Raw genomic sequence first — 56,119 nt, forward strand, 5'->3', positions numbered from 1 at the left:
AGGCAGGAGCAGGTCTGGCCGATGCAAATTTATGACTATGTTGGAGGCGAGGAAAAGGCCGATGCCTTCGCCGATGCTACTCCACATAATGGCACGTTCTTCTTTCGAAGTAGGTTTGATCCCATCCCCGGGTAAACGGATAACATACATCGCCGCCAGGCCGATCAATAGGAAACCCAAGAAAGGCATGACCAATGCGATCCCGGAAAGATCCATATGCCAATACAACGTCAACGACGCGAAGACCGCCCCGAAGAAACTCATGATGAGCGCACCCCAAGCCCCCACTGATATTCTCCTTATAGCTCCGTAACGGCAGAGTAGGTTTGGCACATGAATTAGTCGAGATAGATTAGAGTAGAAGGTTAAGCCAACACCTTCCCCGATTGGACAGATATCTAGACAGCCGGAATTTTCTTAAAGGGGTTAGGCTCGAGAAACGCCGCCGCAATGGACGCCAGCTATTATTCATGCAGCCGTTAGCAGACGTTCCGCTTGCCCCTCAATTCCGCCATTAGCCAAATAACTGCTCAGCAATCATTCAGTCCCCTTTGCGGCAGGCGAGAGTATGCCATCCTGATCTGCACAGGCCTCAGGACCGTGCCTGAATTCTGTGTGCTCGTCGCCCCAGGCCTTGAGAGCCATGATGACGGGTTCAAGGGTTCGGCCACGTGGGGTCAGGCTGTACTCCACCTTTGGCGGAACTTCCGGATAAACCGTCCGTAACACGAACCCGTCACGCTCCAGCTCGCGAAGCTGGGTTGTCAGCATTCTCTGTGTGATGTTGGGCAGGCGCTTTCGGATGGCGTTGAAGCGTAAGGTCCCCTGAAGCAGGTGATAGAGGATCACGCCTTTCCATTTTCCGTCGATGAGCTGAAGCGTTGCTTCAACAGCGCAGCCGGGGCTGCAATCGAGCGACTGATGGCGGATGCGGGTCATAACGGTATCATTTCCGACACTATGGGCATTAAAAGTGCGTTCTTGTCTGCAAACAGCATAGTGCTCACTCTGCTCCTCATTCAACAGAGGAGCAGACATCATGCGGGCCATCGGTTATCAGACGCCGTTTCCCATCGAAAATCCGGCATCCCTTCAGGACATCGATCTGCCGAAGCCTGTTCCCACGGGGCGGGATCTTCTGGTGGAGATCAGGGCTGTGTCGGTCAATCCGGTTGATACAAAGGTCCGTCGCAGTGCGACACCAGAGGCAGGTCAGTGGCGTGTTCTGGGCTGGGATGCGGCGGGTATTGTCGTCGGCACCGGACCGGACGTCACGGATTTTTCTGTCGGCGATGAAGTCTTTTATGCCGGCGCGATCAATCGTCCGGGGACCAACGCCGAGTTTCATCTGGTCGATGAACGGATTGTCGGTCGCAAACCCTGTTCCCTGACCTGGGCTGAAGCCGCAGCCTTACCGCTGACCGCAATCACGGCCTGGGAAATGCTTTTCGATCGTCTGGACATTCGTCGGCCTGTCCCGGGAACGACGCCGTCCATATTGATCATTGGAGGCGCAGGCGGGGTCAGTTCCATGGCGATCCAGCTGGCCAAGGTTCTGACTGATATCACGGTCATTGCCACGGCTTCGCGCCCCGAAACGCAGGACTGGGTCACATCTCTCGGGGCAGATTACGTAATCGATCACAGCAAGCCTCTGGCCACACAGGTTGCTGCCCTTCCTACGGGCGCCCCCGGTTTTGTTTTTTCCACGACGCAGACAGATCGACACCTGGCAGAGATCGTCGAACTTCTGGCCCCTCAGGGACATTTAGGCCTGATTGATGATCCTGCTGAACTCAATGCTGTACCCCTCAAGCGCAAAAGCCTGTCCCTGCATTGGGAGCTGATGTTCACCCGCTCACTGTTCGGAACGGCAGATATCAGCGCACAAGGGAGACTCCTGAACGACGTGTCGCGGCTCGTGGATGAAGGTCGTCTTCGTACAACGCTCGGCAAAAATCTTGGCGCGATCACCGCCGCCAATCTGCGAGAGGCTCACACTCTAATCGAAAGTGGTCAGGCCAAAGGCAAAATCGTGCTCGAAGGTTTTCCGGCCTGAAGAATGGGCCTGAACGAAAACGATCATGACGAAAACAGTCAAAGCGCTTGAGAGGAGCAGACCTCATGAATGACGAAGAACATCTTATGACCCTGAACCGGACGGGAGGTCGCTTCGATCTCAATAAAATTGCGGCGGCATTTCCCGAAACGGCGGACACAATGCTACTGGACACTTATCTGACCGACAAGTCGGAAGCCAGTATCCGGGTCTTCCGGATCTATCGGGAGGTGCCGCCGCATTATCATACCCAGTGCGATGAAGTGCTCCATGTCCTCTCCGGAACAGGCACATTCTGGATAGATGATCCCAAGGAAGAGGCGCCGTTTGCACCCGGCCATCTTCTGCTGTTCCCCCGTCGGGCCGTGCATGCCGTACCCCGCATTCTGAGCCATCCAGTTGTTTTCCTTGCCATCGACACGCCGCGACGGGCGCCAGATGACGTGGTGTTCGTGGATCCTGCCGACGGTACGCCGTCCGGTTTTATCGCAGGGATCTGACGGCATGGGAGTCATGAAACAGAATCAGCCGCATGCTTTCACAAAAAGAGGCCTGCGCAGGATCGCCATTGCCGTTTTCACGGGTTTCGTTGGGGTATGCGGGCATCCTGTTTCTTCCCATGCACAGACCATCAGGATTGAGGCGACTACTAACGCAATAGACTGGAACGCCGTAGCGCTTGCTGGCGGTCATGTGTTTGTCTCAGGCCCTCGCTGGACCGGGTTCTCCGGACCGGCCGTGGGTCTTCTGACGAAAAGCAAAGAGATAGAGCCGTTTCCGGATGCTGACTGGAATGGCTGGAAACCCGGACGGAATGCGACGCATCGGTTTGTTAGCGTCAATGCCCTCCACGTTGCTCCTGACGGCACGCTCTGGGTTGTTGATACGGGAACTCCGTCTTTTGGAGGTGCTCCCATACCTGAAGGAGCCAAACTGGTCCGCATTGATCCGGCAACAGGTCATGTGCTCCGGATCTATCCCCTGGACCCGGATATCGCGCAGGCGGGGAGCTATATCGACGATATCCGTTTCAACGGTATGCATGCCTATCTGACGGATGCGGGCAAGGCAGCGCTGATCGTTCTTGATATTAAAACAGGTCAGGCACGTCGTGTTCTGGACAACGATGCTTCCACGCGCGCACGAACCGATCGACCGATTATCATGGACGGACACGTCGTTGAGAGCCACCTGCATCAGCCGCTTCTGGTGAATGCCGACCCGCTTGAAGTGAGTCCGGACGGGAAATGGCTGTATTTCGGGCCGCTTGAAGGGCCGTGGTCTCAAGTTCCGACAGCTCTGCTCGATGATCCCAATGTGTCGTCAACCGATCTGTCTGCAGCGGTTCAGCCCTGGGCAGATTTACCTCCAATCGGGGGCAGCGCCATGGACACTGCCGGTAACCTTTACTTCACCAATCTGAAGGATAACGGCGTCTATCTCAGGGACGTTTCCGGAAAGATCACGAGACTGCTCTCGGATTTACGTCTGCACTGGGCTGATGCACCTTGTCTTGCTCCGGACGGTCGTCTTTGGCTGCCTGCCGCGCAACTGGATCGTCTTCCGATGTTCCATCAGGGACATTCCGACATTCAGCAGCCTTTTCTGCTGGTATCGATCCATCCTCATGCTGGCCAGGTCAAACCTAGGCGATAGGACTATGATGACCGTCAAGTGCGGCGATAGTCGCCTGCGGGATGTTTTCTCTCGTGAAAAGGTACTCGCGAAGTCGCTGTGCTTTGGCGGACATCGTCACCTGTAATGCCATCGAAGTTTGCCGGGATCTTTTGTCGGAAAGTCAGGGGGAGCAATCCATCGGCGTGTCTGGGCGGTACGATGCCGTCGCCATCCAAGATATGTCAAAGCACGGGCAAGAATAAGCTGCTCGTCAGATCGTATCGGCCTTTTATAAAACAGGACTTGCTCCGCGATAACGTTCAGCGGCAGCCCTCCAGACGGGGACTGATCATGGACCTGGATCATCCTGCCAGAAGTCAGCTGAGGCAGGAGATCTTCAATCGTCAGTTTATCTGACCAATGCGAAGCACGGGCAAACAAAAGCTCCATGATTTCATCTATCGTTGGCTGTGCAACCGTAGATTTGTCTTTCAGGAAAAGAAATGTATTGAGGATTTCAAAAAGCTTAGTGTCTGAAAAATTACCGTTTATCATTTTGAATAGAGACCACCCTTCAGAAATCTCCGAAGGAGATGCCCGGAACAAGTTATGTAAGTCGTTTACGGTAGTTGGTGCCGAAAATAAATTATCGGGATTATCTACTTTGTAGCAATTAGTCTTGTAATAGGGATCAATCTCTCGAGTAACATCACAAAGGATCCAGAAAACAATATCCTGATAGACGCATTTCATCTCCAGGGAGTCCCAAGGGCTGTCCCAAGCAAAGTCAATGTCAGCGACGTCAAACATAGCGCTAGCTTTCATCATGGAAAGGAAAGATCCGCAGGTATCCTGCGCTGATAAAATCAGCAGCTACGACCAGACGTTGCTCAGTGTGGTCTGCATGGCGAAAGAAGCGCTGCCGTCACGACGGACGAGCCTTTCGACATCGCGCAGTCGAAACAGAGTTCGCCTTGGACCGATTTTCAAGCGTTCGAGCTCGCCCGCAGCGACATATCTGTCGATCGTTGAGAGGGACACGCGTAGTCGCTCAGAAGCTTCCCGACGCGTTATAAAGATGTCGTCAGAGCGACGAAGGGGGAAAACAGAACTCATGATACGCCTTTCCAACCAGCCCCTCACGGGACCAACGATGATACTAGTTTCGTTTGGTTTTTTCGGCGTTCAGTGTTCTACAGGGTCTCTGCTTGAAGCAGTGGCAGAGAGCCCTCTGGGCTTGCTAGAAGTTTTTCGTACTGTAGTGTCAGCTAACTCAAGAACGTTAGCCGAACACGGACGACGATTTCAAGAAATTTCTGAGCGTTTTTTTTCGTGGGTCGCTGTTTCAGTCGCGCCTTCAGATCATCTAGATGTCTCTGGAGAAAGCAGGACATCAGTTAGCAGGTCACATCGGGAAGTTTATAAACGACGCATATCGCGTCCGAGCGCCGCGCGATGACGCATTTTTTAAGATGGGTCTCAAGGTGGGATGAATTTCGACAAATCAAATAACTCTATAAAAAATATGAAAATTTTTGATTTATCTGGCGGAGAGGGTGGGATTCGAACCCACGGTACCCGCGAAGGCACAACGGTTTTCGAGACCGCCCCAATCGACCACTCTGGCACCTCTCCGTACGGCCTACATAAAGTAGACCTGATCGATGGCGCGGCTTATGACTGGCTTTTCAGCATAATGCAAGAGGGAGCCACCACTCTTTCCCTAATTAAAGATGGCATGACCTACTCACGATTTGCTGTTTTTGATTGACTGGAAGGCTGTCTCCTTGTATCGACCCGCCTGTTCTAGCCGTCCCATGTGGTCGGTCAGGAACCAACGATAAGAAGCGACTGGGCTGCGCCAGACCGGGAATACCCCGGCAAAAGCGGCCAAGAGATCGGAACAGCGAGAGTTTCCAGAATGTTTGCAGTCATCCGCACAGGCGGAAAACAGTACCGTGTTGCTCCTGAGAGCATCCTGAAGGTTGAAAAGCTTGAGGCTGAAGCCGGTAGCACCGTGACCTTCTCCGACGTCCTGATGGTCGGCAGCGAAGGCAGCGTGACCGTTGGCGCGCCGCTGGTTGCTGGCGCAACCGTGACGGCCACCGTGGTCGCACAGGATCGTCTGGCCAAGGTCATCATCTTCAAGAAGCGTCGCCGTCAGAACAGCCGTCGTAAGAATGGCCACCGCCAGCACGTTACCGTGCTGCGCATCGACGCGATCAACGCGGCCTGAAGCCGCACTAGGAAGGATACACAGCCATGGCACAAAAAAAGGCAGGCGGTTCCAGTCGTAACGGGCGCGATAGCGCCGGTCGCCGTCTCGGCGTCAAGAAGTTCGGCGGCGAGAGCGTTCTGGCAGGCAACATCATTGTCCGTCAGCGTGGAACCAAGATGAAGGCTGGCAGCAATGTCGGCATTGGTCGCGATCACACACTGTTCGCCCTTGTGGACGGACATGTGAAGTTCCAGCGTCGCGCCGAAGGCCGCGTCCACGTTTCCGTGGCGCTGCCGGAAGCCGCCGAGTAAGTCACCGCGCCCCAAGCGCGAGCGGAAGGGCCGGTCCTCCCAAGGGCCGGCCTTTTTCATATGTTGCGGATAATACGATGAAATTTCTCGACCAGGCCAAGATCTATGTACGTTCCGGCGATGGCGGTGACGGCGTGATCGCCTTCCGTCGGGAAAAGTACGTCGAATTCGGTGGCCCTGATGGCGGTAACGGCGGACGTGGTGGCGATGTTCTTTTCCGCGCCGTCCCTGCCCTCAATACGCTGATCGACTTCCGATACACACAGCACTTCAAGGCCCGTAAAGGCGGCAACGGCGCAGGTTCCGATAGAACCGGTGCAGCTGCGGAAAACGTTATCATCAATGTGCCCGTCGGCACGCAGATCTTCGATGAAGACCGCGAGACACTCCTTGCGGATCTGGACGAAGACGGCAAGGAGATCCTCCTGTGCCGCGGCGGTGATGGTGGCAGAGGCAATGCCCATTACAAGACCAGCACCAATCGTGCGCCACGTCGAGCCGACAAGGGTTGGCCGGGTGAAGAGCGCTGGGTCTGGCTTCGCCTGAAACTCATTGCGGATGTGGGGCTGGTTGGCCTTCCAAATGCTGGCAAATCTACCCTTCTTTCCGTGGCATCCCGCGCACGACCGAAGATTGCAGACTACCCGTTTACCACTCTGCATCCGCAGCTTGGTGTCGTACGCCTGAATACGACTGAAGAGTTCGTCATTGCGGACATTCCCGGTCTGATCGAGGGCGCAAGCGAAGGCGCAGGCCTTGGGGATCGCTTTCTGGGTCATGTCGAGCGCTGTGCAACGCTGCTTCATCTGATTGATGGAACTGAGTCGCAGATCGTGAAGCACTGGCGCCTGATCCGTAATGAGCTTGAAGCGTATGATCCGGTTCTAGCCGCCAAGCCTGAAATCATTGTGCTCAACAAGTGCGATTCTTTGACTGCCGAACAGAAGTCAGCCAAAAAACGGGCTCTTGCAAAAGCATCTGACGCAGAAGTGCTGACACTCTCCGGCGTGACAGGCGAAGGCCTGCCTGAGTTGCTTCGGCTCCTTCAGGATCGTGTCAATGCAGCAAAGGAAAGCAAGCTGGCATGATCGCCAAGGCCCCTGCCCCTCAACTGGCGCAGGCGCGCCGGATTGTTATCAAGGTTGGAAGCGCCCTTCTTGTTGATGGCGCACAGGCAGCGCTGCGGGCCGATTGGCTGCGCAGTGTCTGTGAGGACATCGCCAGCCTTAAGAAAGCGGGCACAGAAGTTGTTGTCGTATCCTCAGGGGCAATTTCACTTGCAAGACATCAACTGGGCCTGATGAACCGCCGCCTGCGCCTCGACGAGAAGCAGGCGCTTGCTACCGTCGGACAGATTGGTCTTGCTCAGGGCTGGAGTGATGCCCTCGCCCAGCATGGACTTGTCGCCGGTCAGTTACTTCTCACGCCCGACGATACAGAAAGCCGTGAGCGCCATCTGAATGCTCGCGCCACACTCCAGACACTACTGGACTTGGGCTGCATTCCCGTCATCAATGAAAATGATGCCATCGCCACCTCGGAAATCCGTTTTGGTGACAATGATCGCCTAGGTGCTCGTGTGGCCCAGATGATTGAAGCGGACTGTCTTGTCCTCCTTTCCGACATTGACGGTCTTTACACGGCAGACCCACGCACAGATCCAGCGGCGCGTCATATTCCAGTCATTGAGCAAGTGACGGACGACATCATGGCGATGGGGGGCGAGCCCCCACCTGGCTATTCGTCTGGTGGAATGCGCACGAAACTTATGGCAGCCCGCATTGCCAACCGTGCAGGCGCATCCATGGTTATTGCGGCAGGACAGGCACAGAATCCCATTCAGAAGCTCCTGGACGGTGGTTTGTGCACCTGGTTCCTTCCCCAGACAGATACGGGCTCCGCTCGCAAACGTTGGATTGGAAGCAGCCTGCATCCCAAGGGAGCCCTTGTGGTTGACGCTGGAGCGCGAAATGCCCTGATTGTGGGCGCGTCACTCCTGCCCGCCGGCGTTACCGCGATTGACGGGCACTTTGAGCGCGGAGATCTGGTGCTGATCAAAGATGAGCAGGGAGATGTGCTGGGTCGCGGTTTGGCGTCCTACACAGCGAAAGAATGCACGAAGCTTATTGGGCATCGCTCTGAGGAGATGGAGCAGCTTTTAGGCTATCGTGGTCGCGATGTTCTGATTCATCGGGATGACCTTGTGCTGGATCAGCACTAAAGCCACTCCAGCACAAAGTTGTGTCTAGCCCCTTGGAGGCCACCGGAGCTTCGGCTCCGCACGGGCTCTAAAAGCCTCGTCATCGTCACTTCGAGCAGATACAGACCGAGGGGCAAGCTCTTCCCGCTCCCGCGCAGCGCTCTGTCGCGTCTGCTCACTCTCCCAAGGAGCTCGGGACCAGCTTTTTTTAGAGGCCTCAGGCTTCTTGGCTACTCTGCGCAGAGCATCTGGGTCAGCCACCAACGGACCGTCTTCATAGGACGGTCCCTCAGCGCGTACGACAGCGGCAGGCTCAAAATAATCTGCTGGCTCCGAAGGTGCGCGCTCAACGGAGGGCGCTTTCTGAACTGGCGCACGAACACCGGCAGTCGGGCTCTTCTCGTCAGCCGGGCGGCCGGCGGCAACCATCCGGTCTGACGGCGGGGCCGTCAGACGCAGGGACAGTGATTGAAGCTCTGCACGCAGTTCTCCAATCTGGAACTCGAGTTCCTGCAACCGTGGCTTAACACCGAAAACGGCAAACGGCATGCAGACCAGAGCCAGCGCGAACAGGCCGACAATGATCAGCAGAGACATCAATGCCCATGCGGGCAACCATGAAATATCGGGCATCATGCTCCGGTCCGGATATTAAGAGAGCCAGACAATGCGGGTTCGATCCGGAGACGCCGGATTACATGCCAAGAGCGCGGCGATAGATATCAAGAAGTGTTTCCTGCTCTTCCACTTCCGCAGGCTCCTGCTTGCGCAGCTTGATGATCTGCTTGATCACCTTCACGTCAAAACCGGCAGACTTCGCTTCAGAGAAAATATCCTTGATGTCACCCGCCAGAGCCTTGCGTTCTTCCTCCAGACGCTCGACCCGCTCAATGATGGAACGCAGGCGGTCAGCAGCAATGCCACCCGTTGCGGCGCCTTCGATTTTGCTTTCTGCGTCCATGTTCGTTTTCCTTTTTCAGGCATAAGTCCGGGGCATCGCAGAGATGCGACACTAGCCGCGCGGCTTATCGCGCCAAGGCTTGGGAGGTCAACGGAATTATGTGCACATTTAGGGAACGCACGCGTTTCCGTGATGCCTCCTCCCGATGTCGTGCATGCCCGTTCCCTTGACATAAAGCCCCCCAGAGCGGAACTAGACCCTGCCTGCAAAGGCCTGAACCCTAAACCCTTTTCCCCCGACAATCCGGGTTCGAGAGGTCAGAGAGCACCCATGGAACACGTCCAGCAAGTCGAACCATTCGACTATGTTATCTTTGGCGCCACCGGCGATCTCACAATGCGCAAGCTTCTGCCTGCGCTTTATAACCGTCTCCGCATAGGACAGATACCAGACGATGCCCGCATCATTGGTACCGCCCGTACGGATATCGACCGGGACGGCTATGTTGCCCGCGCCAAAGAGGCGCTGGAACGCTTCATCCCCGATGATGTCCGATCTCCGGTCCTCGTAGACCGTTTTCTCGGGCTTTTACACTACGTCACACTTGATGGCACGAAGGCCGACAGTGAATGGAGCGCCCTGTCCTCCATTCTCTCCGAAGCCCCGGCTGACCGGATCCGCGTCTATTATTTCGCGACGGCACCTCAGCTGTACGGAAGAATCTGCGAAAATCTTCACAGCCACAATCTCGTATCGCAGCATTCGCGCGTCGTGCTGGAAAAGCCGATCGGCACGGATATGGCGACTGCGACAGCCATCAATGACGGCGTCGGCCAGTATTTCCCCGAGAATCAGGTCTATCGTATTGACCATTATCTCGGGAAAGAGACAGTCCAGAATGTTCTGGCTCTTCGCTTTGCCAATCCGATCATGAACGCCGTCTGGTCTGCCGAGCAGATCGAGAGCGTTCAGATCACGGCTGCTGAAACCGTCGGGGTTGAAGGTCGCGCATCCTACTACGACACATCAGGCGCCATGCGGGACATGATCCAGAATCATCTCCTGCAGGTGTTGTGTCTGGTCGCGATGGAAGCGCCTGATTCCCTGGAAGCCGATACCGTCCGTAATGCCAAGCTGGCCGTGCTGAACGCACTGCGCCCGATTACGGATGAGACTGTCGCTTCTGAGACCGTCCGCGCGCAGTACACTGCTGGCGTTGTCGGTGGCCAGAGCGTTCCAGGCTATCTGGAAGAGCTGGGACAACCGAGCAACACGGAAACATACGCCGCAGTGCGTGCCTGGGTTGATACCCCACGCTGGAAAGGCGTTCCTTTCTACATCCGGACGGCCAAGCGCTCTGCACGCAAGGTTAGCGAGATCGTTATTCGCTTCCGTGCTGCGCCGACAGCTTTGTTTGGTGCGACGCCACCGGGAAACCGGCTGGTTATTCGCATTCAGCCGAATGAGGGTGTTGAGCTACAGCTGAACGTCAAGAACCCAGCTCTGGACGCCTATACCCTGCGTACGGCGGATCTCGACACGACAATCCGCATGGAAGGCGGCCTGCCTTTCCCGGACTCGTATGAGCGCCTTCTGCTTGACGCGGTGCGTGGGAATCCGGTTCTGTTCATTCGCCGTGACGAAGTTGAAGCGGCATGGCGCTGGGCCGAACCTGTGCTCAAGGCCTGGAGCGAGAACAAGGTGCCGATGCAGACTTATAGCGCCGGGTCTTACGGTCCGGAGAAATCTGCAGCGCTGCTCGCCGACAAGGGCGACAAGTGGCACGAAGACATGGAGTAATTGCTTTTGACTGACCCCGCGAACGCGAAGCCCCGTTTTACACGGGGCACACGGCGTCCGCCCCGTACACTCAAACAGCACCTGATGCGCCGGCTCCTGATTGTGGTGCCGGCGTTTCTGCTGATGTTCGTGGTCGTTCGTTCCGGACTTTTGGATTTTTCCTACGACAAGTTCACGTTCAACAAGCTGAGCTGGTTCGATAATACAGCCCTTGTGGAACATCTGCGGCTTGTCGTGACCAACGACGGACTGACGGACATGCCCAAGCGTTGTCTCGTGTTCGTTGTGAATGGCAATGCTGCCGAGAATAATCCGGACATTGATGTCTTGGGACGCCACGGTAATGGCTGCCCCGGAGACAAACCGTCAGCTGACAAACTGTTCAGCCTGAAGGTTGATCGCAGTGAGCGCACGATTCAAACCGATGCAGGAACGCCTGGCACGTTCCACGAACTGCGGCTCTAAAGCTTCTACTCAGGAAGGTCGTGATCCGGCCTTCCTGAAAGCCTCCCGTAAAAATACGCCCCCTTCCCGCAAGGCCGTCCGCCCATCCCTGAACAGGGCATACCCGTTCAGAAAGCCATGAATCATGCGTGGAAACACCCGGTATTTGACGGTTCCTCCAGCCTCCCTGAGCAATCGCGTGTAAAGTTCACCTTCTCCACGCAAGGGGTCAAAACCGGCCGTCACGATCATCGCTTGAGGAAGATCACTAAGATGATCCGCAAAAACAGGCGAAAATTCCGGATCGAAAAGTTGATCGGGCGATGAAAGCGTCTGAGAACAATACCAATACAGAAGGTCTGTCGTCAGCATGTAACCCTCAGCGTAATCATGCCGGGATAAAGGAATGACCGGGCCACTCAGGGCAGGATAATAAAGAAGCTGGGCAGCCAGTCGCAGATCAGGCTGTGAGCGACTCCATTGCGCCAAAACAGCTGACAGATTTCCACCAGCACTATCCCCTGCCACAGCAATCGGCAGATCCGGCGCCGCGAGTTTAAGCCACTTAAGGGCTGCCTGCGCGTCTCTTAAACCTGCTGGGAAGCGATGCTCCGGTGCCAGACGGTAATCAAGAGACAGAACCATCGCGCCTGAAGACGCAGTCAGGCGGCAACAGATTCCGTGATGTGACGTCGTATCGCAATGTACGAATCCGCCACCGTGCAGGAAGAGCACCACGCCCGATACGGTCCCTCTTGGCCGATACAGGCGTGCAGGTCGCAGGTCTTCTTCGCCTGGAACCCTGATGTCTACCCATTTGCGGATCCGCAGCGATGACAGGGATTGCGGAAAGCTGGGGCGCCCGGTGATCTTCCGTATCTGCTTCAGCACATCCGGCGATGGGGCCGGACCGGGGATCTCTGGAACCACCTCAACAGGCACTGCCGGACGTACAACACCTCGGCGGCGAGCCTGCCATGCGAGCCATGCAAGAAACAGCCTCAGGGCGAATACTGGTTTCATTCCAGCATCATGCAGCGAAACCAGAACAAAGTCTGCCCTTGACCCGCAAACGCTCCCGGCGCAAGGTCCGCACCGCCAGACGGCTGGACGGTCGCTGTGACTGGGATGAGGATCCCCGTCATGGAGGAAAGTCCGGGCTCCATGGGACAACGGTACCGGCTAACAGCCGGCGGGGGCGACCCTAGGGACAGTGCCACAGAAAACAGACCGCCCGCCGGACTGTTCCTTCTTGGAATACGTCGCGGGTAAGGGCGAAACGGTGTGGTAAAAGCACACCGCGATGCCGGCAACGGCGTCGGTCACGGTAAACCCTACCGGGAGCAAAACCGAATAGGAACGGCAGGCTGTCGCAAGGCAGCCGGGAGCGTCTCACTCCGTCGTTCGGGTTGGTTGCGCGAGGCATGCAGCGATGCATGTCCCAGAGGAATGATCGTCCCGCCTTTGGCGGACAGAACCCGGCTTACAGGCCGTCTGGCACCTCTGATGAAAAACGTTCCCCAGTAATTCTCAAAAGCTACGCCATGAGAACATAAAGGGAACAAATAACGGCAGGTATAGATCTCGCCGTGCGATTATCCCTGATAATTCCTAACAAACAGCAAAAAATCGCGTCACAATTTCCACTATGAAAATAGCCGCAGTTTTCTGCGGTTTTTCGCAGATATATGTTTGACGTCCCATGAAATCCCATGGTATCCCAAGAAAGAACAGAGAAATACCTGATCACCTTGCGCAAGTCCTGAAGTGAAGGGAGGCACATCATCAATGAGCATGTTCCTCGGCACACATCAGAACCGCTTTGACGCCAAGGGACGTGTTTCTATTCCGGCCCCCTTCCGATCCGCTCTCAGAACGCAGGCTCAGCCTGGCGAAGCGCTGGTCATTCTTCGGCCCTCACATCTTCATCCGTGCATCGAAGCCTGGACGTCCGCCGCTTTCGCTTCTCTGGCGCAGCCTCTGGACGAATACGATCCGTTCTCTGAAGACCACGAAGATCTAGCTGCCAGCCTTTACGCAGATGCGTATCCGCTCGACAGCGACAAGGAAGGCCGGATCATTCTTCCCGATGTTCTGCGCGCCCATGCATCGTTAAACGACGAAGTGTCCTTCATGGGACTGGGTCGCGTTTTCCAGATCTGGAATCCGACAGCAGCAGCAGAACGTCGTCACCAGGCCCGCGCACGGGCAAAAGAACTTACCAGCAGCCGCAAACCGGCCACCGGAGATGCGGCATGAACGCAATCACGCTCGTCCATCAAGGACATGTTCCCGTCATGCTGAAGGAGGTGCTCGAAGCACTTTCCCCGCGTGAAGGCGGCCGGTATCTGGATGGGACATTTGGTGGCGGCGGTTACGCACGCGCTATACTCAACAGCGCAGATTGCACCCTACACGGCATTGACCGTGACCCGACTGCGATTGCCCGTGGTGAAGCCATGGCCGAGCAGGCCAATGGTCGACTGTTCATGCATCAGGGAACATTCGGGGACATGGAAGCGCTTGTGGGCCAGGACGGACCGTTTGACGGCATCGTTCTGGATCTCGGTGTTTCTTCCTTCCAGATTGATCAGGCTGAACGCGGCTTTTCTTTCCGTAATGATGGCCCGCTCGATATGCGCATGGGGGGCGAAGGCCCCTCTGCTGCCGATCTGGTAAATTCCATGAAGGAAGGTGATCTGGCGGATGTTCTTTATCGTTATGGCGAAGAGAAGCTGTCCCGTCGCATCGCACGCGCCATTGTGGCAGCCCGCGCGGAAGAACCTATTACGACTACAGGCCGTCTCGCCCACATCGTTCGGTCCTGCGTCCCCAAAGACCGTTCCAAGATCGATCCCGCCACACGCAGCTTCCAAGGCCTCCGGATTGCTGTGAATGACGAGTTGGGCGAACTGGAACGCGCGCTGGAGGCAGCCCCTCGCCTTCTGGCTCCAGGTGGCGTGTTCGTTGTTGTGACCTTCCATTCCCTTGAAGATCGTCTGGCCAAGCGCGCCATGGCGGAACTGGCAGGTCGTACTGCCAATCCGTCCCGCTATGACCCGGCGCCTGTCCGGAAAGAGCCTTCGGCTTTTTCTCTCCTGTATTCCCGCCCCCTGCCTGCCACGGAAGAGGAAGCGCGGGATAACCCCAGAGCACGCAGCGCCCGGTTGCGCGCTCTGGTTCGTAATTCCGCCCCACAACCGCCCGCCTCAGGAAACCGAGCATGATCCGGCCCTTCACCATCGCCTGCGCTGTTCTCGCCGCAGGGTCTGGCCTGTTTCTCTACACCAAGAAGCATGAGACGACGGTCCTCGACCAGAAGATCACCAAGGTGGTCCAGGAGACGCAGAAAGTCCGCGCGCAGACAGCCATGATGCGCACGGAATGGGCCCTGTTGAACCAGCCGGATCGCCTGAACACCCTGGCATCGCGCTTTCTTCCCGACCTTCACCCTATGGCCCCGGATCAGTTCATCCGCATGGCCAGTCTTGAAGCACGCCTTCCAAACCCGGGCTCGCGTCCGGTTCCAACAGATCCGCGCGAAAGCCTGCATGAAGTCGTCAACCGTGCGGCGACCGAGGCACATCTTCCGCTGCCGGCTCCTCCGGTTGTTCACCCAGTTGCGCCTGTTCAGCATGCTCCGGTTATTGCTGCAGTCACGCCTGCAGCTCCCACACCTCATGTCATGACAGCCCGTGCCGTCACGACGCATGTTGCACACCCTCATGCTGACCGGATTGTCCATTCCTCAGACATGGATCTGGCCTCTGCTCGTCCTGTGACGCCGCATGTCAGTGCGACAACCCGTTCGGACGTAACCCCGACCGTCCGCCTTGTGAGCTATCACGGCGCACGCCCGACACCGCTGGTCGCTGCGGCGTGGCATACGCAACCCGTCCATCAGGTTCGTGAGGCGTCCTTGACCCGCGTTGCTGAAGAACGCCCACGCCCGCACCATCATGCCAGCTCTGCGCTGGGAAATGACGAAGACGCATTGCCCCCGCCAGTTCCGTTGGCTAACTGAGACCCTCTCTTCTTTATTAACTGCTCGTTCAGTATTTTCCGGATAGCTTCGGGCGAGCACCTTAGACAGGACGCAACGCCGCACGATGCCCCAGGACGTGCCACCCCCATCAGGTTCGCGTCGCGCAGCGCGCCCGGGCAAACGGGCAGAGCGGCGCGACTCACAGACGGCAGTGCGAACGCCTTCCCGCCGTCTTAATCTGGATCAGATGCATAGTCGCCTTCTGGGCGTTGGCATGGGTTTTCTGGCCATTTATGGCGCAGTTGCCCTCAAAGCCACGTTCGCAACGGTGCTGATGCCTATGGAGCCCGAGAAGCGCCAGATCGCACCTCAGGTTCCAGAAATTCCGAAAAGCGATCCACGCGGTGAAATGGCAGGCGATTTCGTCCTGCCTACAGTCAAACGGGCCACCATTACCGATCGTAATGGGCAGGCCCTGGCGCTGTCTCTCCCCGTCGCGCAGGTTTATGCAAATCCAATGGAACTGATTGATCCAGAGGATGCGACAAAGAAGCTTAAAACCGTTCTGCCCAAGCTGGATGAAGCCGAAACCGTTCGTCGTCTCTCACTGAAGAAGCAGTTCGTTTACATCGCTCGTGATATTTCCCCTGTGCAGGAAATCGCGATCAATAATCTTGGTATTCCCGGTATTTATTTTGAAGCCGGTGAGCGCCGTCATTACCCGCTTGGCCGGACTGCCGCTCAGATCATGGGCAGCGTGGATATTGATGATCATGGCATTGCTGGCGTGGAACGCTTTTTTGATCAGCGCCTGAATTCAGATCGCACGCCTCTACGTTTGTCTCTGGACGTTCGCGTTCAGGCTGTCGCGCATGATGAACTGATGGCAGCCAAGGACGAGTTCTCGGCTATTGGTGCTTCGGCCATTGTCATGGATGTTCGGACGGGCGAAATTCTGGCCATGGTCAGCCTCCCTGACTATGACGCCAATGATTTCAACCACGCACCAAACGATGCACGCTTCAACCGTGCCGTGACAGGCATGTACGAGCCTGGCTCGACATTCAAGCTCCAGACAGCCGCAATGGGTCTTCAGCTTGGTGTGGTTCATATCTGGGATCGGTTTTCGACCATTCCCATTCGTGTCGGCCGCTTCACCATCCGCGACATGAAGACTGATCACTTTGCGCCATGGCTGTCTCTGCCGGGTGTGCTGGCCTATTCATCCAATCCGGCTGCGGCTCATATTGCGCTGGATGTCGGCGCCCAGCGTCAGCAGGACTGGCTGCGGAGCATGGGCTTCTTCAACCGCGTCCCGGTAGAGATTCCGGAAGCGGGACGCCCCCTTGTACCCGCATCGAAAAACTGGGGCCTCTCCACTGTCATGACTGTCGGCTTCGGCCATGGTGTGGCTGAGCCTCCGCTGGCCATTGTCCGCGGCACGGCGGCCACCGTGAATGGCGGCATTCTTTTGAAGCCCACACTGGTGGCCCGGGATCAGCAGGACGAAAGCCAGACACCTGATGCCAAGGTGCGCCCTGTTGTTTACAAGCCCGACGAGGCAGATAGCGGCGATGACATTGGCGCACAGACACCTGTCGGAACGCGGGTTCTGTCAGAGAAGACGTCTGCCCTGCTGCGCAAACTGCTGCGTCTTGACGTTACCCTGGGAAGCGGCAAATCGGCTGAAGTTCCGGGCTATTACGTGGGTGGTAAAACAGGCACGGCTGAAAAGATCGGTGCTCATGGTGGATACCTGAAACACGTCAACGTTTCGGCCTTCACCAGTGTTTTCCCGATGAACAACCCGCATTACGCGGTGTATGTCATGCTCGATAGCCCACAGGGCACTGCGGCCACACATGGCTGGACCACTGCCGCATGGAACGCAGCGCCGACCGTCAAGAAAATCATTTCCCGTGTTGGACCTATCCTGAACCAGTTCCCGGATACGACCAACAAGGACGCCATTGATGCATCTCTCGCCATCCCCATGAATCCGTCCGTGCCAGCGGGCTATCGTGCCCTTGGCCCTGGTAACGACCCTGGGGATCCGCGCAATCAGGCGCACACTCCCAAGACACAGCACTGAGCCTGCCCATGCGTCTCTCTGAACTCCTCCGGCAGAATGGTTCCGTTCTGTCGCCTTCCGTTGACCCTGAAATCTGCGCGGTCACAGCAGACAGCAGACAGGTCCGGCCGGGCACTCTGTTTTTCGCTCTCCGTGGCGCAAAACAGGACGGAGCAGCTTTCATCCCACAAGCGGTCGCGAATGGTGCGGCTGCCGTTATTGCTGATCATCCGGCGCAAGCCGATATTCCTGTTCTGCTCACCCCTGATGCCAAGCGCCTGCTCGCGTTGACTGCTGTAACTCTTGCTGGTCCGCAGCCGACCTATATCGCCGCGGTCACGGGAACAAACGGCAAAAGCAGCACCGCAGAGTTTCTCCGCCAGATTTGGACGCTTCAAGGCTTCAAGGCCGCCAGCCTTGGAACGCTTGGACTGATCGCTAACGTTGACGTCCCGCCCCCACCGTCGCTCACAACGCCCGATCCCGTGTCTTTGGCTAAAACGCTTGCCTCTCTGGCACAGTATGGTGTGGATCATGTTGCGCTTGAAGCATCCTCACACGGACTGGAACAGCATCGCCTCGATGGCGTGACACTGAACGCAGCGGGCTTCTCAAACCTGACGCGCGACCATCTGGATTACCACGGCACCATCTCAGCTTATCGTGAAGCCAAGCTGCGTCTCTTTGAAGATCTTTTGCCGGCAGGTGGCATCGCTGCGGTCAATGCGGATATGGATCCGGAGACATTCAACGCCCTGAAGGCATTAGCAGCCCAGCGCGGTATGACACTCCGTACAGTGGGCAAGACGGGCACGGCCCTACGCCTCCTTGAAACCACGCCCACACCTACCGGTCAGATCGTTCGGCTCTCCCTCTATGGAGAAGAGCTTCCGGAAATGACTTTGGCATTACCTGGCCTGTTCCAGGCTGATAATGCCATGCTGGCAGCCGCGATGTGCTGGCAGGATGAAAGCGAAGCACGAAGCATTGTGGAATACCTGCCGCAATTGACCGGTGTCCGCGGACGATGTGAGCGCGCAGCTGAGCTCTCCAATGGAGCAGCCGCCTACGTCGATTATGCCCACACGCCGGATGCACTGGAACGCGTTCTCGCCAGCCTCCGTCCACACACTCAGGGACGGCTGGTCGTCGTGTTTGGTGCGGGCGGAGATCGCGATCGTGGCAAGCGCCCACTGATGGGCGAAGTTGCAGCGCGCATGGCGGACCTGGCGATTGTCACAGACGATAACCCGCGCACGGAAGATCCGCAGAGTATTCGTTCCGCCATCCATGCGGCCTGCCCGGAAGCACATGAAATCGGGGACCGGAGGTCCGCAATCGCCGCAGGGTTGGACGCGCTTCAGCCAGGTGACATTCTGGTTGTTGCAGGCAAGGGTCATGAGCAGGGACAGATTGTTGGTCAAACCGTTCTTCCGTTCGATGACCGCAGCGTTATCCGTGAACTCGCAGGTGCAGCATGAGCGTTCTCTGGACATCCGAAGAGCTTCGTGATGCGACAAATGGCCGCCTTGAAGCCGACGTTTCCGTCACCGGAATTTCCATTGATACGCGGACACTGAAATCCGGCGACCTTTTCATCGCACTTAAAGGCGATGCCAGTGATGGCCACGCACACATCGCGCAGGCCCTCAATGCCGGGGCCGCGTGTGTAATGGTGCATGACACCAGAGGCCTGACGGATCCACGCCTTCTGATCGTTGCCGATACGATGGCGGGTCTGGAAGCACTGGGACGCTTCGCACGCGCGCGGTTCGACGGGAAAGTCGTTGCGATTACTGGCAGTGTCGGCAAGACCACGACGAAAGACATGCTCCGCACCGCACTTTCTGCGCTCGGGCCGACACATGCTGCCATTGCCTCCTACAATAATCACTGGGGCGTCCCTCTCACCTTAGCGCGCCTCCCCCGCGATGCACGTTTTTGCGTGAGTGAGATTGGCATGAACCATGTGGGGGAAATTGCTCCCTTGGCTGCGCAGGTTCGTCCGGACGTTGGGATCATTACCACCATCGGAACAGCACATCTGGGCCACATGGGAAGCGTGGAAGAAATCGCGCGTGAAAAATCCCAGCTCTTCAGCGCATTAGCACCACATGGGACGGCTATTGCTCCGGACGATGCTGTGGGGCAAGACCTGTTTCAGGCAGCTCTCCCTGACCATGCATCTCTTTGGTCAAGTGGCTTTTCTGCTGCCGCCCAAGTCCGGTTAGAAAACCTGGTCTGCACCGCGGAAGGCAGCACTTTTACCCTGACATTCCCTAATGCGCCGAGCGTGTCCGTCAGATTAACAGCTCCCGGCCGACATCTGGCGCGAAACGCCGCGCTGGCTCTCGGAGCTGTCGCAGCCCTTGGCGAAAATGTGCCGAATGCGGCTAAAGCGTTGACCGGGTTTGTTCCAGGAGCAGGCCGCGGACAGATACGTACTGTGCTGAACGGCGTGCAGTTGCTTGATGAAAGCTACAATGCCTCCACGACCAGCATTCGTTCGGCGCTAGAGACTCTCTCGCTTCTTCCCGCCAAACGGCGCGTGGTCGCTCTGGGAGACATCCGTGAACTTGGCGAATTCGCAGAGGCAGAACATCGTTCTCTGGCGGATGCCGTAATTGCAGCAGATGCACTGGCTTTCTGCTGTGGCACCCACATGCACGCGCTTTACGAAGCTCTTCCCGAAACCGTGCGGGGTGGTTACGCCCCGGACGCGTCTTCCCTCGCTCCCCTTCTGTGTGATGCTCTTCGCCCCGGTGACCTTCTGCTTGTCAAAGGCAGTTTGGGCAGCCGGATGCGCGATGTCATTGCGGCCCTCGATAACGCTTCCAACCCGGTCTCTGCCTAATGCTGTTCAATCTCGTCGCCTCTCATGCCTCATCGCATGGCGGGTTCTTCAACCTCTTCCATTATCTGACGTTCCGCTCGGGTTGTGCGTGCCTGACGGCGCTGGTGATCTCGCTGGCGCTTGGCAACCCTTTCATTGCACAGCTCAAACGGATCCAGCGTGAAGGGCAACCTATCCGCACGCTTGGTCCGGAACGGCATATTCTGGAAAAGGCTGGCACGCCAACGATGGGCGGGATGCTGATCCTGATCGCGCTGTTCTCCGCGACGCTGTTGTGGGCAGACCTGACAAACGGTTTCGTCTGGGCCGTTATGCTCACAACTGCCGCATTCGGTGCCGTTGGCTTTGCAGACGACTATCTGAAGCTCTCCCGCCGGAATACGAAAGGTGTGTCCAAGCGTGTACGACTGGGATGTGAGTTTGCAGCCTCTCTCATCGCAGGCATCTGGCTCCAGCATCTGACGCCACCAGAACTCCGTAATGCCGTCGCATTCCCCTTCGTGAAGGATATCCTCCTGCCGCTCGGTTATGCCTTCCCACTTTTTGCAATGATTACGATCACGGGCTTCGGCAATGCCGTGAACTTCACCGACGGCCTGGATGGGCTAGCCATTGTTCCTGTCGTAATTGCAGCGCTCGTCTTTGCGCTGATTGCCTATCTCGTCGGCAATCATGTTTTTGCTGATTACCTCCAGCTTCATCCTGTTCCGGGCACCGGAGAACTGGCTGTGTTCTGCGCCGCACTGATTGGAGCGGGGCTTGGCTTCCTGTGGTTCAATGCTCCACCGGCTGCCGTTTTCATGGGTGATACAGGCTCCCTGTCCCTCGGCGGCGCACTCGGTGCCGTTGCTGTTGCCGTCAAGCATGAGCTTGTTCTGTGCATTGTTGGCGGTGTGTTCGTCGCAGAAACACTCTCCGTCGTGATCCAGATTTTCTGGTTCAAGCGTACAGGTCGGCGCGTGTTCCTCATGGCACCGTTGCACCATCACTTTGAAAAGAAGGGCTGGCAGGAACCGAAGATCGTCGTACGATTCTGGATTGTCTCCATCGTTCTGGGGCTGTGTGGTCTGGCCACGCTGAAATTGAGATGACAGGCTTTCCGACAGATCTTCTCGCAGGCGAGCGCTATGCGGTTTGCGGCCTTGGTCGTAACGGTGCGGCCGTAGTCAACGCGTTGCTGAACATGGGTGCCGAGGTTCAGGCATGGGATGATAATGCCCCGTCTCTCCCCCCTCATGAGCGACTGACACTTGCGCCACTGACAGACCTTTCCTGCATGACAGCGCTCGTCCTGTCTCCTGGTATTCCGCATATTCTGCCTAAGCCGCATCCCGTGGCCGAACTGGCTCGCGCTCAGAATGTGCAGATCCTGTCAGATGCAGAACTGCTTTATCGCAATGTTCGCAAAGCCGGGTCCAAAGCGCATTTTGCAGCCATAACCGGCACTAACGGAAAATCCACAACAACAGCCCTGCTGGCGCATCTCCTGCAATCCGCCGGGATTCCCTGTGTCGCGGGCGGCAATCTGGGCACTGCGTCTCTGGCACTGCCTCTTCTGGCTGATACCGGCGTTTACGTTATTGAGATGTCGTCATACATGCTGGAACGTCTGGATCAGTTCCACGCTGCGACTGCCTGCCTGCTGAACATTACACCGGACCATCTTGATCGTCATGGAGACATGGATGGCTATGCGGCAGCGAAAGCGCATGTCTTCGACAACATGACGTCTGAAGATCTGGCCGCGATCGGCGAAGACGATCCATGGTGCCTGACGATCGCCGAGAAAATTGCGGCACGAGGAATTCCCGTCACGATGCTGGCCCCGGATGCGGTTCCATCCTTCGACGGCCCGGCACTCCCCGGACGGCACAACCGTCAGAACGTCGCCGCGGCTTGGGCGATGGCAAAGCATCTTGGTTTGAGCGACGCGGCTATTCATGACGGATTGGCCTCATTTCCCGGTCTGGAACATCGGCTGCAAAAGGTAGCCGAGCGGGATGGTGTGGCGTTCATCAACGATAGCAAAGCAACTAATGCCGAAGCTGCGTCCAAGGCGCTTGGGTCCTACGACCGTGTGATGTGGATTGCGGGGGGAACGGCTAAGGCGGGAGGCATCGAAATGCTTGTCCCGTGGTTTGACCGCATTGCCCACGCGTTCCTCATTGGCCGAGATGCCTCTGTTCTTGCTGCAACGCTTCAAGCCAATGGCGTTCCTTACACGATGTGTGACACGCTTGATCGCGCAGTTCCCGCAGCGTTTGACGCAGCCGTTACGGATGGGGTCAGAACCGTTCTTCTGTCTCCGGCCTGTGCAAGTTTTGATCAGTTTCGCAGTTTTGAGGATCGTGGGTCACACTTTCTCCAGATTTGCGATAATATTGTGAAATCAGACCATTCGGGCGAAATGCTCAAAGCAGAACAGGAAGGTTGACGGTCATGGCGGGCTCCTCCCGTGTCGATTCATCGGCAATCGCCCGCTGGTGGCGCAATACCGACCGGGTCACGCTCGCCTGTGTCGGAATTCTGATCGGCCTGGGTTACGTGCTGATGCTCGCGGCCAGCCCTGCCGTGGCTTCGAGAATTGGCGCGTCCCGCAACATGTTCATCCTCAAGCAGGTGATCTTCCTGGCACTGGCTGGGGCGATCGTGCTTGGTGTGTCTTATCTTTCGCGAGCGGGCGTCAAAAAGCTGGCCTTTATCGGGGGTATTCTTGCCCTCGCCGCCACAGCCATGACACTGGTGCACGGGATGGAGATCAAAGGCGCGCGCCGCTGGATCGCCCTGCCCATGATGTCCGTGCAGCCTTCAGAATTTCTCAAACCCTGCTTTGCCGTCATGACGGGCTGGCTGCTCTCCGCACGCCGGACGGTCGTTTTGCGGGGGAACATAGCGTTCCCCGGAATGCTGATCGCATTCGCATGCTTTGGCGTCATTCTGGCGCTCCTCAAGTCCCAGCCGGACATTGGAATGTTGTCCGTCATCACCATGGTTTTCATGACGCAGCTCTTCGTCGACGGACTGCGTCTGTATTGGGTTGGGCTTTGTGTTGCAGGCATGATTGGTGCATTCGGCATGGCGTTCGTCATGTTCCCACATGTGCGCTCCCGTGTTGAGCGGTTCCTGCATCCAGACGTTGGCGATCACTATCAGATCGACACGGCGCTTCGTGCTTTCGGGAACGGTGGTCTTCTTGGGCGTGGTCCGGGCGAAGGGCGCGTCAAGGATCTGCTGCCTGATGCTCATGCCGACTTTGTTTTCGCCGTTGCTGGCGAAGAGTACGGCCTGTTGCTCTGCTTCGGCATTATCACCGTGTTCGGTATTATCGTTCTTCGCACCCTGCTGAAGCTTATGCGGGAAGAAGATCCTTTTGTGATTGTCTCTGCGGCAGGCCTGGTGACAGGGTTCGGGCTACAGGCGTTCGTCAACATGGGGTCAACACTTCACCTCATCCCAACAAAGGGCATGACGCTGCCATTCATTTCGTATGGTGGAAGTTCGGCCATGTCCATTGCTCTGACCATGGGAATGGTCCTTGCCCTGACGCGCCATCACGTTGGCCCGGGCAAAATTGCCCAGCGCGTCGCCACCCCTTACACCCCCGGTTCCCTTCTTGAGAGAAACACCCCATGAAACGTCCGATTGTCGTTGCTGCCGGTGGAACCGGAGGGCATTTTTTTCCGGCTGAAGCTGTTGCAACCGTCCTGGCAGAACGTGGGCATGACCTTGTTCTCATGACGGACGCCAGACATGGAAGGCGCGAGACCGGCCTGTTCAAGGATCGGCCGCAGTACGTGCTGGACGGTGCTGGCGTGGCTGGCAAAGGCCTTGGGGGGAAAGTGCGTGGTATCACCGCACTTTTCCGGGGCATGCTCGAAGCACGCCGGGTTCTTAAAACACTCGATGCGGCCGCTGTTGTGGGTTTTGGTGGATATCCGTCCATTCCGCCGCTTCTGGCCTCTCGCATGTTGCCAAAATCGCAGCGTCCGGAAATGGTTATTCACGAAGGAAACGCGGTTCTCGGGCAGGCAAATGCCTTTCTGTCGCGCTTTTCTCCGCTCATCGCTACGTCTTATGACAGCGTTGCGCGCCTCCCGCAGGGCGCCCGCATCACTTTGACGGGCATGCCTGTTCGGGCCGGGATCGAAGCCCTGTTCGGGCACCCCTATACCGCACCGACAGAGACTGTTCGGCTCCTGGTCTGGGGGGGCTCTCTCGGTGCCCGCGTATTTTCAGATGTTGTGCCACAGGCTCTGGCTGCTCTGCCGGTTGGCTTCCGCACACGGCTGCATGTCACGCAACAGGTTCGTGCCGAAGACACCGATCGCGTTCGTGCCATCTATGAAGATGCTGGTATTGCGGTTGAGGTTGAACCTTTTTTCAACGACGTTCCCGAGCGACTGAAATCAGCACACCTGGTTATTGGTCGCGCAGGCGGATCTTCTGTCGCGGAACTGGCGATGGCCGGGCTTCCGTCCATTCTAGTGCCCTTACCCATCGCCGCCTCTGACGAACAGGGCGCGAATGGAAAAGCGTTACAGGATGCTGGAGCGGCCTGGATGGTTCGTCAGCCGGATTTCACATCTGCGGCTCTCACAGCTCTTGTCGCTGACCTGATTACCCATCCTGAGCGTCTGTCCGCTGCGGCCGAAGCTGCACGTCAGTTTGCTCGCCCTCATGCTGCCGCAAAGGTAGCAGACCTGATCGAAGCTGGCCTTCGGTCCTGATCATCTTTTTTACCCTATTACCTCAAGAGTACCTGCCCCATGCGCGCCCTGCCCCTGAACATCGGAACCATTCATTTCGTCGGTATCGGCGGTATCGGAATGTCCGGCATTGCAGAAGTCCTGCACATGCTGGGCTACCGGGTTCAGGGTTCAGATATTGCGGAAAGCTCGAATGTTCAGCGTCTGCGACACGCTGGCATCCAGATCCACATCGGACATGATGCCTCCAATCTGGGTGACGCCCAGGTTGTCGTGACCTCTACAGCCGTCAAGAAAGACAACCCTGAGGTTGTTGCGGCGCGGGCAAAGCTGATCCCGGTCGTTCGTCGTGCGGAAATGCTGGCAGAACTGATGCGTCTGCGCTGGTCTGTCGCGATTGGCGGCACACACGGTAAGACCACGACGACAAGCCTCGTGGCGTGTGTTCTGGAGCATGCGAAGCTGGACCCGACCGTCATCAATGGCGGCATCATCGAGGCATACGGCACCAACACCCGTATGGGCTCCGGTGACTGGATGGTTGTTGAGGCCGACGAAAGCGACGGATCATTCCTCCGCCTTCCAGCTGTCATTGCGGTCATCACGAACATGGACCCCGAGCATCTGGATCACTGGGGTACGGAAGAAGCCATGCAGGCGGGCTATGACCAGTTCGTCTCCAACATTCCGTTCTATGGCTTTGCGGTGTTGTGCGTAGATCACCCGCAGGTTCAGCAGATGATCCCGCGCCTGTCCGATCACCGCATCATCACTTACGGTTTCAGCCCGCAAGCCGATGTTCGCGCTGAGAAGGTCGTGATGGACAAGCGTGGCGCAACATTCGAGGTTGTGGTCACAAACCGCGCCCGCAACCGGACGCGTCGCGCCGGTCCGTTCCGCCTGCCAATGCTGGGCCATCATAACGTTCTGAACTCTCTGGCAGCCATCGCGGTGGCGCTGGAAATGGAAATCAGTGATTCCGTCATCGCCTCCGGCCTTGCGTCCTTCAAGGGCGTAAAGCGTCGTTTCACGCGGACGGGTGAATTCAATGGCGTGTCGATCATTGATGATTATGGTCACCATCCGGTCGAGATTGCGGCTGTCCTGAAAGCTGCACGTCAGGCAGGCGCAAAGAACGTCATCGCCGTGGTGCAGCCGCATCGTTATTCCCGCCTGAAAGGCCTGTTCGGCGAATTCTGCACCTGCATGAACGACGCTGACACCGTTATCGTGGCTGACGTGTATGCGGCTGGTGAAAGCCCGATTGAAGGCGCAGATCGTGATGCTCTGGTCGAAGGCCTGCGGGATCGTGGACATCGCTCTGTCGTGCCATTGCCCTCACCTGAACTTCTTCCTGAAATGGTGAATGCGATCGCAAAGCCCGGCGACTATGTGGTCTGCCTCGGTGCCGGAACAATCACCCAGTGGGCTCAGACCCTTCCGCAAGAACTGGAAGCTCTGAACACCAAGAGCCCGGCGCCGGAAAGCGCTGTATGAGCGACAACTTTCCAGTTCAGGGCCTTCGCGGACGTCTGACGGCCAATGCACCGCTGGGAGCCCGCGCCTGGTTCCGCACTGGCGGCCCCGCTGACTGGTTGTTCGTGCCAGAAGACGCCGATGATCTGGCTGACCTGCTGCGGAACCGCCCCGTCGACATGCCCCTGACAGTTCTGGGCGCATGTTCAAATGTCATCATCCGCGATGGTGGCATTGAAGGCGTGGTGGTCCGGCTGGCCCGTGGTTTCTCGGACATTGAAGTCCAGACTGACGGCCTGGTAGTGGGCGCCGCAGCTCTGGATGTTACGGTGGCCGAGCACAGTGCAGCAGCAGGACTGGCTGGACTGGAATTTCTTGTCGGCATTCCCGGGTCCATCGGCGGCGCTGTACGCATGAATGCTGGCGCTTATGGTTCGGACATCAATGCCGTTCTCGATTGGGCGGATATTCTCACGTCAGACGGCGAGTTGCGTCGCCTCACCTGTGAAGAACTGGGCTTTGCGTACCGTCATTCGGACTTACCGGAAGGCGCTATTGTCATTCGGGCCAGACTGCGGGGCACACCGGACGCGCCAGATGCCATTCGGGAACGCCTTGCAGAAATTCGTGCCTCTCGCGAAGCATCCCAGCCTGTTCGTGCCCGCACTGGTGGCTCAACGTTTCGTAACCCAGACGGTCACAAAGCCTGGGCGCTGATTGATGAAGCAGGTTGCCGTGGCCTGACGCTGGGTGGCGCTCAGGTCAGTGAGAAGCATTGCAACTTCCTGCTGAACATTGGGGCAGCCAATAGCGAACAGCTTGAAACGCTTGGGGAAACTGTTCGCAAGAAAGTTCTGGACCACAGCGGAATTGACCTGCACTGGGAGATCAGACGCATTGGTCGTCGTGACGTAGGAGAGAAGACAGTATGAAGGTCGCAGTTTTATATGGCGGTACGTCCAGCGAGCGACCTGTCAGCCTTGTCAGTGGCAATGCAGCCATCTCCGCCCTGCGCGAGAAAGGGCATGAGGTAACGCCAGTCGATGTCGGCGCCGATATTGCCGTCACCATTCAGGCTCTGAGAGTCGCCGCCCCTGACGTCGTCTTCAATGCATTGCACGGCCCCAAAGGCGAAGATGGAGCCATTCAGGGGGTGCTGGAATGGATGGGACTTCCGTACACACACTCCGGCATCCGCGCCTCTGCTGTCGCAATGGACAAGGGAGCAACCCGCATGCTGCTCGCGGCTGCGGGGCTTCCCATTGCAGAAGGCCGTGTCATCACGCCTGAAGAACTGGCGGAAGCAGACCCACTGCCCGTGCCGTATGTTGTGAAGCCCGTTGCGGAAGGATCGTCGGTCGGCGTTGAAATCATCCGCCAAGGTGACAACCGTCGTGCCGAAATTGCAAAAAATTGGCGCTTCGGCAAAGAAGCTCTTGTTGAAACATTCGTTCCTGGCCGTGAGCTGACTGCGGGCGTCATGGGTGATCGTGCTCTGGCGGTAACCGACATTCTGCCTGCCGAAACGGCTGCATTCTACGATTTCGAAGCAAAGTACAAAGCTGGTGGCTCCAGGCACGTTGTCCCGGCAGAGCTGCCAGATAGCGTGACCGAGCGTGCACTGGATTATGCTCTGCGTGCTCATCAGATTTTGGGATGTTCTGGCGCCAGCAGAACGGATTTCCGCTACGACGACGAGACAGACACTCTGATCGTTCTCGAGGTTAACACGCAGCCCGGCATGACCCCGACCTCACTGCTGCCGGAACAAGCTGCATATTGCGGCATCTCCTACCCGGATCTTTGTGACTGGCTGGTTCAGGAGGCACTGACCCGCTGATGCGCAGGGACTCCCGCCCTCAGGAACCCGATTTCCGACGTGACCCGGCTTTCCGACGTGACCCGGCTTTCCGCCCGGCGCCGATGCCGCCTTACGAGGACCGGCCGTCACGGACGAAACTGTTCCTGCGCCGTCAACGGAAACTGATTCGTCCCGGAATCGTATTCCTTGTCGTGGTCGGACTGGGAGGAGTAGGAGCGCGCCTCCTGTATGACGCAGCGTCGGAGGAGCGTTTTGCTCCGCTAAGAGCCAAACTTGTGGCTATGGAGCCACTGCCTATTCGGCACGTCATCATCAATGGTCGTGGCATGACCAGCGAGGCGTCAATTTACGAAGCCCTGGGAACAAGTACTGGCCACCCAATTTTCGGTTTTTCTGTTGAAGCCGCACGCCAGCGCATTGATGAACTTCCCTTCGTGGATCATGCGACCGTCGAGCGGCGGATGCCGGATACAATCATCATTAACCTGACCGAACGTACACCCATCGCCGTCTGGCAAACGCATGGGCATTTCTCGCTCATTAATCAGGCCGGCGAGGAAGTTCCTGATCAGGGCATGACAGGCAAGAATGCTCAGGCATTCCTTCAGCTACCGCTAGTCGTTGGCGATGGTGCCAATACTGCCGCGTCCGTCGTCATTGACGCTTTAGCCAAACAGCCGGATGTCAAATCCCGTGTGGCTGCTCTCATTCGTGTGGGAAACAGGCGCTGGAATGTGACCCTGAAAGACGGGACAACTGTCATGCTCCCCGAAGGCGAAGAGGCCGCAGCATTTGCACGTCTCGCGCAATACCAGACAAGCATGAACCTGCTGGATCGTCCTGTCGTCTCGATTGACATGCGCCTTCCAGATCGCATGGTCATTCATCAGACACCTGCGCCCACACCTCCTCCTGACGCACCCAAAACAGACACACCCGCCCCTCCTTCTGACAGCAGCCAGACGACACAGCAGCCATGACCGATCTTACACCAACGTCCGATCTTCCGGCCTTTCGCCGCCGGGGTGGTCTGCGGGGCCGGTCCCTGATCCCTGTGGGTGGCGAACGCGAAGTTGCGCTGAACCGCGCATCACGTGAAATCCTGCCGCTGCCTCCAGAAGAGACATCCAAGCCTCGTGTCTGGCGCAATGGCGTTTTCGGTGCGCTGGATATCGGCACGACGAAAATGACCTGCCTCATTGGCAAGGGTGAGCCGGATGGTTCCATTCAGGTTCTGGGTTATGGCTGGCGCCGCTCCCACGGAATTCGATCTGGATCGATCGTTGATATTCGTGAAGCCGAAGCTGCTATTCGCGCCACCGTTGGCCAAGCAGAGGAAGCCGCAGAGCGACGCATGGACTCACTGGTCGTCAATCTGTCCTGCGGTCATCCCCGAAGCCGACTGATCGATGCCCATATGCCCATCGGTGGCCGTGAAGTCACGGATGGAGATGTTCAGCGCCTGATCACGGACGGTCAGGCCCGGGCATGGTCAGAAGGTCGGGACGTCATCCATACCCTTCCCATCGGGTATGTCGTTGACTCCATGCCTGGTATTGCTGATCCACGTGGTCATCAGTGTGAACAGCTGGCGACGAAACTGCATGTTGTTGACATGAACTCCAGTGCTCTCCGCACACTGGATACCGTTCTCCAGCATTCAGAGCTCAAACTTGACGGGCTGGTTTCCAGCCCCTTTGCCTCTGGCGTTGCCGTGCTGGCTGACGAAGAACGTGATTTAGGCGTTACCGTCGTGGAAATGGGAGGCGGAACCACCTCTCTCGCAGTTTTCTGTGAAGGGCGACTGATCCATACGGCACAAATTCCTGTCGGCGGCCTCCATGTTACCCGTGATATTGCGGGCGTTCTTTCGACATCTCTGGAAACTGCAGAGCGCCTGAAAACCATGTATGGTGCGGCACAGCTTGGATCCGACGATCAACGAGAAATCCTGTCCGTGCCCCTCATTGGGGAAGGCCGGGACCGTTTGGCCCGTATTCCGCGCTCGAAAGTGATCTCCGTTATTCAGCCTCGCGTTGAAGAGACACTTGAACTTGTGCGCCATGCTCTGGACAATGCAGGTCTGGGGCGTCTCGCCAACGGGCGTGTCGTTCTGACAGGCGGGGCCTCCCTGATGGAAGGCATTGTGCCTGTCGCAACACGCATTCTTGCCCGGCCTGTTCGCATGGGCAAACCGCTGAACGTTCATGGCCTGCCGGAGACTGCTGCAGCTTCGGCCGGTTTTTCCACCGCTGCGGGGCTTCTGGCCTGGGCAGCGGGCGCAGATCGGGACTTTGGGGACATTTCAACCCCGGAACCTCGATCTGGCAGCCTTCTGAAACGTCTCGTGGGGTTCATCCGCGACCGTGGATGAGCTACACAGAAAATAACGCCCTTTTTTCCGTTGCTTCCTCGCAGTTCCGGACCTGATCATGACTTTGAACCTTACCCCGACCCCGAACTCTCACGTTGAACTGGCCCCGCGCATTACCGTCGTCGGTGTTGGTGGTGGTGGCACGAATGCCGTCAACAACATGATCGATTCGGAGCTCAAGGGCGTCGAGTTCGTTGTTGCCAACACGGATGCGCAGCAGCTCGCCCACTCCAAGGCTGAACGCCGCGTCCAGCTTGGCCCCCATCTGACACGCGGCCTCGGCGCAGGCGCCAAGCCGGAAATCGGCCGCGAAGCTGCTGAAGAAGCTGCACAGGAAATCGAGCGTCAGCTCGAAGGGGCGAATCTGGTCTTCATCACAGCCGGTATGGGCGGTGGTACAGGTACGGGTGCGGCCCCGGTTATAGCGCGCATGGCCCGTGAACGTGGGGTTCTGACAGTTGGTGTGGTGTCGAAGCCCTTCAACTTTGAAGGTCGCCGCCGCACGCTGGCTGCTGAATCCGGTATCGCCGAGCTTCAAAAGCACGTCGACACCCTGATTGTTATTCCGAACCAGAACCTGTTCAATTCCGCGAACCAGAACACGACGTTCCGTGAAGCCTTTAAAATGGCTGACAATGTCCTGAACATGGGTGTTCGCGGCATCACGGACCTGATGGTCTCTCCGGGCCTCATCAATCTCGACTTTGCGGACGTGAAGGCCGTGATGGAAGAGATGGGCAAGGCCATGATGGGCACCGGCGAAGCCACCACTGAAGATGACGGTGAAGATCGCGCCGTTGCCGCTGCCGAGCGCGCCATTTCCAACCCACTGCTTGAAGATGCGTCCATGGCTGGCGCCCGCGGCCTGCTGATCAACATCACAGGTGGTGAAGATCTGACACTTTACGAAGTGAACGCAGCTGCCGATCGTATTCGTGAAGAAGTTGCCGAAGAAGCCAACATCATTTTTGGTGCTCTGATCGATGAAAACATGAATGGACGTATTCGCGTGTCCGTTGTGGCAACGGGCATCGACACCCAGTCCAGAAATGATCCGGGCAACACAGAAACAACTCCTGCGTCGCCTCCGCAGCAGGCCCCATCTGCCTCGGGTCCACGCGATACGTCTGCTCAGAGCCGCCAGGCACCCCAGACGTTTCAGCCAGGATCAACCTACGCAGGTGGGCCGCCACGCCCGAACTTCAACCTTGACCCGAACGCGTCACAGCAGCCTGCATCGCCCCCACCGGCAGCAGAAAGCCCGGTTGCACCACCGCCAAATGCGGCCCCTCAGCAGCCGCACGTGGCAGCCCCGCAAGACGATGCAGCGCCGCGCTCCCCTCGCGCTGGCCTGTTTTCCGAGCCGCCACGTGCACCAGCGCCTGAAGCACCACGCAGCATTTTTGGCCTTATGACAGGCGCTTTCCGGAGCCGTCCGGCCCCGCAGCAAGCAGCCACGCGCACGGAGCAGAACAGCCGTGACGCATATCAGCAGACGGATCATCATAACCCCACCGACCAGCGCCATAACCAAGCGCCGTCTGACGGTAGCGATGATTCCACGCTCGATATTCCCACCTATCTCCGTCGCTGAATAAGCAAACTGCTTTCCTGCAAAACCTTGCGCATCGCAGGAAAGCAGTCAGGTAATATCCGGCAACAATCATTGAATGGCACTCCGGCGATGACTGGGTTTTATTATAAGCCAGTCTAAATCGTCGGGGGATTCATGCAGGTTACGCCAGCGCATCATGGAAAGTCGGTTCCAGCAGATCGAAAGGTCCGCCCGCTACTTTCCAGCGCGTCTGACAGCACGCAGACGCCTCTTTTCTCTGAGCGTCCCGATTTGAAGAACCTGCAGACAACCCTTCATTCTCCCATATCCTGCCGAGGCATCGCCCTTCACAGTGGTCTTGATGTCGATCTGGAAATTTCTCCAGCCGAAGCGGATACTGGCATTCGCTTTCAGCGGAGCGATTACCCCGGCTCTCCTTCGTTTCCCGCTCTCTATGACCGGATTATCGACACCAAACTCTCGACTGTTGTCGCGTGCAAAGACGATCCTTCTTTACGTGTAGCGACCATTGAGCATTTGATGGCGGCGCTTAACGCCATGGAAATCGATAATGCGCTTATTTCGGTCAGCGGGCCGGAACTGCCTGTGCTGGACGGGTCGGCGGATGCCTTTGCCTTCCTCTTGCGATGCGCTGGCAAGAAAACACTGAATACGCCCCGAAAAATTATTGAAATTCTTCGAAACGTGAGAGTTGAGGGCGACAACGGTGCTTTTGCCGAGCTACGCCCGGCTCAACGCGGTCTTTCTCTTGCAATTTCGTTAAATTTTGATGCTGAAGCCATTGGGTGTCAGCGCTATGCCATGCAACTCGATCCAGCGCGTTTTCTGGAGGAAGTGTCTTTCTGCCGTACTTTTGTGAACCGCAAAGACATTGAGTATCTTCAAAGTATCGGCCTCGCCCGCGGCGGGTCTCTCGACAATGCTGTTGTAGTGGATGGCAAGACCATCCTTAATCCAGCGGGCTTGAAAATCGAGCGGGAATTTGCCCGGCATAAGCTTCTGGATGCTATCGGTGATCTCTATTGCTGCGGGCATCGCCTAAAAGCGGGATTTATCGGCCATAAGTCTGGTCACAAGATCAATAACGAGCTTCTGCGCAGCGTTTTCTCAGATCAGAAAAACTGGCGTTTTGAAGCAGAGACCCCTACCGTTTCGGCACGCGGCCATCGTCGCACACGCGTCGCAGCCTAAGGTTAAATGGCGGGTCTTTCGTCCCCGCATTCCCGTGATATAAGACGGGCTTCACGGGAAGAGCAGGTATGGCAAGCAGCACTCAGCATCATTTCGAAGTGTCCTGGAACGGACGGGGTCTTGTTCTGAAGGCTGCGGCCGTAAGCGGTTTGCTGCTTCTGTCAGGCTGTTCATTGCTTTCTCACAAGCATGAGAAGCCGGTCATTCCAAAGGCTGCTGACGCAGAGACGCTGTATAACTACGGTATCGATGCTCTTCATTCCGGCCGATATGAACTGGCAGGCGGCGAATTCGAGCTGCTTCAGCAGAACTATCCGTATTCCGGTTTCACCGGAAATGCCGAGCTGATGGAAGGCTATGCCTACTACCTGCAAGGTGAGTATGCGCTTTCGGTTCAGCAGCTTGAGCGTTATCTCCAGCTACACCCGACCAGTCCTGATGCGGCCTATGCCTTCTATCTGCGCGCCCTTTGCTATTATGAGCAAATCGCTGACGTGCAGCGTGACCAGCAGGGAACGGTTGAAGCCCTTGATGCTCTGGAAGAGGTTATTACCCGCTTCCCGCAGACAGCTTATGCACGTGACGCCCAGCTGAAGATTGATCTGTGCCGTGATCATCTTGCAGGCAAGGAAATGCTGGTTGGCCGCTGGTATCAGCAGCAGCGCAACTATGAAGCCGCAATGACGCGTTATCAGCGTGTCGTGCAGGATTTCCAGACCACGAACCACGTGGCTGAAGCGCTGGAGCGTCTTGTGGAAGTCTATTTGGCTCTCGGTCTCAAGGATCAGGCCAGACAGACGGCATCCGTACTGGGCTACAACTATCCGGACAGTCAGTGGTACCGCTATGCCTACGCAAATCTGCGGGATAACAAGCTGCTGTCCAGTGAGTTCAAGCAGCCGACCAAGACGTCCAGCAAGCCGCGTGGATTCTTTTCCCGCGCCTGGCATAGCGTATTCTGATGTGAGGCGTTTGAAACACGCCTCACTACACACAACATTCCCGTCATGCTGACCCATCTCTCGATCCGTGACGTCGTTCTGATCGAAAAGCTCGATCTGACCCTGGCCGCAGGTCTCACCGTTCTGACGGGCGAGACCGGTGCTGGTAAATCCATCCTGCTCGATAGCCTTGGCCTTGCCCTCGGAGACCGTGCCAATGCTGGACTGATCCGCTCCGGGGCAGCGCAAGCCAGTGTGACTGCCATCTTTGAAGTTCCGTCCGGGCATCCTGTTTTCACTCTCCTAAGTGAACAGGGAATCGCACTGGAGGAAGCTTCGGAGCCTCTGGTGCTGCGCCGCATCGTCACGCCTGATGGACGCTCACGCGCTTATGTCTCGGATCAGCCGGTTGGAATTAGTCTACTGCGGCGTATCGCGTCTCAACTCGTGGAAATTCAGGGCCAGCACGAGCAGATGGGTCTCGCCGATCAGAGCACTCACCTGAATTTGCTGGATGCATTTGGCGTCAAACGGGACCTTCTGGCGCGAACTGCCGCAACGTTTCATCAATGGGCCAATGCTCGCACCGCCCTCGCAAAAGCACGTTCCGAAATGGATACTGCTGCGCGCGAGGAAGAGTGGCTGCGTGCAACTGTTGATGACCTCTCGACTTTGGCTCCTCAAGAAGGTGAAGAAGAGTCGCTTGCCGCGCTACGTGTCAGTCTTCAGCAAGATGAACGTCGCGGAGAGGCTGTTGCCGCAGCCCTTTCTGAACTGACGCCACGTGACCGACGCTCATCAAACCCTTCCGCAGCTTTGCGGTCTGCCAGCAGGGCATTGGTCCGGCTGCTGCCGTCTTCTGCAGAAACTGAAGGCAGCACCTCCACTCATCAGGCACAGGCTCAGGAAGCTTTGGATGCGCTGGAAAAAGCCGAGGAAGCGTTAGCAGAAGCAGAAATGCTGCTAACGCGTCTTGCTGCCGATACGGAGAGCGATCCGCGACTGCTGGAAGAGACAGAAGAGCGTCTTTTCTCCCTGCGGGCCGAAGCCAGAAAACATAACGTCTCGGTCGCCGAACTCCCGTCCTTTCTCGCGTCCCTGAAAAGCCGTCTGGCTGCGCTCGATTCGGGTAATGCCGAACTGTCACGGCTTGAAATCGCTTTGACAGAAGCGCGGCTGGCCTATGAAGAAGCTGCGAGAGCTCTGTCCAAGGCGCGCGAACACTCTGCTCAGAAACTTGAGCAGGCCGTCAGCCGTGAGTTGAAGCCGGTCAAGCTTGAACGTGCCCGTTTTATTGTCTCGCTGCTCCCGCTCGCACCCGAACAATGGAACAGCCGCGGCATGGAGCAATCCTCTTTTCTTATCGCGGCAAACCCCGGTCAGGCGCCCGGCCCCTTGGCCAAAGTGGCCTCTGGCGGTGAGCTATCGCGTCTGATGCTGGCATTGAAGGTTGTGCTGGCCCAGCGCTCTGATGTGGGAACACTGGTCTTTGACGAGGTGGATTCTGGCGTTGGCGGCGCAACCGCATCCTCAATCGGCGACCGGCTGCATAAGGTCGCACAGGACGTACAGGTCCTGGTCGTAACGCACAGTCCGCAGGTTGCCGCCCGAGGTGACCATCACCTGCGCATTGCCAAGCGCATCCGCAACGAGCGCACCGAGACACTTGCAGAGCCTCTTTCCCGTGAAGCCCGCCGCGAAGAAATTGCCCGGATGCTTGCGGGTGACGTCATTACTGATGCGGCACGCGGCGCCGCAGATAGCCTTCTGGAACAGACCGCATGAATTCTGCCGATCGTCACGCCGAACTTGAGACCCTGCTTGCCCGATGGGACGAGGCCTATCACGGCAAGGACGACCCAGAGGTTTCTGACGCAGAATATGACGCTGCCCGGCGTGAGCTTCTGGAACTGGAAGACGCCAACCCTGAGCTTCGTCGTGAGGGAGGAGCGAGCGATCGCGTAGGCGCCCTACCCGATTCGGCTTTTGGAAAGCACCGTCATCTTGTTCCAATGCTGTCTCTGGATAACGTCTTTGGGGCAGACGGATTTGAAGGATTTGTTTCCCGCGTCGGTCGCTTTCTGGGACTGGATGACGACGGCATTCAGGCTCTTCAATTTGTAGCCGAGCCCAAAATTGACGGCCTCTCTATCAACCTGACGTATGAAAATCGAAAATTCGTCCGGGGCGTCACGCGCGGAAACGGTATTGAGGGTGAAGACGTCACGGCCAATCTGCTGACGCTCAAGGATATTCCGCACACTCTCCCTGATGATGCGCCAGATCTTGTAGAAATCCGTGGTGAAGTTTTCCTCTCAAAGAAGAACTTCCTGACCCTGAATAAGCAACAGTCAGAGCGCGGAATTAAACCGTTCGCCAATCCGCGAAATGCCGCAGCAGGATCTCTGCGGCAGCTAGACCCGGAAATCACACGCAGCCGCCCCTTGTCCCTGTTCGCCTACGCTCAGGGCTACGCATCGTCCGCTGTAAGCGAAACACATTCAGGATATCTTGAGGCCCTGACACGCTGGGGCTTCACGGTTAATCCCCTGTCCCAACTGATCGAACATGCCCGGGATATCCCCGCGTATGTGGACAGGCTCGCTCGTGATCGCTCCGGCCTTGATTATGATATCGATGGCATTGTCTTCAAACTGAACGATATAGCCCTTCAGAACCGGCTGGGGTTTGCAGGTCGTGCACCGCGCTGGGCCATCGCCTGGAAGTTCCCGGCTGAACAGGCCATCACCCGGCTGCTGCGGATTGAAATTCAGGTCGGACGAACTGGCGCGTTGACCCCTGTGGCTCATCTGGAGCCCGTCAATGTTGGTGGCGTGATTGTTTCGCGCGCAACCCTGCACAACGAAGACGAAATCGCCCGTAAGGACGTCCGTGATGGCGATCTGGTTTGCCTTCAACGTGCCGGAGACGTCATTCCACAAATTTTGGGCGTTGTGGAAAGCGATGAGCCACGCAGCCCGCGATATGTCTTCCCTGATCACTGCCCGGTCTGCGGATCACTGGCTGAGCGTGTTCATGGAGAAGCAGTGCGCCGCTGTACGGGCGGACTGACCTGCGAGGCACAGGTCCTGGAACGCCTCATCCACATGGTGTCACGAGGCGCGTTCGACATTGACGGTCTCGGAGACCGCAGCATCCGAGAATTTCATGCCGCCGGCTACGTCCTGCGCCCAGGAGATATTTTTCGCCTGAGCGCACATCAGGATGAACTTCAGAAACGGGACGGCTGGGGAGAACTCTCGGTCAGGAATCTTCTCCAGGCAATTGATGAGCGACGGACCATATCTCTGGCCAGGCTCATTTTTGGTCTTGGAATTCGCCGGATTGGAGAGCGTAACGCCCAGCTTCTTGCGCGGCATTACGGCACCTTTGAAGCCTGGCGCGACGCAATGGTAGCCGCGAACGCGGGCAGTGAAGAGCGGGAAGCGTTAGATTCCATCATGGGCGTCGGTGGTGCGATTGCAGACGAACTGGTCGCATTCTTTTCAGAAGCCCACAACGTCGAAACTCTTGATGATCTTCGGCAGCAACTTCACACAATTGAAGCAGAAGAAGCACCGTCCGAAGGCCACCTCTCGGGTAAAACCATCGTCTTCACCGGCACCCTGACCACAATGACGCGCCCCGAAGCAAAAGCGATCGCGGAGCGTCTTGGGGCACAGGTAACCGATAGTGTTTCCAAAAAGACGTCTTTGGTTGTGCTGGGAGAAAAAGCCGGATCAAAAGCAAAGAAGGCTGCTGATCTGGGGCTCGAAACTGTTGATGAAGCCGGCTGGAGAACATTGGCAGGGATTTGACAGTTTTAAGACATTGAGGACCTGCATGGCTGCCACCCGAAGATAATTGGCGTGTTCTGGTGTCTTCGGAGTATGATGCCGCCTGCATGCAAGTTTCTTCTTACACCCAGCACATGATTGTTCTTCTCCTGCTGGGCCTTCTCGCGACCGTCGTCCTGATCGCGGTCTCCATCCTGATCTCTCTTTCAGAGATTTCCTTCGCCGCAGCTCGTGACGTCAGGCTTCGCTCGAAAGCAGAAGCCGGCGATCCACGAGCCGTTGCCTTTCTGAAGCTCCGTCGCAACAGCGGGCAGGTGATTACCGTCCTGCAGATCTGCCTGAATGCCGTTGGCGTTCTTGGCGGCATCATCAGCGAATCGATGTTGAGCGAGCCCATCGCAGACGGCTTCCAACTCATGGGCTTTTCACCGTCTCTTTCGGCCAAGGGCGGCTCGGCCTGCTCCTTCATTCTTATTACGGGACTTTTCGTCCTGTTCGCAGATCTGCTTCCAAAGCGGATTGCGATGAATGCGCCGGATCGGATCGCTCTTAAGGTTGGGTGGTTCCCTGCCTTGGCCCTGAAGGTTCTGTATCCTGCGGTCTGGGTCTTTTCGCGCGTATCGGATGTGCTTCTGCGCGTGATGAAAATCCCAGCTGCGGCCACTGTCGAACCTGTAACGCCTGAAGATCTGCGCGCCATTCTCGCTGCAGGCACAGCCTCTGGTATCCTGCTGGAGCAGGAACATCAGATGATTCAGAATGTTCTGGGCCTTCAGGATCGTTCCGTAACGTCCGCCATGACCCCGCGTGATGAGATCGTCTTTCTGGACGTTCAGGAGACACCGGAGAGCCAGCGTGACAAGGTTCGCGTGCGTCCCTACTCCCGTTATCCCCTTTGCGATGGCGGACTGGATCGCGTGATCGGGTCTATTCGCGCAGAAGATGTTCTGGTTGCGGTTGTGGATGAGCCGCAATCCAAAGAGAGCCTGACGCCCGTCGCCAGCCAGATCTTCAAGATGCGCCGTGATGTCTTGTCCCTACCGGACACACTGAACCTCTGGGAAACTCTTGCCCAGTTCGACGCTCATTCCGCAGGCTTTGCACTGATCGTGAATGAATACGGTCTGGTCGTGGGCCTCATCACCTACAAGGATATCATGGGCGCTCTGATGGATGGTCTCGTCAGCCCATTTGAGGAGCAGGCCATTGTTCGCCGCGATGCCAACTCCTGGCTCATCGATGGCGCAGCACCGATCGGTGACGTTATTCGCGAACTGGATATCCCGATTTTCGATGATGCCCAGAATTTCGATACTGTTGGTGGCTTCGTCATGAATCGGCTGCGTCGCATGGCCCGAAAGGCCGATAGCGTCGAATCTTCAGGCTTCCGATTCGAAGTTGTGGACGTTGAAGGCTTCAGGATTAACCAGCTTCTGGTGACACGCCTCTAACGAGAAACCTTTCTTCCAAGCATGGAGGCTGATTAAGATCGCGCAATGCGTTCTGCAGGACATGGTTCCTGCCTCAGCTTCGGAAGATTGCTCCTTTGCCTGATTTTCAGCACTCAGCTCTGATTATCGTCGACGTCCAGAATGATTTTTTGCCTCATGGAGCCTTGGCTGTTCCGAAGGGCGATGAAATCATTGCCCAGGTTAATACCCTGTCCCATCTCGGCTTTGGAGCCGTGATTGCCACTCAGGACTGGCATCCCGCAAATCACTGTTCTTTCACGCAACAAGGCGGACCTTGGCCCGCACATTGTGTTGCAGCGTCGTCAGGTGCCGATTTTCCAAAATCTCTCGATCTTAGCCCGATCAGCCATATCATTCACAAAGGAATGGCGCAGAATCGGGATAGCTACTCAGCGTTCTTCGACAATGACCGTGTCACCTCTACCGGCCTGAATGCGCTCCTCAGCGGCCGTTCCATCAACCATGTTGTGATCTGTGGCCTGGCGCTTGATTTCTGTGTCGCGGCAACTGCTGAGGACGCCATGCGCTGTGGTTTCAGGACAGACATCGCGCTTGAGGCCTGCCGTGGCATCAACGCGGACCAAAGCGCCCTCCTCCAGAAACTGAGGAGCAACGGAATCACTTTGCCTGACTGAACGAGCTCGGCTGGAGAGGACACTACATATGAAACTGAAATTATTCGCTGCGATGTTACCCCTTATCGCACTCTCCACCTCACTTGCGTCTGCAGAAGTTCCAACGACACAGGAGCTCCTGAGCCGTTCGGGCTTCAAGGAGGCCTATAAAAGCATGATCACTTTGCCGGCCTGGGTCGTGTCAGGACAGGGCACATCAACGCCTGTGGAATATTTTTCTCAGGATGGAAAACGCTATGCACTGGGTCACATGTGCAAACCCCACGACTGTGCGGCGCAGCAACTCGAAATCGTCATGGCAGACGACCATTCAGGCGCATGGGGGCTTTTGTCGATCAAGGCTAGCAGCGCCTTGAAGCAAACACTTCTCGGATCACCAGAACCAGCAGTGGAAAAGGTTCTTCGAGATGCCTACAGCAAGAATAATTCTGCCAACTAATTTTTGAAATTTGCTAGGCGCGCGGCGCTGCTGTTAAGCAGGCTGGCGCGCCCTGCTGGATTCGAACCAGCGACCCACAGCTTAGAAGGCTGTTGCTCTATCCAACTGAGCTAAGGGCGCAGTAAAGAAACCTCAAAGACTGGTCGGGGCGCCCGGACTCGAACCGGGGGCCTCCTGTACCCAAAACAGGCGCGCTACCAGGCTGCGCCACGCCCCGAACCGAGGCGGAACTTAGGTGGTATAAGTTCCGGACGCAATAGGGTTTTTTCAATCTTTTTCATTTCTTACGAGCGGAGGCACAAAAAGTGGTGCCGTATCCCACGGAAACAGCACCCAGGTGTCCTGAGCGACTTCCGTGACATAGTGATCGGTCAGCGGTTTTCCGTCGGGCTTGGCATACAGGCAGGCAAAAACAGCCTTGGGCAGCATTTCACGTACGAACTGAGCCGTAATGCCGGAATCAACCAGATCATCGACGATCAGGAAGCCTTCACCGTCACCTGCGGCGGTTGGTGCTTTCACAACCTTCGGCTGGTGCTGCGTGCCTTCTTCACCAGCGTAGCTGATGACAGAAACGCTTTCGATCAGGCGGCAGCCCATTTCACGACCGAGAATAGCTGCGGGGATCAGGCCACCACGCGTAATCGCCACGATACCGCGGAACGGACCGTGCTTTTCCATGAGCGTCGCAGCAAGAGTACGGGCGTCACGATGGAGTTGGTCCCAGGTGACGGTTGCGTACGTTACGGGTTTGGGTGTGGATGTAGCATTCATGTCTCTCATCTGCCTTCCGGCTCGGAATTTTGCAATAAACTTGCACGCCGGAAGTGACTAATGTGCCTGAATGATTGAACCAGCATTACGGGCCCTTCCCGGCCTCGGCCCACTGATTATCAGCCGAATCTGTTCCCAGCTTTCTGCTACGACGCTGACAATTGCCATCGGCTGGCAGATGTATGCTCTGACCCATAGCGTATCATCGCTGGGCTATCTGGGCCTTGCACAGTTTCTACCGATGGTTCCCCTGACATTTATCTCCGGACACGTCGCGGACCGTTTTAATCGCCGCAGCGTGGTGCTGATCTGCCAGATTCTGGAAGTGCTCAGCACGGGCGCCCTTGCCGCCATAGCGGCCATGCATTGCCTGACCCCGGCCTACGTGTACGCTTTTGCAGCGTTCTACGGCACGCTACGCAGCTTCGAGATGCCGTGCCAGCAGGCGTTTCTTCCAGCCATTGTCCCCCCTCAGCTTCTGCCCAGAGCACAGGCACTGATGTCCTCCCTGTTCATGACGGCATCCATTGTGGGACCAAGCCTGGGCGGCCTTCTCTACGGGCTTGGGTCAGTCATCTGCTACAGCCTCGCGACGCTTGGATTCGCATTGGCGTTTCTAGGAACGCTGGCTCTAAAGCTGCGCCATAAGGTCGCATCAAAAGAACCTGTGACGTTCGCCTCTGTATTTGCGGGCCTTGGTTTTCTGAACAGACGTCGCGACCTTCTTGGCGCGATTTCCCTGGATCTGTTTGCTGTTCTTCTTGGGGGCGCCACTGCCATGCTCCCCGTCTATGCGGATAGCGTTCTCCATGTTGGGCCAGTCGGGCTGGGTTTTCTGCGCGCAGCCCCTGCGCTCGGAGCGCTCTTTACATCAGCTTGGCTGTCTCGCCATCCACTTGGGGGCCGCGCTGGAATTACGATGTTTGTTTCCGTGATCGTTTTTGGAATCGCGACCATCGTGTTCGGCGCTTCGCACATCACATGGATTTCAGTCGTCGCCCTGATGGTTCTAGGAGCAGCAGACGTCATAAGTGTTGTCGTCCGGTCTTCACTCATTCAACTGGCTACACCAGACGCCATGCGCGGAAGGGTCTCCGCTGTGAATTCACTATTCATTGGCTCCAGCAACCAGCTGGGCGAATTTGAGAGCGGAATGCTGGGAACAGCCATAGGGCCAGAAGCAGCGGTTATTGCAGGCGGCGTAGGAACAATTCTTGTCGCGGCAACCTGGATTCGTCTCTTTCCCAGCCTGTGGGCGCTGGATCGCCTGGAAGACGTTAGGCCAGAAGAACTCTGAGCAGATCCCACGAACTCATCACCGGAACGGCATCAAGCCTCCGGTGATGGTCAATCAGTACAGTAGATATGAAAAAAGCCCCGTAAGGGGCTTTTCACTGTACCGAACCAAATCTTTCAAGAAGAAAGAGTGGCTCCCGAAGTAGGACTCGAACCTACGACCCAGCGATTAACAGTCGCTTGCTCTACCAACTGAGCTATTCGGGACCGGTGAGGAGGTATTTAGTCCAACCGCCGGGGTCGGTAAAGCCCCTTTTTTCATATTTCTGCATTTTTCTGAACTTTCTTCAGTAACCCGCAGAAAACATGACTTTTTCAGAGCTCTTCCCGTCCCCGGGTTGCCAATACATCCACACGTTCATTGTTCACATCACCAGAATGTCCCCTCACCCAGAGCCATTCGATTTCATGAGGTTTGGCCGCATCGAGAATGCGCTGCCACAGATCCATGTTGGCAACAGGATCACCAGCTGAATTACGCCAGTTCCGCCGTACCCAACCACTGTGCCACCGCGTGATACCGTTCCGAAGGTATTCACTGTCTGTATGCAACGTGACCCGACACGGCCGCTTCAGAGCTTCCAGAGCTTCAGCCGCAGCCGTCAGTTCCATGCGGTTATTGGTCGTCTCCGGATGGCCGCCCCATAGCTCCTTCTCCTTGCCCTTAAAGCAAAGCAGTGCTCCCCAGCCTCCTGGGCCGGGATTGGGCTTGCAACCACCATCCGTCCAGATTTCGACCGGAAGCTGATCCGCGCTCGCATCAGACATGGGCGACACCTGAGAAATGTCGGAGACGCCCCAGATAGGCCAGTGGGTCCTTGCGGGTCACCAATGCGTCAGCCGGAGTATTGATCCAGTCGTAGAGGCGCGTCAGCAGAAACCGGATTGAAGCCCCCTGACATAGAACTGGCAAAGCTTCCTTTTCAGCCACCTCTAAATTGCGGACGCTTTCGTAACCTTCGATCATGGCGTGAGCGAAAGCCGGTTCGAAAACCTTCTCATCGCGAAAACACCAAGCGTTCAGACAGATCGCCAAATCGTAAGCAAACAGGTCCGTGCAGGCGAAATAGAAATCAATCAGCCCAGAGACCTGGTCGCCCTGAAAGAAGACATTATCGGGGAAGAGGTCTGCATGGATCTGCCCACGAGGCAAACGACCCGCAGCGGGCCAAGATTTTTCAATCCGTGACAGTGCATCGGACAGTTCCTGCGTGAGGCCCGGCAGCAGGTCATCCCCACTGCCCTGACAGCTCTCAAGGAGTGGGCGCCACGCTTCCACAGACAGCCCATTAGGCCGTTCCGCTGTGTAGTCCTGCCCCAGCTTGTGGAATGTCGCGAGGACCTGTCCCAGTGCATGACAGGCAGATGCTGTAATCTGAGGGACGGCTTGCCCCGGAAGGAACGTGGTGATCGCAGCAGGCCGATCTGCCAACACCCTGAGAGCGATCCCGTCTTTTGCCTGTACGGGCTGCGGGCAGTTCATGCCCTTCCCCGACAGATGCTGCATCAGCCCCAGAAACCATGGAAGGTCAGACGCTTTGACCCGCCGCTCAAAGAGCGTGAGGATGAACTTCCCTTCCGTGGTCTGGAGGAGGAAGTTGCTGTTTTCGACGCCTTCGGCAATGCCCTGGAAAGAAACCAGGGCACCGATGTCATATGTGCCAAGAAACGCTTCAAGCGCCTCGGCCGCCAGTTCAGTATAGACGGCCATGAAGACTCAGTTGTCCTCACCAGCAAGCGGACCTGGAAGGCGGAAATTGATGTTTTCCTCCTTCATGATTCTCTCTTCGATCTTCAGCGTGTACTTCGCAGCAAGCGCCGTCACCATTTCCTGCACGAGGCTTTCCGGAGCGGACGCACCTGCACTGATGCCCAGCGTTTCAACGCCTTCCAGCACAGACCAGTCCAGATTTTCCAGCTTCGGCACCAGAAGTGCGCGGCGGGCACCAGAACGCTCGGCCACTTCCCGCAGACGCTGCGAGTTGGAAGAGTTTGGCGAACCGATCACGATCACCAGATCGCTTTCCGGCGCAATGGCCTTCACAGCTTCCTGACGATTGGTCGTCGCGTAGCAGATGTCTTCGCGCTTCGGACCTTCAATGAGCGGGAAGCGAGTCCGCAGAATATCAACGATCTCAGCCGTATCATCCACGGACAGCGTCGTCTGCGTGATGAAGGCCAGCTTCGCCGGATCCTTTGGCTGGATCGTACGGGCTTCTTCAGCATCGTTGATGAGCGTGACAGCGCCCGGCGGAAGCTGGCCCATTGTGCCCACTACTTCCGGATGGCCGGCATGACCGATCATCAGAATATGGAGCTGCTCTGGGCCACCACCTGCAAAGTGACGCTCTGCTTCGCGGTGCACCTTGGAAACCAGCGGACACGTTGCATCTAGGTAAAGCAGATTGCGGCGCTGCGCTTCGGCTGGAACTGACTTCGGCACGCCATGCGCTGAGAAAACGACATGCCCGTCGGGCGGCACTTCGTCGAGTTCCTCAACGAAAATGGCGCCCTTGGCCTCCAGTCCTTCAACCACAGTGCGGTTATGGACGATTTCGTGACGAACATAGACGGGCGCGCCATAGCGGCGCAGCGCTTCTTCAACGACACGGATGGCACGATCCACACCGGCGCAGAAGCCGCGAGGCCCGGCCAGCAGGACGCGGAGCGTCTTCTGGTGTGCAGCACCTTCAGGTGCAAGAGTTGTCTGATCTGACATGGTGTTCCCCAAGCGGGCGGAGTTCGATATGTAGGACCAGTATCGACCGGATTGACGCATGTCGCAACGTCCGGGCCGCTTTGTGGGAGTTTCTACAGCAGATGCCAGCCTTTCGGCGCCTTGCCACGTCCCTGTTTGTCCCGGCTTTTGCCGTCGTCGCGATTTCAACACTCGCGGGATGTGACGAATCCAATCCGGGCTTCTTTGCCCCCACATGCCCGGTCACGGATATTCCCAGCGCCGCAGCAGACCGGTTTGTCTATGACGGAAAAGATCCGGACATCGGGAATCTGGTCAGCCACGCACAGCTCACAGCCATTTCAGGGGACTGCGAACGTGGCCCCAAAGGCCCCAAAGACCAACAGATGATTCGTACCCGCGTCAGCCTAGCAATGAACCTGACGCGAGGACCTGCCTCCAAGACCGGCACCATCGACGTCCCCTATTTCATCGTCATCATGCGTGACGGAAAAATCGTGGATAAGAAGGTCTTCACGGACACATTCAAGCTGGAACCGAATGTCAGCAACCAGTCTGTTCGTACGGATCTGCGCCTTGTTGATCTTCCTGCATCCAAAAATATTCAGGAAAATCCCTACACGCTCGAAATCGGCTATCAGCTGACCAAGGATGAGCTGACTTACAATCAGCAGCACCTCCCCGTCGTAAAGTTCCGTGGCCGGACGCAGTAAAGGCCTTTTTCCTTCTCTTTCACCTGACGTCAAAATCCGGATTACGCTGAAAACGACCTTGGCTTGCCTGGCAGGCTTTGGGTCTTCAGCCTTTTCTGCGACTCCTGACGTTTCGGCATCGAAAGAAGAAAGGATCAAGGTCCATCACGCAGAACGTCCGGAAATCCAGAACTTTCCCCATGCAGGGTTCCTGGAACAGCCACGCCGCCTGACGCCGAGCCAGAATGTTGCGCCGATCGGACGCCAGCCCCGATGGGGTGGATTCAATCGCGGCAACGGCGAAGGTGCGGGCTTTGGGCCTGTCGGACGCTATGGTGTCGCGCCATGGGCGGAAGACTGGTCATACCTACGTGACAAGCGCCATCAGAGCGACATTTTCGATCCCTTGAAGTTTATTGCTCTGAATAATGAACGCACAATCTGGCTGTCCCTGTCCGAACGCACCCGCCTCCGCAACTGGTACAATGACTATCCGATGCTGGGGACGAATACCCACTCCGGTTCAGGTCGCTTCGTCACGCGCAATATGTTGGGAGCCGACCTTCATATCGGAGAACACTGGCGTATCTTCGCGCAGCTCGTAAACGGCACGGCCGCAGGCTGGAACGGATATGGCTATGGTGGCACTTACCGTAAGCGTCTGGACCTGCATCAGGCTTTTATCGAATACAAACGCACGATTGGCACAGCAAAGACGGGCCTGATGTTTGGAAGGCAGCAGTTTCTCGATGCGCCATCCTACGTCCTGTATGACCGGGAACCCCCGAATATCCAGATTACCTGGAACGGACCGCGCGCTTATGCGATTTTCCCGCATGTCCGGTTCGATCTCTATGACTTCGTTGCGACAGACATCACCCCAACGGCCATGTTCCACGACACGCAGGACTGGAACACGCGCCTCTATGGATTCAACACGACCTTTGACGTCCCCGCGTTCTATCTGGGCCAACAGCGTGTTCAATCCTATCTCGATCTGTTCTGGATTGGCTTTCATCTTGGTGGAAAAACAGGCTCTGTTCCGCTGGTCAGTGCGAGCAAAATCAGCTCCGTAACGGGCGCGACAAATCGTAACAATTTCGGTTTTCGGTGGTACGGCACAGCCCAGCAACTTGAATACGCCATTGGCGTCTTGTGGCAGCAAGGCAATTTCACACAATACGGAACCACTGCCCGGCGCCAGGTCTCTGCTTATTCTGTGAATACGACATTGGGATACAGACGTTCCAATCTGCCTCTCAAACCCTTCTTCGGAATTCAGGCGGACGTCTATTCCGGCGGCAATGAAAACCGTCATACCGGAACAGTCGGGACTTACAGTGCGCCATTTGCCCCGCAAAATCCGTATCTGGACTACACGGGCTATATTGGCGCAGCGAACCTGATCAATCTGTCCCCCATTGTCGTGGGGTCCTACGGTAAGGTGTCTTCGCGGATCAAAGTCCCGATTCTATGGAGGGAGACCACAGCGTCTTCCGTCTATTCAATCAGTTCGGCTTATAATTTCCCCAGGTTTCGCAGCCACTTCATAGGCGTAGCCCCTAATGGTCTGCTGACATGGGCCGTATCTCGACACTGGAACTGGACACATGTCGTCGCGTGGTTTGCGGCATCGCATGATCTGAAAAATGCCGGGGCAAAAAGCGGGCTCTATTATCAGTCCAGCCTGTCATTTGCTTTTTGATGAATGGTTGCGGTGCGGGCCTCCGCAGCGTAATGCCCGAAAAAACAACGCGACATCACAGGATCGCCCCACCATGAAACTTATGGACAGCCGCGAACTGACCTTGCGGGGCATTATTCTGGGTGCCCTGATTACCGTCGTCTTCACGGCAGCAAATGTCTATCTGGGATTGAAGATCGGCCTGACCTTTGGCTCCTCTATTCCCGCGACCATCATTTCAATGGCCGTACTCCGCCTGATGGGCGGCGGGACGATGCTCGAAAACAATATGGTGCAGACGCAGGCTTCTGCGGCAGGAACACTCTCCTGCGTCTTCGCAGCGCTGCCTGGCCTCATCATGGTCGGGTATTGGCACGAATTTCCATATTTTGTCTCACTCCTCCTAACACTTGCAGGAGGCATGACCGGCGTCATCTTCACGATCCCGCTGCGTCGGGCATTGGTGAAGAATTCTGACCTCCCGTATCCGGAAGGCACAGCCTGCGCTGAAATCCTGAGAGCCTCTTCCCCTGAAGGCGATGCCGAGAGCCTACGCTCCCTGACAAAAGGAAGCCTTGTCTCTGCTGCCGTTGCTTTGGCGACATCAGGGCTCAGGCTACTGTCCGACGGCGTTTCGGCCGCTACCAGCTTCGGCGCGTCCGTGTTTCGTCTGGATATTAGCTTCTCCCTCGCACTTCTGGGAACAGGTTATCTTGTCGGCATCGGCGGTGGCATTGCCATGCTGCTGGGTGTTCTGATGGGCTGGGGCGTTATGGTTCCCATCCTGGGACATCTGAACCTGGCCGCTGACCCTATGGCCGCGGCGACAGGTTTATGGATTCATAAAGTGCGCTTCATCGGCGCCGGAACAATTGCCGTTGCCGCAATCTGGACGCTGCTCGCACTGGCCAAACCTGTTGCGATCGGACTGAAAGAATCTCTGTCCGTTAAGCATCGCGCGTCTCAGGATGAGAGCGACCTGGATCTCGCGCCGCGCACGTTGATCGGCCTGAGCATCGGGCTGGCTCTCGTTCTTTCTGGACTGTTTACCCAGTTCCTATGGCCGGCAATGCCGCACGGTGCATCCCTTGTGACGCTCGTTGTTCTGGGGTTGGGCGCCTGTTTCGGTCTCGGCTTTCTGGTTGCGAGTGCCTGCGGTTATATGGCGGGCATAATCGGATCATCCTCTTCCCCGATTTCGGGCGTCGGAATTATCGCGATCATTGCCATTTCCGTCACACTCTGGGGACTGGAAAGTGGCGGCGTTCTTTCGCCCGACCAACGCCCAACGGTTATTGCATTCGGATTATTCGTACTGTCTGCCATCACGGCGTCTGCTGCTGTATCAAATGATAACCTGCAGGACCTCAAGACCGGACAGTTAGTTGGAGCGTCTCCCTGGAAGCAGGAAGTTGCCCTCCTCATAGGGTGCGCTGTTGGTGCCGTGGTTATTCCATGGGTCTTGCAGACACTTTATCAGGCCTACGGATTTGTTGGAGCGATGCCCCGCGCGGATATGGATCCGACCCGAGCTCTCGCAGCGCCACAACCCGCGCTCATGGCTGCCATCGCGACAGGTATTCTCTCACACAACCTCGACTGGCTGATGCTGGAAATCGGGGCGGTGATCGGGATTGTACTGGTTGTTGCGGATATTCTTCTAAAGCGGCGCAATCTCGCTCTGCCGCCTCTAGCCGTTGGTATGGGAATTTACCTGCCAGCCAACGTGTCCGTGACGATCGCGATCGGAGCAGGCCTCGGCTGGCTACTGCGCAAGTCCCCTAAAGAACAGGGTACAATGATCGCATCGGGCTTTATTGTGGGAGAAAGTCTGGTTGGCGTGGCCGTGGCAGCCCTTGTGGGTGCCACAGGCAGCACGGAAACACTGGCCCTGCCCATTCCTGACATGGTTCGGTCAGGATTAGGCTGGGCTGTGTTTTTAGGCATCATGATATGGTTTGGGCGTTCTGTAAGACGCCCGACAGCCTGAGCTTCAGGCCTTTACCCACCACTGAACAGGTTCCGGCTCATCAAGAAGAACAGCCGGGGCCTCAACAGCGGCCTTCTCGACTTTCTTCACCACAGTTTCGTCCTGCACTTCTTTACGCGGACGTCCAACAGGGCGCGGCGAACGGCGGGCAGCTTCAGCAGCCTGCTCACGGGACTGGTGAAGCTGTGCTTTCAGAGACTGAATTTGGTCCTGATGCTCACGCAGATGACGGTTGAGTTCCGTAATCTGGATTTTGGCGTGAGCTTCGCGCGTTTCATATGTTTTGAGTTGCGTGCGGGCTTCAGCCAGATAACGCTCTGCTTCCTCCCAGCGACGCTGCTCACGCTTTACAGACTGGCGAAGACGTTCAATTTCGTCCTGGTCGTCCTGGCTCGGAGCATTGCTACGCTGTGCAAATCCACGGCTGGCCTGATGCTCAACAACAACCTGACCATCTCGCACAAAGCGACGGCGACGTTCTGTTGTTGGCGTGATGGGACGCGCCTTCTGGGGACGGGAAGATCCTGATCCCAGACGAGCAAGCGCCTCTCGCAGTTTGTCTTCACTAACCTGCTGATCGTCCTGCATTCTTCGTTTTTTCAACCAATTATAAAATTTGTTCTATGTCACCTGATCAGAATGCCCACCTAGAATGACGGAGGCTCTGAAAGGCGTAAAGCCGATCAGAAAAAAGCATGTCCTGACAAGGAAATGAAAGTCGACACTGCCGGGTTTCTAACTCATTCCGGTGTATCAGACTGAATTCTTTTATCAGATCTGATATGTCCTGTCATCAACACAATAAGACTGTATTCATCTTTCTTTTACTGCCACTGACCCGGTTGCCAGAGAATGTCATCTGCTCCGTGAGCATTGGCATGACGTGCAAGAACGAAGAAATAATCAGAAAGGCGGTTTAGAAACCTGAGCCCTTCCTGAGGACCATGCTCCAAAATCACAATCCGCCGCTCCGCGCGCCGCGCAACAGTCCGGGCCATGTGGGCATGTGCAGAAACAAGAGAACCGCCAGGCAGAATAAAGCTTTTAAGCGCCGGCTGCTGAAGACGCATGTCTTCGATGCGTTCTTCCAGCCAAATAATAGCTTTTACTGTAAGACTCTGCGGACGTTCTTTGTCCGGAACACATAAATCTGCCCCTAAATCAAAAAGACAGGACTGTATCTTCCGAATATCAGAGGAAAGATCTCGTATACTTTCCTCTGATCTTAGAGAGCAATCGAGCAAACCAAGAAGAGCGTTCAGCTCATCGACCGTCCCCATGGCCTCAATTCTCGGACAGGCTTTTGAGACACGGGTTCCGTCTCCCAGTGAAGTCTGCCCTGAATCGCCGCCACGCGTTACAATACGATCAAGCCGAACACCCGTCATAATTGCCCTCTAACGCTCAGTGACGACCGAAGTGATGATGATGACCTTTGACAGTCTTCGCGCCGCTCAGGTCCTGCGCACGAGTCGTATGGTCCTTGAGCATCTTCGTGGTGTCTGATGCCAGCGTCTTGATATCGGCCGTTCCGCCAGACTGCGATGCCGTTGCCAGAGCACTGCTGAGAGCAGGCGTCTGAACGCTCACGATTTCACGCAGGAAAACACGATCAAAAGCAGCGCCATACAGATGACCGAAAGATGCAACATGCGCCTCATCGCCAGCATTCAGCTTGTCAGTGACGGTCAGGTTGGCGTCGCTCGCCACCTTGGCAACAGCCTTGCGGTTGGTCGTGTGATCACTGACCACCGTTGCAGCGAAAGCCTTCACAACATCGCTGTTGCTATGCGTCGCAGCCAGTGTCGCAATGCTCACCTGCGTCAGATCCATGGCATCGATCTGCTGAAGAAATGCAGCATCCGCTGTCGAAAGCGTATAGGTTGATGCAGCAGACGGCAGCGCTGGTGCTGGCGGTGCATCCGGAGCATTACAGGCGCTCAGGCCTGCCAGCATGGCAATCGAGGCAAGAGCTGCGAAGCGTGCAGTAACTGTCATGAAGAGACATTCCTTCCATCTGCGAGACCAGGACAATGTCCCAGCCACTCTGGCTGAATGGTCCCGGCTTCAAGCGGTCCATTCATGTTCGGCACCACTCATGATACATTCAGGCCATGTCCGCAAATTCTAGCACGCATGATTTTTCCGGCGCCTTCCGCTTCTGTTTCATTGCAGGTGCTGTCGAAGGCGCATCCGGAGTGGTTCTCGGGGCGCTTGCCTCTCACCTCCCGGACCATATGTTTGCCATCCCCAATGGCCGCACCGTTCTGCACTCCGGGGTGGACATCCTCATGTGGCACGCCATCGCACTCTGCGCGCTTTCACTTGGAGCGCGCTTTCTGGTGCCACGCCTGGCGCGTCTTGCATGTCTGACAATGCTGGCAGGCACGCTGCTCTTCTGTGTCTCCGTCACGCTTTTCGCGCTTTTTGATCTGAAACTCGGGACACTCTCAGTAGCTCGCATAGCCCCTTATGGCGGTACCTTGCTGATTTTAGCATGGCTTCTTGCAGCACTGTCCGGACTAAGACGGCGCTCAGCCTGAGACGTCAGGATCTGTTTCTGATCATCTTAAGAGCAAAAAGCCCAGCCACCTGAACGATCAGCGCCACGGCAAAACAGAACAGAATAATACCCACAAGAATGAGCTGTTCCCGCCCGAGCGCCGTTTCAATATGAAACACGCTGTAAAGCGACTGCCAGGCATGCGTCGCCGCAGTCTTCTGAGAAAGCTTTACGGCAGGTTCCCAGAAACGAAAAATGGCGGCAAGCGCCAGGGTTAGCCCAACGAGGACGACGGTCCTCAGGAGCGTCTCCAGAATACTGACTTCTGCACCCTGCTGAGCGGAGGGCGATGAGGGTGAACCGTGTTGCGTTATCAAAAGCATGACCTTCCGAATGAAGTAGGCTTTAATCGTTTTGCTGTGACACTGCGTTATGTGATGCAGACCACTCGATCAATGAAAGCCTTTTTTATGCGCGTTTCCCTTCTTGCCGCCGCCGGACTGGGTCTGGCGCTTTCCGCACCTTTTTCAGCGCAGGCTGCAAGTACGCCTGCGCCCAAACTGACGGAAACATCAGCCCCGCCGGTCGCAACACCCTATCCAGACACGTCCGTCGCCCAGGAGCAGGTGCGCGATGCCTTTGCGCTCGCTGCCAAAACGGGCCGTAAAGTGCTTCTCGATTTCGGCGGCAACTGGTGCCCGGACTGCAAAATGCTCTCCGGCATTTTTGCCCTGCCCGACGCCAAGGCATGGCTGGACAGCCAGTTTGTGATCGTCCCGGTAAATGTCGGGCGCATCAACACCAATCTCGATCTGGCTCAGAAATACGACGTGACGATCAAGGCCGTTCCGACCGTCATTATCGTGACGCCAGATGGCAAGGCCCTGAACGGCGACGGCTCCAAAGCTCTCGGGAATGCTCGCAGCATGTCCCCACAGGCCGTTCTTGACCTGATCTCCGAGTGGAACAGTCGCGGATAAACCTTTCATTCTGGCTCTGAAGTTACCCTTCAGAGCCAGAACCGTTGCCTCAGATTCCGAGTTCCTGCTCGGCTTCATGAACGACTTCCGCCAAAGCATCCTCCTCAAACGGGGATACCAGACCGGCATCAGCCACAAGCTGTGAGAACGGCTTGGAGCCGCCTTCCGAGCACAGCTTGCGATATGTCTCGAACGTGGCTTCCCGATTCATACGAGAACGAAGCCAGAGTTGCAGTGCACAACACTGAGCCAGAGCATAATCAATGTAATAAAATGGTAGGCGATAGATATGGAGTTGGGCCTGCCAGCGACCACCCTTCGCCGGATAAGCCAGATCGCCCCAGTCCCGCCAGGGCATGTACATTTTCTCCAGGCGTGCCCAGGTCTCGTGCCGTTCTGCCGCTGTCATTTGCGGATTGGCATACACTTCATGCTGGAAGTGATCGACACAGACACCGTATGGGAAAAATGAGAGCGCATCGATGAGATGCATCCGGCGATACCGGTCCCCTGCCCCGTCTTCGACCAGCGTATCAATCTGCGGCCAGGTCAGAAATTCCAAACCCATGGAATGAATCTCGGCGGCTTCCATGGTCGGCCAGAGCTGATCGACCCAGTCCTGATCGCGGCTTTTCCAGTTCTGGAAGGCATGCCCCATCTCGTGGGTAAACACGCCGATATCGTTATGAGTGCCATTGAAATTGGCAAAGATGTAAGGGCTACCAATGGTCGGGAATGAGGTGCAGAAGCCACCGCCTGCCTTGTTGTCCCGGTTTTTCAGATCAAGATATCCGAGATCCCGCATCTGAACGTAGAAATCACCCATTTCGCCTTTGGGGTCGAGCGCACGGAACATGCCTTCTGCCCGAGCCACAAGCAGATCATGATCTCCTGCTGGCTCCGGATTCCCCTGCAAATCGATCAGTGCCTCGTCCCAGGCCCAGACCTTGTCCCATCCCATTTTAAGGCGACGGCGTTCCAGCAGTGACTGAACCAATGGGGTAACAGAACTGAGAACCTTTTCCCGGAAGGATGCCACCTGCTCCGGGCCGTAATCTGTCCGGCGCATCCGGCGGTAACCCAGCCCGATATAGTTCTCAAACCCCAGCGTTTTCGCCATCCGGTCACGCAGCTCAACCAGACGCCCATAAAGCGTATCCAGTTCTTCGCCGTGTTCTTCAAAAAAGGCCCAGCGTGCCTGCTCGGCAGCGTGGCGGACGTCCCGATCCGCCCCTTGCAAATATGGCACAAGCCCTGACAGGTTCAGAACCTTGCCATCAAAGGCAATTTTCGCCGAGGCCAGAAGCGCCGTGTATTCGCCCGTCAGGCGCGCTTCTTCTTCCAGATCCGTGCTGATCCGGGGATCAAACGTCGTGGTGTCGGCTTCCCACAAATGAACCACATGTGGCGTCAGGAGTGCTTCCAGACCGGTACGATCAGAGTCTGCCAGCAGACGCTTCTTGATGATGACTTCATGGTCCGTCGCAACAGGCGAAAGGCGATCCGCGTAGTCACGGTCCGTCTTCGCCGTCTCGTCCTGCGTGTTGCGGGAAAACTGGAGATGAACGTGGGAGGCCCAGGATTCATACTCTCGCCGAACGGCGTCAAAGGCCCTGAGAGCCTCTTCGCGCTGCCCGCGATCAAGCAGCGACGAAATGTCCGCGTAGCGCGCCTTAAGAGACACTTCGTCTGGACGGGGGAAAGACAGGTCAGAGAACGGAGGGATTGTCTGTGTCATGATCCAATTCTGACACTCCGCTCCGTTTCCGTCCATGCTTCTCAGGTTTTGCGGATACCTTTTACAAACCCTTCAATGCGGCGACATGCCTCTGCAAGCTGGTCATCGGACGCTGCACATGAGAGGCGCAGATAAGGGCTAAAGCCAAACGCAGTTCCCGGAACGGTCGCAACATGAGCCTCTTCAAGCAAGGCCTCTGCAAACGCCACATCCGTATCCAGCAATCGCCCGCTGGCAGAAGTGCCGCCAATCAGTTCGCCAACACCTGGATAAACGTAGAAAGCGCCTTCCGGAACGGCACATGTCAGCCCTGGAATGGCTTGAAGCGCTTCAACCATCCTATCCCGACGACGCTGGTAGGTTTCGCGCATCTGCTCAATACGATCCAGCCCACCTTTCAACGCAGCGGCAGAGCCGGCCTGAGCAAGCGTGCAAACACCGGACGTTGTGTTCCCCTGCACTGCAATCATCGCCTTGATGAGCGGCACCGGACCACAGGCAAAACCGACGCGCCAGCCCGTCATGGCATAAGCCTTGGCCATACCGTTAATAACCAGAATGCGGTCTGCCAGATCAGGCGCTACCTGCAAGATGGACAGATGCCTGCGACCATCAAACGTCAGGTGTTCGTAAATTTCATCAGACATGACAAGAACATGCGGCGCCTCGCGCAAGACATCGGCAATGGCTTCAAGGTCATGACGTTCAAGAATGGCACCGGTGGGATTGTTCGGAAAATTGAGAACCAGCCAACGGGTTTTAGGCGTAATCGCAGCCTTGATTGTCGCTGCATCAGGCCGGAAACCATTTTCTTCCGGGCAGGGAATTTCAACAGCCGTCCCACCCAGCATCCGGGCAATCAGTGGATAGCTGAC

Annotated in this window: 54 protein-coding genes, 4 tRNA genes, 1 other RNA gene and 1 pseudogene (1 of these 60 cut by a window edge); 39 read left to right on the forward strand and 21 right to left on the reverse strand. The window is 56.8% G+C overall.

Annotation, left to right across the window (positions count from 1 at the left end):
* Together HK24_RS13790 and HK24_RS05150 are read right to left on the reverse strand one after the other, a co-directional pair.
* Positions 1 to 264, reverse strand: a pseudogene (locus tag HK24_RS13790) (PUP1 family protein); the annotation flags it as partial.
* Between the two features lie 273 nt (positions 265 to 537).
* Positions 538 to 939 (reverse strand): helix-turn-helix domain-containing protein, encoded by a 402-nt coding sequence (locus HK24_RS05150; RefSeq protein WP_198942065.1) that lies wholly within the window; start codon positions 937 to 939, stop codon positions 538 to 540.
* Between the two features lie 100 nt (positions 940 to 1,039).
* Between HK24_RS05150 and HK24_RS05155 the strand changes: the two genes are divergently transcribed.
* From HK24_RS05155 to HK24_RS05165, 3 genes are all read left to right on the forward strand, one after another.
* Entirely contained in the window at positions 1,040 to 2,059 is a 1,020-nt protein-coding gene (locus HK24_RS05155) for a zinc-binding alcohol dehydrogenase family protein (RefSeq protein ID WP_086633604.1), read from the forward strand.
* Positions 2,060 to 2,124: 65 nt separating this feature from the next.
* Complete coding sequence (locus HK24_RS05160) at positions 2,125 to 2,559, forward strand: cupin domain-containing protein (protein WP_086633605.1); 435 nt, start codon at positions 2,125 to 2,127, stop codon at positions 2,557 to 2,559.
* A gap of 13 nt (positions 2,560 to 2,572) precedes the next feature.
* Complete coding sequence (locus tag HK24_RS05165; protein WP_233126123.1) at positions 2,573 to 3,715, forward strand: major royal jelly family protein; 1,143 nt, start codon at positions 2,573 to 2,575, stop codon at positions 3,713 to 3,715.
* Between the two features lie 96 nt (positions 3,716 to 3,811).
* Here the strand turns inward: HK24_RS05165 and HK24_RS13795 are convergent, their stop codons facing one another.
* The 3 genes from HK24_RS13795 to HK24_RS05180 all read right to left on the reverse strand — a co-directional run bounded on the left by HK24_RS13795 (position 3,812) and on the right by HK24_RS05180 (position 5,311).
* Complete coding sequence (locus tag HK24_RS13795) at positions 3,812 to 4,504, reverse strand: hypothetical protein (protein WP_233126124.1); 693 nt, start codon at positions 4,502 to 4,504, stop codon at positions 3,812 to 3,814.
* 45 nt (positions 4,505 to 4,549) lie between these two features.
* A complete protein-coding gene (locus HK24_RS05175; RefSeq protein ID WP_086633607.1) occupies positions 4,550 to 4,792 on the reverse strand; it encodes an AlpA family transcriptional regulator in 243 nt (80 codons plus the stop codon).
* A gap of 429 nt (positions 4,793 to 5,221) precedes the next feature.
* Positions 5,222 to 5,311 (reverse strand) — tRNA-Ser (locus HK24_RS05180).
* A 286-nt stretch (positions 5,312 to 5,597) separates the two neighbouring features.
* Here HK24_RS05180 and rplU point away from each other — a divergent pair.
* From rplU to proB, 4 genes are all read left to right on the forward strand, one after another.
* Positions 5,598 to 5,912, forward strand: a complete 315-nt coding sequence (gene rplU / locus HK24_RS05190) for a 50S ribosomal protein L21 (RefSeq protein WP_046901386.1) — start codon at positions 5,598 to 5,600, stop codon at positions 5,910 to 5,912.
* Positions 5,913 to 5,938: 26 nt separating this feature from the next.
* On the forward strand, positions 5,939 to 6,205 hold the full coding sequence (gene rpmA / locus HK24_RS05195; RefSeq protein WP_046901385.1) for a 50S ribosomal protein L27: 267 nt from the start codon (positions 5,939 to 5,941) through the stop codon (positions 6,203 to 6,205).
* Positions 6,206 to 6,282: 77 nt separating this feature from the next.
* Complete coding sequence (obgE, locus tag HK24_RS05200) at positions 6,283 to 7,293, forward strand: GTPase ObgE (protein ID WP_086633608.1); 1,011 nt, start codon at positions 6,283 to 6,285, stop codon at positions 7,291 to 7,293.
* Positions 7,290 to 8,426: a glutamate 5-kinase gene (proB, locus tag HK24_RS05205; RefSeq protein WP_086633609.1), complete on the forward strand. Its 1,137-nt coding sequence runs from the start codon at positions 7,290 to 7,292 to the stop codon at positions 8,424 to 8,426. Before obgE ends, proB begins: the two co-directional genes overlap by 4 nt.
* A gap of 24 nt (positions 8,427 to 8,450) precedes the next feature.
* Here the strand turns inward: proB and HK24_RS05210 are convergent, their stop codons facing one another.
* The gene (locus tag HK24_RS05210) at positions 8,451 to 9,041 is read right to left on the reverse strand and encodes a hypothetical protein (RefSeq protein WP_086633610.1); all 591 of its coding nucleotides are present in this window, start codon (positions 9,039 to 9,041) and stop codon (positions 8,451 to 8,453) included.
* 58 nt (positions 9,042 to 9,099) lie between these two features.
* The gene (locus HK24_RS05215; protein WP_007283547.1) at positions 9,100 to 9,366 is read right to left on the reverse strand and encodes a GapR family DNA-binding domain-containing protein; all 267 of its coding nucleotides are present in this window, start codon (positions 9,364 to 9,366) and stop codon (positions 9,100 to 9,102) included.
* Between the two features lie 270 nt (positions 9,367 to 9,636).
* On the opposite strand from HK24_RS05215, the gene zwf reads away from it, so the two are divergent.
* Together zwf and HK24_RS05225 are read left to right on the forward strand one after the other, a co-directional pair.
* On the forward strand, positions 9,637 to 11,106 hold the full coding sequence (zwf, locus tag HK24_RS05220; RefSeq protein ID WP_086633611.1) for a glucose-6-phosphate dehydrogenase: 1,470 nt from the start codon (positions 9,637 to 9,639) through the stop codon (positions 11,104 to 11,106).
* A 6-nt stretch (positions 11,107 to 11,112) separates the two neighbouring features.
* Positions 11,113 to 11,571, forward strand: coding sequence for a hypothetical protein (locus tag HK24_RS05225; protein ID WP_046902046.1), 459 nt, complete (start codon positions 11,113 to 11,115; stop codon positions 11,569 to 11,571).
* A 9-nt stretch (positions 11,572 to 11,580) separates the two neighbouring features.
* On the opposite strand, the gene HK24_RS05230 is transcribed toward HK24_RS05225, so the two are convergent.
* Positions 11,581 to 12,573 (reverse strand): alpha/beta hydrolase, encoded by a 993-nt coding sequence (locus tag HK24_RS05230; RefSeq protein ID WP_086633612.1) that lies wholly within the window; start codon positions 12,571 to 12,573, stop codon positions 11,581 to 11,583.
* Between the two features lie 75 nt (positions 12,574 to 12,648).
* Between HK24_RS05230 and rnpB the strand changes: the two genes are divergently transcribed.
* The 24 genes from rnpB to HK24_RS05350 all read left to right on the forward strand — a co-directional run bounded on the left by rnpB (position 12,649) and on the right by HK24_RS05350 (position 40,889).
* An RNA gene (gene rnpB / locus HK24_RS05235) (RNase P RNA component class A) lies at positions 12,649 to 13,052 on the forward strand.
* Between the two features lie 286 nt (positions 13,053 to 13,338).
* Positions 13,339 to 13,809 carry a division/cell wall cluster transcriptional repressor MraZ gene (gene mraZ, locus HK24_RS05240; protein ID WP_086633613.1) on the forward strand — a complete coding sequence of 157 codons (471 nt, stop codon included), beginning with the start codon at positions 13,339 to 13,341 and terminating at the stop codon, positions 13,807 to 13,809.
* Entirely contained in the window at positions 13,806 to 14,777 is a 972-nt protein-coding gene (gene rsmH, locus HK24_RS05245) for a 16S rRNA (cytosine(1402)-N(4))-methyltransferase RsmH (protein WP_086633614.1), read from the forward strand. The genes mraZ and rsmH overlap by 4 nt, the downstream gene beginning before the upstream one ends.
* Complete coding sequence (locus tag HK24_RS05250; protein ID WP_086633615.1) at positions 14,774 to 15,574, forward strand: hypothetical protein; 801 nt, start codon at positions 14,774 to 14,776, stop codon at positions 15,572 to 15,574. Before rsmH ends, HK24_RS05250 begins: the two co-directional genes overlap by 4 nt.
* Before the next feature lie 85 nt (positions 15,575 to 15,659).
* The gene (locus HK24_RS05255; RefSeq protein WP_086633616.1) at positions 15,660 to 17,627 is read left to right on the forward strand and encodes a penicillin-binding protein 2; all 1,968 of its coding nucleotides are present in this window, start codon (positions 15,660 to 15,662) and stop codon (positions 17,625 to 17,627) included.
* 8 nt (positions 17,628 to 17,635) lie between these two features.
* Positions 17,636 to 19,087 (forward strand): UDP-N-acetylmuramoyl-L-alanyl-D-glutamate--2,6-diaminopimelate ligase, encoded by a 1,452-nt coding sequence (locus HK24_RS05260; protein ID WP_086633617.1) that lies wholly within the window; start codon positions 17,636 to 17,638, stop codon positions 19,085 to 19,087.
* Entirely contained in the window at positions 19,084 to 20,460 is a 1,377-nt protein-coding gene (gene murF, locus HK24_RS05265) for a UDP-N-acetylmuramoyl-tripeptide--D-alanyl-D-alanine ligase (protein WP_086633618.1), read from the forward strand. Before HK24_RS05260 ends, murF begins: the two co-directional genes overlap by 4 nt.
* Positions 20,460 to 21,551: a phospho-N-acetylmuramoyl-pentapeptide-transferase gene (gene mraY / locus HK24_RS05270; RefSeq protein ID WP_064273099.1), complete on the forward strand. Its 1,092-nt coding sequence runs from the start codon at positions 20,460 to 20,462 to the stop codon at positions 21,549 to 21,551. The genes murF and mraY overlap by 1 nt, the downstream gene beginning before the upstream one ends.
* Positions 21,548 to 22,894 carry a UDP-N-acetylmuramoyl-L-alanine--D-glutamate ligase gene (gene murD / locus HK24_RS05275; RefSeq protein ID WP_086633619.1) on the forward strand — a complete coding sequence of 449 codons (1,347 nt, stop codon included), beginning with the start codon at positions 21,548 to 21,550 and terminating at the stop codon, positions 22,892 to 22,894. Before mraY ends, murD begins: the two co-directional genes overlap by 4 nt.
* Before the next feature lie 5 nt (positions 22,895 to 22,899).
* Positions 22,900 to 24,093, forward strand: coding sequence for an FtsW/RodA/SpoVE family cell cycle protein (locus tag HK24_RS05280; RefSeq protein WP_086633620.1), 1,194 nt, complete (start codon positions 22,900 to 22,902; stop codon positions 24,091 to 24,093).
* Positions 24,090 to 25,187: an undecaprenyldiphospho-muramoylpentapeptide beta-N-acetylglucosaminyltransferase gene (murG, locus tag HK24_RS05285; protein ID WP_086633621.1), complete on the forward strand. Its 1,098-nt coding sequence runs from the start codon at positions 24,090 to 24,092 to the stop codon at positions 25,185 to 25,187. The genes HK24_RS05280 and murG overlap by 4 nt, the downstream gene beginning before the upstream one ends.
* Positions 25,188 to 25,226: 39 nt before the next feature.
* Positions 25,227 to 26,663 (forward strand): UDP-N-acetylmuramate--L-alanine ligase, encoded by a 1,437-nt coding sequence (gene murC / locus HK24_RS05290; RefSeq protein ID WP_046901369.1) that lies wholly within the window; start codon positions 25,227 to 25,229, stop codon positions 26,661 to 26,663.
* Positions 26,660 to 27,574 carry a UDP-N-acetylmuramate dehydrogenase gene (gene murB, locus HK24_RS05295; RefSeq protein WP_086633622.1) on the forward strand — a complete coding sequence of 305 codons (915 nt, stop codon included), beginning with the start codon at positions 26,660 to 26,662 and terminating at the stop codon, positions 27,572 to 27,574. The genes murC and murB overlap by 4 nt, the downstream gene beginning before the upstream one ends.
* The gene (locus HK24_RS05300; RefSeq protein ID WP_086633623.1) at positions 27,571 to 28,482 is read left to right on the forward strand and encodes a D-alanine--D-alanine ligase; all 912 of its coding nucleotides are present in this window, start codon (positions 27,571 to 27,573) and stop codon (positions 28,480 to 28,482) included. The genes murB and HK24_RS05300 overlap by 4 nt, the downstream gene beginning before the upstream one ends.
* Positions 28,482 to 29,444, forward strand: coding sequence for a cell division protein FtsQ/DivIB (locus HK24_RS05305; RefSeq protein ID WP_086633624.1), 963 nt, complete (start codon positions 28,482 to 28,484; stop codon positions 29,442 to 29,444). Before HK24_RS05300 ends, HK24_RS05305 begins: the two co-directional genes overlap by 1 nt.
* A complete protein-coding gene (gene ftsA / locus HK24_RS05310; protein WP_046901366.1) occupies positions 29,441 to 30,838 on the forward strand; it encodes a cell division protein FtsA in 1,398 nt (465 codons plus the stop codon). The genes HK24_RS05305 and ftsA overlap by 4 nt, the downstream gene beginning before the upstream one ends.
* Before the next feature lie 58 nt (positions 30,839 to 30,896).
* Positions 30,897 to 32,432, forward strand: coding sequence for a cell division protein FtsZ (gene ftsZ / locus HK24_RS05315; protein WP_086633625.1), 1,536 nt, complete (start codon positions 30,897 to 30,899; stop codon positions 32,430 to 32,432).
* Positions 32,433 to 32,567: 135 nt separating this feature from the next.
* Complete coding sequence (lpxC, locus tag HK24_RS05320) at positions 32,568 to 33,605, forward strand: UDP-3-O-acyl-N-acetylglucosamine deacetylase (RefSeq protein WP_064273094.1); 1,038 nt, start codon at positions 32,568 to 32,570, stop codon at positions 33,603 to 33,605.
* A 68-nt stretch (positions 33,606 to 33,673) separates the two neighbouring features.
* On the forward strand, positions 33,674 to 34,567 hold the full coding sequence (locus tag HK24_RS05325; RefSeq protein WP_046901363.1) for an outer membrane protein assembly factor BamD: 894 nt from the start codon (positions 33,674 to 33,676) through the stop codon (positions 34,565 to 34,567).
* A gap of 45 nt (positions 34,568 to 34,612) precedes the next feature.
* Positions 34,613 to 36,331, forward strand: a complete 1,719-nt coding sequence (gene recN / locus HK24_RS05330) for a DNA repair protein RecN (RefSeq protein WP_086633626.1) — start codon at positions 34,613 to 34,615, stop codon at positions 36,329 to 36,331.
* Positions 36,328 to 38,364 carry an NAD-dependent DNA ligase LigA gene (ligA, locus tag HK24_RS05335; protein ID WP_086633627.1) on the forward strand — a complete coding sequence of 679 codons (2,037 nt, stop codon included), beginning with the start codon at positions 36,328 to 36,330 and terminating at the stop codon, positions 38,362 to 38,364. Before recN ends, ligA begins: the two co-directional genes overlap by 4 nt.
* An 86-nt stretch (positions 38,365 to 38,450) precedes the next feature.
* Positions 38,451 to 39,794, forward strand: coding sequence for a hemolysin family protein (locus tag HK24_RS05340; RefSeq protein ID WP_046902044.1), 1,344 nt, complete (start codon positions 38,451 to 38,453; stop codon positions 39,792 to 39,794).
* Positions 39,795 to 39,889: 95 nt separating this feature from the next.
* On the forward strand, positions 39,890 to 40,450 hold the full coding sequence (locus HK24_RS05345) for a nicotinamidase (protein ID WP_086633628.1): 561 nt from the start codon (positions 39,890 to 39,892) through the stop codon (positions 40,448 to 40,450).
* A gap of 28 nt (positions 40,451 to 40,478) precedes the next feature.
* Entirely contained in the window at positions 40,479 to 40,889 is a 411-nt protein-coding gene (locus tag HK24_RS05350; RefSeq protein ID WP_198942066.1) for an Ivy family c-type lysozyme inhibitor, read from the forward strand.
* 43 nt (positions 40,890 to 40,932) lie between these two features.
* Here the strand turns inward: HK24_RS05350 and HK24_RS05355 are convergent.
* From HK24_RS05355 to gpt, 3 genes are all read right to left on the reverse strand, one after another.
* Positions 40,933 to 41,009 (reverse strand) — tRNA-Arg (locus tag HK24_RS05355).
* A gap of 20 nt (positions 41,010 to 41,029) precedes the next feature.
* Positions 41,030 to 41,106: transfer RNA gene (locus HK24_RS05360), tRNA-Pro, on the reverse strand.
* A gap of 50 nt (positions 41,107 to 41,156) precedes the next feature.
* On the reverse strand, positions 41,157 to 41,672 hold the full coding sequence (gene gpt, locus HK24_RS05365; protein ID WP_086633629.1) for a xanthine phosphoribosyltransferase: 516 nt from the start codon (positions 41,670 to 41,672) through the stop codon (positions 41,157 to 41,159).
* 61 nt (positions 41,673 to 41,733) lie between these two features.
* Between gpt and HK24_RS05370 the strand changes: the two genes are divergently transcribed.
* On the forward strand, positions 41,734 to 42,960 hold the full coding sequence (locus HK24_RS05370) for an MFS transporter (protein ID WP_086633630.1): 1,227 nt from the start codon (positions 41,734 to 41,736) through the stop codon (positions 42,958 to 42,960).
* Between the two features lie 130 nt (positions 42,961 to 43,090).
* On the opposite strand, the gene HK24_RS05375 is transcribed toward HK24_RS05370, so the two are convergent.
* The 4 genes from HK24_RS05375 to ispH form a co-directional block, all read right to left on the reverse strand.
* A tRNA-Asn gene (locus HK24_RS05375) sits at positions 43,091 to 43,166 on the reverse strand.
* Between the two features lie 108 nt (positions 43,167 to 43,274).
* On the reverse strand, positions 43,275 to 43,727 hold the full coding sequence (gene rnhA, locus HK24_RS05380) for a ribonuclease HI (RefSeq protein ID WP_046901356.1): 453 nt from the start codon (positions 43,725 to 43,727) through the stop codon (positions 43,275 to 43,277).
* Complete coding sequence (locus HK24_RS05385; RefSeq protein ID WP_086633631.1) at positions 43,720 to 44,670, reverse strand: homoserine kinase; 951 nt, start codon at positions 44,668 to 44,670, stop codon at positions 43,720 to 43,722. Before HK24_RS05385 ends, rnhA begins: the two co-directional genes overlap by 8 nt.
* A 6-nt stretch (positions 44,671 to 44,676) precedes the next feature.
* Positions 44,677 to 45,678, reverse strand: a complete 1,002-nt coding sequence (ispH, locus tag HK24_RS05390; RefSeq protein WP_046901354.1) for a 4-hydroxy-3-methylbut-2-enyl diphosphate reductase — start codon at positions 45,676 to 45,678, stop codon at positions 44,677 to 44,679.
* A gap of 101 nt (positions 45,679 to 45,779) precedes the next feature.
* On the opposite strand from ispH, the gene HK24_RS05395 reads away from it, so the two are divergent.
* From HK24_RS05395 to HK24_RS05405, 3 genes are all read left to right on the forward strand, one after another.
* Entirely contained in the window at positions 45,780 to 46,370 is a 591-nt protein-coding gene (locus HK24_RS05395) for a hypothetical protein (protein ID WP_064273425.1), read from the forward strand.
* Positions 46,354 to 48,054, forward strand: a complete 1,701-nt coding sequence (locus HK24_RS05400) for an alginate export family protein (protein WP_086633632.1) — start codon at positions 46,354 to 46,356, stop codon at positions 48,052 to 48,054. The genes HK24_RS05395 and HK24_RS05400 overlap by 17 nt, the downstream gene beginning before the upstream one ends.
* A gap of 73 nt (positions 48,055 to 48,127) precedes the next feature.
* Entirely contained in the window at positions 48,128 to 50,023 is a 1,896-nt protein-coding gene (locus HK24_RS05405) for an OPT family oligopeptide transporter (protein ID WP_086633633.1), read from the forward strand.
* Between the two features lie 3 nt (positions 50,024 to 50,026).
* On the opposite strand, the gene HK24_RS05410 is transcribed toward HK24_RS05405, so the two are convergent.
* The 3 genes from HK24_RS05410 to HK24_RS05420 form a co-directional block, all read right to left on the reverse strand.
* On the reverse strand, positions 50,027 to 50,611 hold the full coding sequence (locus HK24_RS05410) for a hypothetical protein (protein ID WP_046901350.1): 585 nt from the start codon (positions 50,609 to 50,611) through the stop codon (positions 50,027 to 50,029).
* A gap of 236 nt (positions 50,612 to 50,847) precedes the next feature.
* Positions 50,848 to 51,411, reverse strand: coding sequence for a cob(I)yrinic acid a,c-diamide adenosyltransferase (locus HK24_RS05415; RefSeq protein WP_086633634.1), 564 nt, complete (start codon positions 51,409 to 51,411; stop codon positions 50,848 to 50,850).
* Positions 51,412 to 51,427: 16 nt separating this feature from the next.
* Positions 51,428 to 52,021, reverse strand: a complete 594-nt coding sequence (locus HK24_RS05420) for a DUF4142 domain-containing protein (RefSeq protein ID WP_086633635.1) — start codon at positions 52,019 to 52,021, stop codon at positions 51,428 to 51,430.
* A 116-nt stretch (positions 52,022 to 52,137) separates the two neighbouring features.
* Between HK24_RS05420 and HK24_RS05425 the strand changes: the two genes are divergently transcribed.
* Positions 52,138 to 52,566 (forward strand): DUF423 domain-containing protein, encoded by a 429-nt coding sequence (locus HK24_RS05425; protein ID WP_086633636.1) that lies wholly within the window; start codon positions 52,138 to 52,140, stop codon positions 52,564 to 52,566.
* A 4-nt stretch (positions 52,567 to 52,570) separates the two neighbouring features.
* Here HK24_RS05425 and HK24_RS05430 read toward each other — a convergent pair whose 3' ends face one another.
* The gene (locus HK24_RS05430; protein ID WP_086633637.1) at positions 52,571 to 52,909 is read right to left on the reverse strand and encodes a hypothetical protein; all 339 of its coding nucleotides are present in this window, start codon (positions 52,907 to 52,909) and stop codon (positions 52,571 to 52,573) included.
* 72 nt (positions 52,910 to 52,981) lie between these two features.
* Between HK24_RS05430 and HK24_RS05435 the strand changes: the two genes are divergently transcribed.
* Entirely contained in the window at positions 52,982 to 53,506 is a 525-nt protein-coding gene (locus HK24_RS05435) for a thioredoxin family protein (RefSeq protein WP_369826510.1), read from the forward strand.
* Positions 53,507 to 53,555: 49 nt separating this feature from the next.
* Here the strand turns inward: HK24_RS05435 and HK24_RS05440 are convergent, their stop codons facing one another.
* Both HK24_RS05440 and HK24_RS05445 read right to left on the reverse strand, forming a co-directional pair.
* Positions 53,556 to 55,244, reverse strand: coding sequence for a M3 family oligoendopeptidase (locus tag HK24_RS05440; RefSeq protein ID WP_086633639.1), 1,689 nt, complete (start codon positions 55,242 to 55,244; stop codon positions 53,556 to 53,558).
* Between the two features lie 41 nt (positions 55,245 to 55,285).
* Positions 55,286 to 56,119: the 3' portion of a pyridoxal phosphate-dependent aminotransferase gene (locus tag HK24_RS05445; RefSeq protein ID WP_086633640.1), read on the reverse strand. It continues 378 nt past the right edge of the window; only the last 834 of its 1,212 coding nucleotides appear in the window; its start codon lies beyond the right edge, outside the window; the stop codon is at positions 55,286 to 55,288.

Source organism: Gluconobacter sp. DsW_058 (assembly GCF_002153615.1).
GTDB lineage: Bacteria > Pseudomonadota > Alphaproteobacteria > Acetobacterales > Acetobacteraceae > Gluconobacter > Gluconobacter cerinus.

Excerpts from the sequence above, each read along its gene's own strand:
- HK24_RS05255 (WP_086633616.1), top strand. The coding sequence starts at position 15,660 with ATGCCCCAGGACGTGCCACCCCCATCAGGTTCGCGTCGCGCAGCGCGC.
- HK24_RS05415 (WP_086633634.1), bottom strand. The coding sequence starts at position 51,411 with ATGACGGGTGTTCGGCTTGATCGTATTGTAACGCGTGGCGGCGATTCA.
- HK24_RS05370 (WP_086633630.1), top strand. The coding sequence starts at position 41,734 with ATGATTGAACCAGCATTACGGGCCCTTCCCGGCCTCGGCCCACTGATT.
- HK24_RS05230 (WP_086633612.1), bottom strand. The coding sequence starts at position 12,573 with ATGAAACCAGTATTCGCCCTGAGGCTGTTTCTTGCATGGCTCGCATGG.
- murF (WP_086633618.1), top strand. The coding sequence starts at position 19,084 with ATGAGCGTTCTCTGGACATCCGAAGAGCTTCGTGATGCGACAAATGGC.
- ispH (WP_046901354.1), bottom strand. The coding sequence starts at position 45,678 with ATGTCAGATCAGACAACTCTTGCACCTGAAGGTGCTGCACACCAGAAG.
- HK24_RS13795 (WP_233126124.1), bottom strand. The coding sequence starts at position 4,504 with ATGATGAAAGCTAGCGCTATGTTTGACGTCGCTGACATTGACTTTGCT.
- HK24_RS05430 (WP_086633637.1), bottom strand. The coding sequence starts at position 52,909 with ATGCTTTTGATAACGCAACACGGTTCACCCTCATCGCCCTCCGCTCAG.
- lpxC (WP_064273094.1), top strand. The coding sequence starts at position 32,568 with ATGCAGGTTACGCCAGCGCATCATGGAAAGTCGGTTCCAGCAGATCGA.
- rplU (WP_046901386.1), top strand. The coding sequence starts at position 5,598 with ATGTTTGCAGTCATCCGCACAGGCGGAAAACAGTACCGTGTTGCTCCT.
- obgE (WP_086633608.1), top strand. The coding sequence starts at position 6,283 with ATGAAATTTCTCGACCAGGCCAAGATCTATGTACGTTCCGGCGATGGC.
- HK24_RS05405 (WP_086633633.1), top strand. The coding sequence starts at position 48,128 with ATGAAACTTATGGACAGCCGCGAACTGACCTTGCGGGGCATTATTCTG.
- HK24_RS05155 (WP_086633604.1), top strand. The coding sequence starts at position 1,040 with ATGCGGGCCATCGGTTATCAGACGCCGTTTCCCATCGAAAATCCGGCA.
- rnhA (WP_046901356.1), bottom strand. The coding sequence starts at position 43,727 with ATGTCTGATGCGAGCGCGGATCAGCTTCCGGTCGAAATCTGGACGGAT.
- HK24_RS05150 (WP_198942065.1), bottom strand. The coding sequence starts at position 939 with ATGACCCGCATCCGCCATCAGTCGCTCGATTGCAGCCCCGGCTGCGCT.
- HK24_RS05160 (WP_086633605.1), top strand. The coding sequence starts at position 2,125 with ATGAATGACGAAGAACATCTTATGACCCTGAACCGGACGGGAGGTCGC.
- murB (WP_086633622.1), top strand. The coding sequence starts at position 26,660 with ATGAGCGACAACTTTCCAGTTCAGGGCCTTCGCGGACGTCTGACGGCC.
- HK24_RS05410 (WP_046901350.1), bottom strand. The coding sequence starts at position 50,611 with ATGCAGGACGATCAGCAGGTTAGTGAAGACAAACTGCGAGAGGCGCTT.
- HK24_RS05435 (WP_369826510.1), top strand. The coding sequence starts at position 52,982 with ATGAAAGCCTTTTTTATGCGCGTTTCCCTTCTTGCCGCCGCCGGACTG.
- mraY (WP_064273099.1), top strand. The coding sequence starts at position 20,460 with ATGCTGTTCAATCTCGTCGCCTCTCATGCCTCATCGCATGGCGGGTTC.
- HK24_RS05300 (WP_086633623.1), top strand. The coding sequence starts at position 27,571 with ATGAAGGTCGCAGTTTTATATGGCGGTACGTCCAGCGAGCGACCTGTC.
- ftsZ (WP_086633625.1), top strand. The coding sequence starts at position 30,897 with ATGACTTTGAACCTTACCCCGACCCCGAACTCTCACGTTGAACTGGCC.
- HK24_RS05175 (WP_086633607.1), bottom strand. The coding sequence starts at position 4,792 with ATGAGTTCTGTTTTCCCCCTTCGTCGCTCTGACGACATCTTTATAACG.
- ftsA (WP_046901366.1), top strand. The coding sequence starts at position 29,441 with ATGACCGATCTTACACCAACGTCCGATCTTCCGGCCTTTCGCCGCCGG.
- murC (WP_046901369.1), top strand. The coding sequence starts at position 25,227 with ATGCGCGCCCTGCCCCTGAACATCGGAACCATTCATTTCGTCGGTATC.
- rpmA (WP_046901385.1), top strand. The coding sequence starts at position 5,939 with ATGGCACAAAAAAAGGCAGGCGGTTCCAGTCGTAACGGGCGCGATAGC.
- HK24_RS05440 (WP_086633639.1), bottom strand. The coding sequence starts at position 55,244 with ATGACACAGACAATCCCTCCGTTCTCTGACCTGTCTTTCCCCCGTCCA.
- murG (WP_086633621.1), top strand. The coding sequence starts at position 24,090 with ATGAAACGTCCGATTGTCGTTGCTGCCGGTGGAACCGGAGGGCATTTT.
- HK24_RS05395 (WP_064273425.1), top strand. The coding sequence starts at position 45,780 with ATGCCAGCCTTTCGGCGCCTTGCCACGTCCCTGTTTGTCCCGGCTTTT.
- HK24_RS05425 (WP_086633636.1), top strand. The coding sequence starts at position 52,138 with ATGTCCGCAAATTCTAGCACGCATGATTTTTCCGGCGCCTTCCGCTTC.
- recN (WP_086633626.1), top strand. The coding sequence starts at position 34,613 with ATGCTGACCCATCTCTCGATCCGTGACGTCGTTCTGATCGAAAAGCTC.
- HK24_RS05250 (WP_086633615.1), top strand. The coding sequence starts at position 14,774 with ATGATCCGGCCCTTCACCATCGCCTGCGCTGTTCTCGCCGCAGGGTCT.
- HK24_RS05340 (WP_046902044.1), top strand. The coding sequence starts at position 38,451 with ATGCAAGTTTCTTCTTACACCCAGCACATGATTGTTCTTCTCCTGCTG.
- HK24_RS05260 (WP_086633617.1), top strand. The coding sequence starts at position 17,636 with ATGCGTCTCTCTGAACTCCTCCGGCAGAATGGTTCCGTTCTGTCGCCT.
- HK24_RS05350 (WP_198942066.1), top strand. The coding sequence starts at position 40,479 with ATGAAACTGAAATTATTCGCTGCGATGTTACCCCTTATCGCACTCTCC.
- proB (WP_086633609.1), top strand. The coding sequence starts at position 7,290 with ATGATCGCCAAGGCCCCTGCCCCTCAACTGGCGCAGGCGCGCCGGATT.
- HK24_RS05215 (WP_007283547.1), bottom strand. The coding sequence starts at position 9,366 with ATGGACGCAGAAAGCAAAATCGAAGGCGCCGCAACGGGTGGCATTGCT.
- HK24_RS05210 (WP_086633610.1), bottom strand. The coding sequence starts at position 9,041 with ATGATGCCCGATATTTCATGGTTGCCCGCATGGGCATTGATGTCTCTG.
- HK24_RS05385 (WP_086633631.1), bottom strand. The coding sequence starts at position 44,670 with ATGGCCGTCTATACTGAACTGGCGGCCGAGGCGCTTGAAGCGTTTCTT.
- rsmH (WP_086633614.1), top strand. The coding sequence starts at position 13,806 with ATGAACGCAATCACGCTCGTCCATCAAGGACATGTTCCCGTCATGCTG.
- HK24_RS05280 (WP_086633620.1), top strand. The coding sequence starts at position 22,900 with ATGGCGGGCTCCTCCCGTGTCGATTCATCGGCAATCGCCCGCTGGTGG.
- HK24_RS05325 (WP_046901363.1), top strand. The coding sequence starts at position 33,674 with ATGGCAAGCAGCACTCAGCATCATTTCGAAGTGTCCTGGAACGGACGG.
- zwf (WP_086633611.1), top strand. The coding sequence starts at position 9,637 with ATGGAACACGTCCAGCAAGTCGAACCATTCGACTATGTTATCTTTGGC.
- HK24_RS05305 (WP_086633624.1), top strand. The coding sequence starts at position 28,482 with ATGCGCAGGGACTCCCGCCCTCAGGAACCCGATTTCCGACGTGACCCG.
- HK24_RS05420 (WP_086633635.1), bottom strand. The coding sequence starts at position 52,021 with ATGACAGTTACTGCACGCTTCGCAGCTCTTGCCTCGATTGCCATGCTG.
- gpt (WP_086633629.1), bottom strand. The coding sequence starts at position 41,672 with ATGAGAGACATGAATGCTACATCCACACCCAAACCCGTAACGTACGCA.
- ligA (WP_086633627.1), top strand. The coding sequence starts at position 36,328 with ATGAATTCTGCCGATCGTCACGCCGAACTTGAGACCCTGCTTGCCCGA.
- murD (WP_086633619.1), top strand. The coding sequence starts at position 21,548 with ATGACAGGCTTTCCGACAGATCTTCTCGCAGGCGAGCGCTATGCGGTT.
- HK24_RS05165 (WP_233126123.1), top strand. The coding sequence starts at position 2,573 with ATGAAACAGAATCAGCCGCATGCTTTCACAAAAAGAGGCCTGCGCAGG.
- mraZ (WP_086633613.1), top strand. The coding sequence starts at position 13,339 with ATGAGCATGTTCCTCGGCACACATCAGAACCGCTTTGACGCCAAGGGA.